The following is a 57,671-nucleotide window of genomic DNA, read 5'->3' as shown; positions in this document are numbered from 1 at the left end:
AAACCTTGTCAAGTACAGAATGGCAGATAGGAACTTGCGACAAAATATTCATGGCGAATTGGTTTGTGGATATAGAGGCTACTTTTGCTAAAAAAATGGAAGCTTTGAAGTGTTATGATTCTGAGATGAGAGAATATCCGCATTCGCGATCATATGAGTCTGTCGAAATTCTAGCTAAATATCGTGGAACGGTAATAGGATGTCAGTTTGCGGAAGCATTTTCTTTGGGAAGATTGATTAGTTAAAGGAGAAATAAAGGAATGAATACAGCATTTCATATAGATAAAAATCGGCCGCCTTTTATTATTGCAGAGATGTCGGGCAATCATAATCAATCCCTCGACAGAGCCTTGGAGATCGTTGAACTGGCGGCAAAGGCTGGGGTGGATGCAATTAAGCTGCAAACCTATACGGCAGATACAATGACACTGAATATTGATGACAGAGAATTTTTCATTGCCGATAAAAACAGCCTATGGCAAGGAACTTCTTTATATAAGCTGTATCAAAAAGCCTATACACCGTGGGAATGGCATGAACCGATCTTCAAACGCTGTAAAGAGTTAGGTATTATGGGATTTAGTACGCCGTTTGATGCAACCGCTGTGGAGTTCCTAGAAAGCTTAGATGTTCCGTGCTATAAGATTGCTTCTTTTGAAAATATAGATTTGCCATTGATAAAGAGGGTTGCGCGGACAGGTAAGCCGATGATTGTTTCTACAGGAATGACTACTGTTGCAGAATTAGATGATCTTGTTAAAACGGCAAGAGAGAATGGCTGTAAGGATTTAGTGTTATTAAAATGTACAAGCAGTTACCCGTCTACACCGGAAGGAACCAATCTGATCACAATTCCGCATATGAAGCAGTTATTTAATTGTGAAGTTGGATTATCTGACCATACGTTAGGGATAGGAGTGGCTGTCGCCAGTGTAGCGCTTGGTGCAAGTGTAATTGAAAAACATTTTACAACTTCGCGTGCCGATGGTGGCGTAGACTCCGCCTTTTCCATGGAGCCGGCAGAAATGGCACAGTTGGTACAGGAAACGAGAAATGCGTGGCAGGCATTAGGACATATTAGCTATGAGGTTGGCGAACAAGAAAAAAAATCTTTCCAATTTAGAAGAAGCTTGTATATCGTGGAGGATATGAAAGCTGGCGATGTAATAACAGAGAAAAATATGAGGTCGATTAGGCCAGGCCTGGGGCTGAGCCCAAAGTATTATAATGAGTTGTTGGATAAAACGGTGAAGAAAGATGTTAAAAGAGGTACTGCGGTAAGTTGGGAGTTAGTATAAAACATTTGTGTTAGGGTCAGGTTTGACTTAATTCTAGATTTGACTTAGATATGGCTCCATGGTTATTCCGAGATAAGTCAATTTTTTAAAAGTCAAACTTGACCTTTAGCTACATTCAGAAATAATTAATATTGCATACGAAGTATAAATATAGTGCTAAAGTCCTATAAAATGAGGAAAACGCTGCAAATGAGGATTAATTTGCCAAAATCCAGTTAATTATTGTCAAGTGAAAAAACGATAATAAGGTAGGTATCGTTTTTTCACGGAGGTTTTATCTATGATAATTCGTACGAATATCTCTGGCCTCAACGCTTTCAGGGAATTAAGTAAGAATGAACGAAAAAGAAGTAATTTATTGGAAAAATTATCTTCTGGTTTAAGAATTCGTAAGGCGGCTGACGATGCGGCCGGACTTAGTATTAGTGAAAAGATGCGAGCGCAAATTCGGGGGACTTTCACAGGCGGCCAGAAATATTCAGGATGCCATTAACTATATGGATACGGTGAATGGTTCTCTTGGCAGTATTCACACTCCGCCGCTTGAGCGGTTGCGGCAGCTTGCGATACAGGCAGCTAATGATACACTCACTAAGGGCGACCGTGAGGCCATCCAGGCTGAAGTTATACAAATGCAAGACCATTTGCACAAGTTGTTTCGTTCTGCCGAATTTAATACCATCAAAATTTTTGCGCAGGATATCAGGGAGATAAAAACACCAATTCCCGGTATTTTGCCGGGGGATACGATAATACGCGAATATGGTTTACGGGTATCGGCCAGTCAAAATGACACATTGACGTTCCGGCTGGATGGTGTTGAACATTCCATTTATCTGCCGCCAAAGGCGGTTGCTTACACGGCGGACGAATTGGTGGAAACGTTAAATAAGCTGTTTGCCGATGCCGGCACAGATATAACAGTTGACTTTGAGGGAGACAGCCTGGTCTATTATTCGCCAACTAAAGTATTGGACAGCCTGGGCGGCAACATGATCGAGATTAATGCGCCGCAGGCCTGGACGTCCATTATTTATGATAATAGCAAGCCAGGTTCTATTTTCGGTGCGGATATTCAAGGGTATGAGGTGTTAACCGACGGGGTTGTTATTGACAGCTTGCATACCAAACTTACGTTCCGCGTGGGTGGTGACGCGGGTTATCAGGATGTTTTGGTTGACTTTGCGAAGGTACTTATACAGCACAGGCAATTGTAGATACGTTGAATGACTCTTTTGTGGCAGACCATGTTGACGTTACCGCTAAGCTTGATGCTGGCGGCCGCCTGCTGATTTCGCATAATAAGCGTGGTGCGAAATACACGCTTACTGATTTAGGCGGAACGGCGCGGACGGTTATATTGGATCAACTAAACTCTACTACTTATACGGAATCAAGATATGTTGGTTCGAACGGCTATGCTGCTGCCTTCAATGGCAATAAGTCACTATCAGGGGGAGTCACCATTGAGGCAGGGCGCAATGATGTTTTGCGCTTTAATGTAGGCGGTACTGGTTATGAGGTAACCTTGGCTGCCGGTACATATACACAAGATGGAATTATCGACCAATTAAATGAAGTGTTTACGACTAAGGGTATTACCGCTCAGGCTAACCTTTCCGGCAGTGTTTTGCAATTGGCGTATACTGGTGCCGGGGCAGGTTCGATCGGTACTGTGTCGGGCGGCGCGGCTTACGCTCTCATGGGTGGGGCAGGGTCGGTAAGTGTTTCGCAGGGTTCCTACAAGCTGGAGGAGGGAAATTCCACCCCGATAGCTTCCGGGCGTGCAACGGTAAGCGGAACAACCCGGCTGACCAATGGCGTACAGATTGTTACCGGCTATAATGATACCCTGACCTTTAGGCTGGATGGCGAGGATAAAGTCATTACGTTAGGTGGTGGCTGGTATACCGGTGCCGGTTTGTTAGCGGCCATTAAAAGCGGGTTAAGCGGTATGGACATAACAGCAAGGTATGATTCATACGACCGGCTGATATTTGAACATAAAAATGCAGGCGGCGGTATTCCGTTGTTTCCTTACTCGCTGGATAATTTTGGTGGCAATGCCTTGTCTGCTATCATGACTACGAATATGCCTATGGGCTACAGCACGGGCGGCGCTCCTTCTGCCAGTTATATCATTGGCGCCGCCAATGTCAGCAATGTTACTATCAGCACCGGGGTTAATGATTCATTGACAGTAAGAGTTAATAACGCAGATCATGTTATTACGCTGACGGCCGGCACATACACTCAGGCTGCTTTAGTGGCTGAGTTGAATAAGCAGCTTGCCGACGAGGGTATTGGCAGTGATATTGTTGCCAGCGCCTCTTCTACGTCCTTGCAAATTCGATCCAGGACGATGGGCACTGCTACGCAGCTGAATTCTGTTGCGGGAAACTCGGTTAACACATTATTTCGCAGGAGTGTTCCCTATTATAATTATGCCAATGTTAGTACGCCAAGTGCATCAGACACCTATATCGACGGCCGTACTGATTTGCTGCCCGGAGTGTCCATTGCAGCCGGGGTAAATGACAAGCTTAGCTTTGACATTCATAATGGCAGTGTAGTGGAACGTAAAACCATAACCCTGGATGCGGGGGATTATACGGCAGATGGCCTGGTAAATATGGTCAATGCAAAACTGCAGGCGCAAAACCTGTTGGTTGTTGCTTCCAGTAAGAAGGTTCAGACACCCCAAAATATGAAAACCGTATTGACCTTGACCTATTCCCCCGGTGTTGACGGAAATTTTGCCATTGACGGCATTGGCGGCAGTGCTTCCTATAGTGTGTTTTACCCAGGCCCATATGATCTTCAGCGTAGGGACAGAGGGACGTTCCTTATTTGGCGACTGTTTCTACAACACCACGCGAATACTGGTTCACCCACTCCTATCTGCGAATCAATAATCCTGCTTTTTTAAATGCTTGTTCCCATCCCTGGCGAGGAACGCGGACAGGTGCCAGAGTGATTATACTACCGTCGACCTTAATTATGACCTTGTCTATTCCACATTGTTTTAACAAACTGGCAGGGATGCGAATCCCTTTAGAATTACCAATTCTGATTATATCTACTTCCATAGTACCTTCCTAATGTAGCTATATTGTAATTACATTATATAGCTATGATAGAATAATTTTCAAGTATTTAGAAGTAAAGAGACGAAAAAGGAGCCACTGAAAAAGTCAATTACCTTTTTCTTGTAAGTTTTCTCAAATCTATTTTAGCGTAGACGATCCGATGAATCTCAACGAATTGTTCTTTAACTACATAGAAGACAGCATAATTCTTAACTGGTAAGAGCCGGTATTCACTGTTTAACGCTTTGACTGGCTGATACACTTTGCAGGAGTAAGGGAATAGTCGCAGCCTGGATATGGCTTCATCCAATGAATCCAGCAAATTCATTGCTGCCTGTGGTGCATTCAACTGGTCTGCAATATAGGTTGTAATAGCTGTTAAGTCCTTTCGTGCTAAAGGCAAATATCTGATATCATACATTGCCGGTGTTTACTTTGTTTGCAAGTTTTGCTTTTAATTCATTAAGTATTTCTTTGTGAGAATATCTAGTGTTTGTCAGTTGAGCTTCTTGTTCAGCTTCTTTTAGCTTAAAATAAACCTCGCTTTCAAATTGAAAGCGTTCAAAGGCTTCCATACTCATAACAACCATATCCCCATAACCATTTTTGGTCAAAAATACTGGTTCGGCAGTTTCATGAACAATCCTTGAAATGTCAGTAAAGTTATTCCTTAAGTCTGATACCGGTCTAATGTGTGGCATGGTTTTCACTCCTTAGTTGCTTTTAATACAATTTTATCATAATTATGCTAAATTTCCAATGGCTAAGTGCTGGCAAATAGAAACAAAGGACTAAATAGAAAAAAATAATGGACTGCCGCCAATGAAATGCCGACCGATCCGGCACTATACCGGGAGGAAAATGCTGATGCAGTCGGAAGTGGGTGTTTTGTTTTTTGCCTATTTCCTTGATATAATGGTATCAGGGAAATAGCATGGAGGTGGCTGGCTATGGTACTGATCGGGAAACAGAGTGATGTTATATACAGTTATGCCGATTATCTGAAATGGGATGACAGTGAACGGTGGGAGCTAATTAATGGTGTGGCTTATAATATGTCGCCTGCGCCAAGCCGAAAGCATCAGAAGATATCACAGGTTTTATCACGTGAGCTTGGTAACTGTAGAAAGCAATCTGGTAATATGTCAAGCCCATAAAAAATAAATATTGTAAGCAATGCAGGAAAAAAGGGTAACTTAAACAAGCTTTATCTTCAAATGAAGAAAAAAGTAAAAATGTGGGAGTTATTAAATTTGGCTTACTCTACATGTAGAGTAAAGCTGATGGTTGGCCAGCAATCCAAAAATCAGCTGGATAAACTTACGAGCAGTAAGTGCGAGTGCGCGTTTGTGCTGATGAGTTTTGACTTCGTCGTATTTCTTCTGGTAAAAAGCTGCGTATTCTGGTACATGGTTCTTTACATGACTTGCAGCTTCAATTAAATAGTACCGCAAGTATGAATTACCAGCTTTAGAGAGCATGGTGTCGTCAGCGTTGAAATTGCCGGATTGGTTTTCACGCCAAACAAGGCCGGCATATTTAGCAAGAGCACTGTGAGAGTTAAAAGCATCAATGGAGCCGATCTCAGCGATGATACCGGCAGCGTAAACTGGGCCGATGCCAGGAATGGACAAAAGAGATTGATAAGCGTTGGGGTCAAGTCCCTTGAGAGTTTTCTCAATAGCCTTATTAATCGCCTTCATTTCGGACTCATAAGCAGAAATAAGGTTGAAAGATGAGGCTATAGAGATGGTTAAAGGCTCATACAAACATTTATCCAATCGATAAGAATTACGAGCTGCTTGCTGAAGCAAAGAGGCTGTGTGATTAGGGTCTACAAACCGGTTTTTGCCTTTTTTACAAATATGATCAATAAGTGCTTCCATCGGCATAGTAGCAATGTCCTCTGTAGAGAGAAAATCGGTTAAAACCGAAGAAGCCGTAGCGCCGTAATTGTTTGAAAAAGGCTGCTTATCCTCGTCGAGCATAGAAAACTCACTGAATTTGAGAAATATATTCGAGAGCATATAGGTTTTCTCGCGAGTAAGCGAACCGGCGATGTGTAAACGATGGCGGGTCAGGCGTTGCAGAGCGAGAAACTGGCTGCCACGCCAAGGGGCAGTAGTAATTCGGCCCACTCTGGCAAAATCAGCGATTACAAAAGCGTCAATGCCATCGTTTTTCCCTAAGTCAATATACGACTTTTTGTAATTGGCAATCATCTTGGGATTCAAACAATAAACATGAGTATGAAATGGCATTAACAGTTTACATGAAGACAAATAATTGGCGATATGAATTCCATAGAAAGATGTGGATTCTAAAGCAACCATCAGCTTGTTGATATCACAGTTTCCAGAAAGGAAGGTATGAAGTTTTTCAGACATCTCAACAGCGCCAGGGTGATTGTTTTGAACAGAAAACCGCAAAAGTTTTTGGGCTTCATAATCAATAGCACAGACGACATTTTCTCGAGAACTTACGTCAATACCCACAAACAAAGTAGAAAGAAGATCCGCCTTCTTCATAAAAATCTCACCACCTTTCTGGCTGGAATAAGAAAGATAGAAAGGAATACCCTGATCTTACTCACTGACCGCACCCTCGCATAATCAGCATTCATCTGTGAAAGTAATCTTGCTGGAAATCTTTCGCCCAGAGATGCAACATCTGTGTTAGCGGCATTTGATGAGTAAGGCAGGCGTCAAGCTTTCTAAGCAATAACCAAATGGTTTTGCAAGGGGAAATAGACGTTACCTTTGCTAAATTCTCTTACGAATATTTTAGCATCAGGGATTGCTATCCGGGTTAAAAATAAAATAAGCTTTGTAAAACAATAGCGGTTGATTGCTTACAAAACTTATTATACGAGCATTCCTGTAAACGGTTAAAAACGGCGATTGAACAAAAAGAAGATACTCCCTACAATTAGCTCAAAGGGGTCAAGCCCCAAGCAGGGTCAAACAGCAACAGAGTTGCCGAATGCCCTAATTAAAAAACGAGCATAGCATTGAAGGGAGTATCCAAAATGAGTGTAACACAGAACGAAAAAATTCGTCAATTGACAGAAAGCACAATGGTGGTCGGTGTGGATATCGCCAGCGAGAGCCATTGGGCACGAGCGTTCGACTGGCGCGGGATTGAACTGACCAAAGCATTCCATTTTGAAAACGATGCGGAGGGCTTTGTGCTCCTGACCTCATGGATATGGGATGTAGCGGCGAAAAACAGCAAGGATCAGGTTGTCATCGGGGCAGAGCCAACGGGCCACTACTGGTTCACGCTGGCGGAATATCTAAAAGACAGCGACATCAAGTTGGTTTTGGTAAATCCGCACCATGTAAAGAAAAGCAAGGAATTGGATGACAACCACCCGAGCAAGAGCGACCTGAAAGACCCGAAGGTCATTGCCAAATTGGTACTGGAGGGGCGCTACTGCGAGCCATATATCCCAGAGGGCGTATACGCCGACCTACGGATAGCGATGAATGTCCGTGAGCGTATTATCAGGGAGATGGTGATAGCGAAGAATCAAATCCAGCGGTGGCTGAAAATTTATTTTCCCGAATATCGAAGTGTCTTTGTAAATTTCAGCCAAACTGGTAGTATGGCGATCCTGCATGAAGCCCCCTTTCCCGCCGACCTGGCTGCTTTAGGGCCGGACGGTATCAACACCATCTGGCGACGCATGAAACTGCGGGCGGTGGGAAAGAAGCGTGCCCAGAACCTGTATGCGGCGGCTAAAAAGAGCATCGGATGCAGGGACGGCATGGGAGCAGCCCGAACAGAATTGAAGCTACTACTGGAAGATTACGACGCCAAGGCCCAGCAGCTTGCGGAAATCATGTCCATGATAGAGGCATTGTGCGAACAAATACCTGCGGTAGCCGAGTTGATGAAAATCCCCGGTATTGGCCTCGTGACCGTGGCCGGGTTCTTCGCAGAGGTCGGCGCCGTCCGACGGTTCGATTCGCCAAGGCAGATTCAAAAGCTGGCCGGTCTTGCCATCACGCAGAACAGTTCCGGCAAATTCAAGGGACAAACAGGCATCAGCAGACGGGGACGCTCCCGGTTGCGAACGGTTTTGTTCCGGGCCGCCATTATGCTGGTTGGATGGCATGGCAGCCCAGAGTTCCGGCAACTGCATCAATACTATACAACCAGGGAAAAGAACCCGTTGAAGAAAAAACAATCCATTATTGCTATGAGTTGTAAGCTCATCCGAGTGTTTTACGCGGTCTCGACAAAAGGCTGCGCTTACGACCCCGTGAGACTGCTTGCGGATATTCATAGGAACCAGCCGCAGCAAGCGGCGTAACCGTTACAGGAAGCTGCTCCCTGAAGCGTCGCGGGGATGCACCGGGCTTCCGTCCATCAGTATTTTGCAAAACAAAAACAGAGCCGGTAGTTGGTCATCAAAATTCTCCATCAGAGCAACGACTCGGCATACGAGCACGACTGACACCACCTTGCAGGCAAGCAGAACGAAGGAATTGAGGGCAACGACCCTGTTAGACATGGGAGGTTTGCTGCTGCGGGAAATGTGGTTTACCGTTTGGCCTGTCATCAAAAAACACTTGATGCTGGCTTTGCTGTGCCTCTTTCCCGCTGGATTAGGCGTTCGACGCTCTCCGTGCCTGCATACGCTCTGTTTAACCTTGCGTAATCCTGTGAAAACGGGAGTATTGGAAAGAAAACTCAAGATTATTTAGGGAGGGGAAACCCTGTGAAATTTATTGTGCCCCCTTCGATGTTCGTCTGCCTTTGGGTGCGGAGGATGATAGCAGTATAATTAATGTAGTACAGCCTGATATTGTCGTGGTATGTAATAAGTCAAAGCTGGATGAGCATGGTTGCAACGGCGCACCGGACTTAGTTATTGAGATACTGTCACCAGGCACAGCGAAAATGGATTTGGTCTATAAACTTAATTTATATGAAAAAGCCGGTGTCATGGAATATTGGGTGGTGCACCCAACAGATCACACCATCATGGTTTTTAAATTAGCTGAGGACGGCAGGTATGGCAGGTATGAGCTGTATGAACAGTCAGAACGGCTGACGGTGGGGATATTACCTGAACTAATACTGGATTTAAATGAAATTTTTGCTGAATCGTAAGAAGTAAAGAGCCGCCATCCTTGTTTGTGCGCCAAGAAAGGGCGTGTTGTACAGCGGGTGTGATGAAACCCGCTGAGTAAAGATGCACCAAGCTTGATATCCCAAACAGCTCCTGGAAGGGTGCGCGGTTGAATGTGCTGGTTGAGGTGGGAATGCCGGACGATTCGGTGCTGTATCGAAATATTAGAAATAATTAATATATGCAATATGGAGTACAAATATAGTGCTAAAGTCCTAATTTTCAAGGAAAATATTGAAAATGGGAGATAATTCAGCAAAATCATAATTAATTGCTGTCATGTGAGAAAACGATATATAATAAATAAGGTTGGTATCGTTTTTCCACGGAGGTTTTATCTATGATCATTCATACGAATATATCAGGCCTCAACGCTTTTAGGGAATTATATAAGAATGAACGGAAAAGCAGTAAGTCATTGGAAAAATTGTCTTCAGGTTTAAGAATCAATAAGGCGGCTGACGATGCGGCCGGACTTAGTATCAGCGAAAAGATGCGGGCGCAAATTCGAGGGCTTTCGCAGGCGGCCAGAAATATTCAGGATGCCATTAACTATATGGATACGGTCGATGGTTCTCTTGGCAATATTCATACTCCGCCGCTTGAACGGTTGCGGGAGCTTGCGGTGCAGGCAGCTAATGATACATTGACTAAGAGCGATCGTGAGGCTATCCAGGCTGAAGTTGTGCAGATACAAGAGCATTTGCGCAAGTTGTTTCGTTCTGCTGAGTTTAATACCAGCAAGATTTTCGCGCAGAATATCAGGGAGATAAAAACGGCAATCCCCGGCATTTTGCCGGGGGATACGGTAATACGTGAATATGGTTTAAGAGTAGCAGCCGGTCAAAATGACACCTTGACGTTCCGGCTGGATGGTGTTGAACATTCCATTTCTCTGCCGCCAAAGGCAACTGCTTATACGGCGGACGAATTGGTGGAAACGTTAAATATGCTGTTTGCCGGTGCCGGCACAGATATAACGGTTGATTTTGAGGGCGACAGCCTGGTCTATTATTCGCCAACCAAAGTATTGGACAGTCTGGGCGGCAACATGATTGAAATTAATGCGCCGGACGCCTGGACGTCCATTATTTATGACAATAGTAAGCCAGGCTCTATTTTTGGCGCGGATATTCAGGGGTATGAAGTGTTGACTGACGGGGCTGTTATTGACAGCTTGCATACCAAACTTACGTTCCGCGTGGGTGGTGACGCGGGTTATCAGGATGTTTTGGTTAACTTTGCCGAGGGTAGTTATACGGCACAGGAAATTGTAGATACATTGAATGCCGCTTTTGCGGCAGACTATGCTGATGTTACCGCGAAACTTGATTCTGGCGGTCGCCTGCTGATTTCGCATAATAAGCGTGGTGCGAAATACACGCTTACCAATTTAGGCGGAACGGCGCGGACGGTTATATTGGATCAATTAAGCTCCACTACTCATTCGGAATCAAGGTATGCCGGTTCGAACGGCTATGCTGCCGCCTTCAAGGGCAATAAGTCACTGGCAGGGGGAGTCACCATTGAGGCCGGTCGCAATGATGTTTTGCGCTTTAATGTAGGCGGCACTGGTTATGAGGTAACCTTGGCTGCCGGTACATATACACAAGATGGAATTATCGACCAATTAAATGAAGTGTTTACGGCTAAGGGTATTACCGCCCAGGCTAACCTTTCCGGCAGTGTTTTGCAATTGGCGTATACTGGTGCCGGGTCAGGTTCGATCGGCACTGTGTCAGGCGGCGCGGCCTATGCTCTCATGGGCGGGGCAGGGTCGGTAAGTGTTTCGCAGGGTTCCTACAAGCTGGAGGAAGGAAATTCCACGCCGATAGCTACCGGGCGGGCAACGGCAAGCGGAACGACCCGGCTGACCAATGGCGCACAGATTGTTACCGGCTATAATGATACCCTGACCTTCAGGCTGGATGGCGAGGATAAAGTCATTACGTTAGGTGGCGGCTGGTATACCGGTGCCGGTTTGTTAGCGGCCATTAAAAGCGGGTTAAGCGGTATGGACATAACGGCAAGATATGATTCATACGACCGGCTGATATTTGAACATAAAAATGCAGGCGGCGGTATTCCGCTGTTTCCTTATTCGCTGGATAATTTTGGCGGCAATGCTTTGTCTACGCTTATGAGTACCGACATGCCTATAGGCCAGGCTTACGGCGGCTCTCCCGCTGCCAGCCAGATAATTGGCGCCGCCAATGTCAGCAATGTTACTATTAGTACCGGTGTTAATGATTCGCTGACAGTACGGGTTAATGATGCAGATCATGTTATTACGCTGGCAGCCGGCACGTATAATCAAACTACCTTAGTGGCGGAACTGAATAATAAGTTTGCCAGCGAGGGCATCGGCAGTGCTATTGTTGTCAGCGCTTCTTCCTCAGCTTTGCGAATTAGCTCCAGGACGGCGGGCACTGCTACGCAGTTGAATGCTGTTGCGGGAAATTCGGTTAATACGCTATTTCGCCGGGAAGTTTCCCATTATAACTATGCCTATGTTCGTATGCCAAGTGCTTCAGATACCTATATCGACGGCCGCGTTGATTTGCAGCAGGGGATAGCCATTGCCACCGGGGTAAATGACAAGCTTAGCTTTGACATTCATAATGGCAGTGTAGTGGAACGTAAAACCGTAACCCTGGATGCGGGGGATTATACGGCAGATGGCCTGATTGCTATGGTCAATGCAAAACTGCAAGCGCAAAACCCGCAGGTTGCTGCTTCCGGTAAGAAGGTTGAAACACCTCAGAATACGAAAACCGTGTTGACGCTGACCTATTCTCCCGGTGTTGACGGAATTTTCGCGATTGATGGTGTCGGCGGCAGTGCTGCATATACTGTGTTTTATCCAGGTCCTTATGATCTCCGGTATGACGGCGGCGAGAATATTAGATTTCAAGTGGGGGCCAATTCAGGCAATATGTTAGCAGCAGGCACTCAGCTTGTGATGAATCTGAAAATTCTTGGCTTGGAGCAACTGGATATGACAAAAAGAGGTGGTGCAAGCCAGGCTATTGAAGCTGTTGATGAGGCGGTCGCTATGGTAAGTGCTGCCCGTGGACTGATTGGTGCCAAACGCAACGCGCTGGATTCGCTCTACCGTAATGTAACCCAGTCGGGGGAGAACTTACAGGCGGCGGAGTCGAAAATTCGTGATGTCAATATGGCTAAAGAATTGGCGGAGTATGCAAAACTGGCTGTATTGGCTCAAGCTTCTACCGCCATGCTATCCCAGGCGAACAAGCAGCCGCAGATGATCTTGGAGCTCCTAAAATAAGATGCTACTGCAGAAACTACTAAAGATTTTATAAATATTTCCGATATAATAGGTAAGAGTATGCAGCTTTAAAACCTTGAGCAAGCAGCAGCATGAATATAATGAGGAGGAAAATAAATGGCAATTCGTACCTATGGTTTAAGCGGTTCCGGCATGGATGTTGACCAAATGGTCAAGGATTTGATGAAAGCGCGCCGGACGTCCTATGATAAAGTATGGCAGCAGAAGACCCAGGTTGAATGGAAAAAGAAGGATTTTAACACCTTATATACACTGACACAGGATTTCCGCAATAAGGTTGTTTTTGATTTCCGCAAGCAGAGCAGTCTCCAGCCTAAGGCGGTTAGCTCTACGAATGATCTGGTGGTTTCGGCCACGGCTAACGGTGATGCTGCCAATGTGACTCATTCGCTGGTAGTAAAGCGATTGGCGGAAGGGGTCACCTGGACAAGCTCCGGGAGTATTACAGACACCGGCAACGGTAAGTCGAAAGAGTCGTTGGTGAAACAGTTTGACGGCATTACTGCCGGAAGTACGCTGGACTTTAAAATTAATGGCAAGCAGATTGAAGTGAAGGTAACGGAGGAAACTTCGTTAAATGATGTTGTCAGCCAGATTAATAATGCCGGTGCCGGTGTTAAAGCCAATTATGATGCTACGCTGGACAGGTTCTTTTTATACTCCGATACGACGGGTGCTGCTGCCGGCATTGATTTCACTGGCAGCAGTGCGGCCGGACTGAATTTCTTAGGCGAGAATCTGAAATTGGGTTCGGAGATAGTAACTGATCCGGATAAACAGAGCAGAAGCGGTAAAGACGCTCTAATAGTTCTGGATGGTGTGGAGCTTACACAGAGCGCTAATGAATTTCAAATCTCAGGTGTTTCCTATAATTTGAAGAGCGTTAGTGCCACGTCAGGCACAGATGCCGACGGCAATCCTATTTATGTTTCCACTCAAATTAATGTTAAAGCAGATATTGAGAAAACAATTGCCAACGTGAAAGCGTTTATTGAGGATTATAATACGTTCCTTTCGGTATATAACGGCGAACTGAAGGAAGATAAATACCGCGATTTTATGCCACTAACCGACGCGCAACGGGCGGATCTGAAGGATAGCGAGATTGCGGCCTGGGAAGCCAAAGCCAAAAGCGGCATGCTGCGGCAGGACCCTATTTTGAACCAGACGGTCAACTCACTTCGATTGAGTTTCGTTGAGCCGGTGAAAGGCTTGACCGGCGCATATCGGAGCGCGGTGGATATTGGGATTGGCACCGGTGCATATATTGATAGTGATGGTAAGTTTAACGCTGCTGATTCTAAAAATCCCGGCAAGTTATATGTTAATGAGAAGACATTAAGAGAAGCTCTGGAAGAGGATCCTGACGCGGTATTTAAAATTTTTGGCACCAGCGCCGATACGGCTGAGGATAGCGGTGTGGCCAACCGGTTATACAGCCAACTGAATACCGCCATGAGCCAGCTAAAAGATGAAGCCGGTTTGCCTGATGCTGTTGATGTTCAAAGCAATCTTGCCAAACGTCTGACATCGTATAATGACCGCCTGACAAGCATGATGAATAGCCTGGCTGCTACTGAGGAACGGTATTATAATCAATTCAATGCTATGGAGGCTGCCTTGTCACGCCTAAGCTCGCAGAGCTCCTGGCTAATGCAGCAGTTTAGTCAGTAATGAGTGAAGGGCGTATTGTGAACAGCTTACAGCGGACAGCAGCCGAGTTATGGCAGGATTATTTGTTTTTGTCGCGCGAGATGCTGAAGTTTCTTGAGCGGAAGGAACATGAGCTTTTCTTTGAACTGATGAGCCAGCGGGAAGCTGTGCAGCAGATGCTGGATGAGCTGGCGAAGGACAACTTTAAGCATACGGAGCAGGGCCAGGCTTTGTTCTTAGAGCTTCGTGGCCTGAATCTTAGTATTACGCAGAAGGTTCAGCTGTTTCTTAACCATGCCAAACAGAAGCATAGTGCTTCAAAAGCTTATGACGGTTACGGGGAGGCCGGGGGTGACGCCGGCAGCCGGCTTGACCGGCTTATAAAATAGCGGAGGGTAAGTATGATGGGAATGCGGACAATCACTGGGATTGCAGCGGAGGGCTTAGCCAGTACTTATGGCGCCAATTCCACAGCCGCTAAGGCGGCAGGAAAACAGGCTGCCGCCGCACAGACCGGAGATGCCTTTTTTCAGATACAGCAAGCTGCGGTCGGGAAGCAGAAGCTTGAGTTTGGCGAGGCTGTGCAGGTTTTAAACCGCAGGCTGCGGGTATTTTCGCCCAAGGGAATGTTTGAGAATTATTACAGCAAGTCGGGAAGCGGTGACGGCTTTAGCAATTTGGCACGCAATTCTCTGCTCAGCCTTGTTGATGCGTATAATAATGTAAACGGCATGATTAAATCTTCCGGCTATGTAACGGAGGAAGGCAAGCGGCTGCTGAACGGTGTGCAAGCGTTGTTGCAAGGCAAAGATGGTCAGGATTATCTGAACATGGGGCTTACGCTGGACAAAAACACCGGCATGATTAAACTGGATGAGCAAAAGCTGGTTAGCTTTTTAGGCGAGAATGCTGAACAGGCCAAGAAGTTATTGGTGGATAAAGGATTCCTGGCACCTATGCTGCAAAATATTGTTGAGGATGTTTTGGGGAAGAAGGAAGATTATTATTTTTGCCGACCATTTTCCGTCTCTGTATGAATAAAAACGAGCACCCGAAATCTTGCTTTGCAAGATTTTTGGGTGCTTATTTTTATTGTGTTTGAAAGCATTTGCTTTTTTCTATAATGCCCGGCGTATCTGGTGAATGTCGTCCCCATGCTCAGCAGTTTTACGGAGCAGGAAATTGATATTGTCCGATGTACGGTCTATATGTTCGGCCAGACAGTTGGCAAGTTTGTCCACTTTACTGTCTAACTGATTAACAGTGCCTGTCAGTTCAGCTAAGCTATGGCCCAGGGAATGCAACTGGGCGTTAATCTCCTCGTTATTGTGCCGCAGCGCCTTGGTAACAGCAATGTTTTCATCAAGCTTACCCTCTACGATATCCATCCTGGTCTCAAGACTATTCACCTTGGCCTCCAGACTATTCACCTTGGTCTCTAGACGGTCCATCCTGGTCTCCAGACGATCTAGCCTGGAAATAATCTGTTCCTGTCCCTGGAATAACTGTTTCTGTCCCTCAAATAGCTGTTTTTGTCCGTCAAGAATCTGTTGAAGGATTTTTTCCATTAGAACACACCCCTTTCGCTGTATTCCCTTAAGTCTCTTTATTATATCATAAAAACAAAAAAAAACGGTTCCTTGGCAATAAACTATACTATTATAAAAGCATATCCTGAATCAGTGTGGTTACAAGTGCTTCCTGATAACCTGCCTGTTTGGCGGAGCGCAGTACCTGAACCATGTCTGCCAGCACCGGACTGGTAATGGCGGCAAGCTTTTTGCATCTGCTTTCGCTAATTGCGGTGATTTCCCCGGTGTTTTTCAGACAGTTGGCATAGTCAGCGGCGGAATAGCGCCAAAGCTTTACTTGCCTGGGGTGGCGCGATAGCAGCCGGTCAGCCATTAAAAGTCCCTCAGGGTCAAAATCTCCGGAGTAGTGGAGGAGGCAATCACCTGCTATCAGTCTGTCGATCGCGGCCCAGGAGGCCAGTTTGAAATTGCCGTGGGTGCAGAGCAGCGGCGGCAACGGCAGAGACTTTCCGGTAAAATAATCGATGATGGTTGAGCAGACACCGGAGTTTTCAACAATATACACGTTCTTCCGGCCGGGCGGGAGCCGGGCAGGGAGCAGCTGCGAGAGGGTAACCAGTTCACGCAGGGGCACGTTAAGGATTGCGCCGGTATGCCAGGCTTCCCGCCAGTAAGGCAGCTCCCGGTTATTTCCGGCAGTTTCTTTAAAGGCGGTAAGACCGGAGCAGGTAACAAAGTTCAGTAAATCGTCGCGCAGCAGGTGAAAGGAATATAACAGCTCCGCTTCTTCTTCGGCAGGGGAAGGTAAGGATACTTGCTTGGTTTCCGGCCGGCAGGACTGTTGGCTGAGCAGTTTGAGCGCTTCGAGAAAAAGGCGTCCGGCAGGAGCCGTTGTATCTAAAGCATGCGGATTACCGGCAATACGCCCGGCAAAAAGCGGCAGCCGCTCATAGCTCTCAGGCAGGCTGCTGAGTGCCTGCAGTGTTATGGTAAAGAGGTTTTGGTTCTCAGGCGCTCCCCGCTCGTACGCGGCCTGAGCGCGGCGTGTGCCAGACGCTTTGTGGTAAACTGCATTTAGCCAGGTATGGCAGTGCCGGTTATTATACTGGGATATAAATGTATTGATAAAATGGCATCTGGCCGTCTCCGCCTGGGTGCTCATTTCCTGGTTGGTCATGAGCTGTGCCCGGGAGTAGTATTTGAATATGTCCAATATATCGGCACCGGCAAAACGGGTTTGTTCCAGTGCCGCTGCAAATTGGGCAAAGGAAATGGTAATCGATGATTTGTTATCACAGTTAAGCCGGAAAAAGGCCGCCAGTGCCTGTACTTCTTCCGGGGAAGGCTTGGTCAGGGTTATTCTTCCCGCCAGCCGGCCTAAGGACTGATATTTTTTTATAAACAGCGTAAGCAGGCGGTCAAAGCCGCGCCGGCTGCGAAAATAAGCGGCCGCGGCGGCAGCCGCAGTGCCGGGTGTGTTCATTACATCACCTCATCATGGAGCAGATGGCGGGTATGTCCGTCCCAATGATAGCGGACAAGGGTGACATAGGGTGCATTTTTCGGTCTGACCAGCTCATAGATGGCGAGTTTTTTTACTGTATCGTAGTCACCCCAAAGTGCCTGTGAGTTCATGATGTAGTTAAACCCCAGCTGTTCGACTAAAGCAAACATTTCTCTGATGTTATTTTCATCAACCCCGGCAAAGGCTTCATCCAGCGAGATTACACGCGGAGCATCGGCTCTGGCTTCACGGTAGCGTGAGCAGGCGGCCGAAAATAGCGGAGTATACATCGCCATGGCTTTTTCACCGCCGCTGAACTTGCCAAATACATTATTTGTCAGTTCCTTCTTGGGCATACCCTCCCGGCGGTAGAACAGGGTAAAGGTAAACCATTTGCGAAAATCCAGGAGTTCTCTGACAATATGCTGGAAGGAATCGGCGCGGGAAGCGGATTGGATTTTGGCTTGCTCGATGCGTGACTGGAAATGGCGGACAACGCGTTTCATGTCCTCTTCTTTTAACAGGCGGTGGTCAGCCCGGAGCAGGTTTACCAGGTCTTCGGTATCCAGCTGACTGTCGTCATCGGCTGTGAGCGGTTTCCAGCGCAGCGAAAATGCCAGGCCGCTTGAGGTATCAAGACTCTCCATTAAATTGTTCATTTGGGCTACCCAGTTTTCAGCACTGTTTATTCGTTTGCTGATAATCCGGCCAATGCTGTTCATGATAACTTCTTCATATAGCTCTCTATCCTGCTGCGATAACAGCACCTTTTGGTCGGAGATTTGCTTATCAATCAGCTGGAATGCAGACTGGGGCGTCATTCTCCGCCCGTCATACTCCAGTGTAACCCGTTTGCGCCGGGTTATTTGTTTGAGTTCATTGTTATGACGGACAAAAAAGTCCTGGTCTTCTACCGGCGGAATATCAGGTAGGTCAAGGGTGTCGGTCAGTATTTCATCAAGCTGCAGGCGGTATTCGGTCAGTAAGGCGTTTTCTTTGTAGTAGCTTTCTGTCAGCCTTGTGCCTACTTTGTCGCGGTCCAGCTCGGCGGTTTCCAGCAGGGCAGCATAGGTGTCGGCGATTGTCCCGGCATCAGGCAGTTCCTGGCTTGCTTCCTCTTGTTGCCCCACCAGGCGCAGGGCGGCTTCTTCGGCAAACACCTGCTGCCAGCAGCTGCACAGGCGGCGAATAAAGGTCCGTTCGTGTTCGAGCAGGGTAATCTGGTTTTCCAGGCTGTCGATTTCCGCTTTGAGGCGGGCAATGGCAGTTACCGCTGCTTCAATGAGTTCAGGTAATTCAGCCAGGCGGGCAACCACTTCCTGGCTGCGCCGGCGGATATCTTCGGCGCCAAGCGCTGCCAGGCGGGCCGTGACAGCCTTTAATTCCAGCTCCAGTCTGGCCAGTTCTTCGGACAGCACCAGGCATTCGCCTTTTAGTTCGTCAACATCGGTTTGCAGTTCGGTCAGACGCTTTTGTGTCAGTTCGACATTGCTTTGGCTATTGAGAAAGTTGCAGCAGGCCAGCTCAAGGGTGTTCAATTGGGTGCGGTATTTTTCGGCCTGTTCCCTGGCGGCGGCGTAAGCCGTTTCGGTGAGCGGCAGCTTGAGGCCGGCAGATACATCTCTTAGCTGATTGGTCAGGGCTTGGACTTTGTTTAGGTTCTCACGCAGTGCCGCATTTTTCCGTGCGGCATCGGCCTCCAGAATGGCGGCTTCCCGCCGGGAATTTTGCCATTCCTGATAGGCTGCGTCCAGGCTTTGCCCGGACGGGAAGAGGGCAAGGCAGGTTTCCAGTTCAGTGATTTTGCTCATAACCGTATTGTATTCGGCAGTTAATGCCGCCAATGCCTGTGAGCATTCTGTAATCGCGGCTTCCAGTCTGGCCATTTCCTGCAGACGGTATTGCCGTCGCGCTTCCTGTCCGATGTATAAAGCGGTATCGCGGCCGGGCGCTTGTCCGGCAATAAGTCCGCTCCGGTACGCGCCATAGCTGACCGATACGACAGGGGCGGCACCGTCGGCCGGCAACGGGGCCGGGCCGGCTTCGTTGACAATAATGCTGCGCAGCACTTCATCAATGTCGGTGGCCGATACTTCCTGCCCGGCAGAGGGTGTCGGATGCAGATAATCGGCAAGGGTAGCGCACATAATGGCCGGTTCGGGATGAATGACCCGGTCAAACAGTTCGGACGGTAGCAGGCTGATGGCTTGGCGCGGAACAATCAAGGCGTCAAGCAGCCCGATCTCGGCCAGGATTGATTCAATCCGTTCACGCTCCCGGGCTGAGACATTAGGATTAAATTCAACGGCGGCATAAAAGGGCAGATGGGGAATTGCCGCAGCAGTCAGAGCCGCACGGGCCTTGAGGGTATCAGGATGACGCACCGGTTCAGGGTCTTTTTTTGTTTTCCAGGACTGAAGCTCGGTTTCCAGATTGCGGCATTCGCTCTTTTTTTGCTCACTTTGAAGTGTAAGTTCCAGTGCCTGTCTGCGCCACATGTTCTCCCGGCGTTTAAAGGCTCCTTCTGCCGGTCTTAGTACATCCTGCCAGGCGGTATCTTCATAAAGACGCTGTATGGCTTGCGCCAGCAGGCTGATTTCTTCCGGCTCAACAGGCAGAATGTCCCGGCTGCGGGTAATCCATTCATAGGCCTGGGCCAATAGTTCTTCCCGGCGGTTGAAAAAGGCTTGTTCGGTATTGCGGGCTTTTTCCCGGGTGGTATCAAAGGCTTGCTGGGCCTGTTCGGCCGCTGCAGCGGCTGCCTGCTGTTCACGTTTGGCGGCTGCCTGTAAGCGGAGCTGGTCGATAATGGTGCTTAGCCGCCGCTGATGGGCGGCAGTTTCACTTTTCCAGATGTCGAAAGAATAATTGTTATTATAGTTTTTTTCAAAGTTGGCAGCCGCTGCCGTATGGGGAGTGAACTCGGCTGCTTCCGCCAAGGCTGTTAATTCTTCCAGCACCTCCAGCATTTCAGTTTCGGCTTGATCCAGTGTGTGCTGCTGTTGCCTGAGGGTGAGGTTTTCCCGCTGCTCGGTCTGTTTTTTTCTGGTCAGTGCCTCTGTTTTATCACGGTATTTTTGTTTTTGCCGGTTTATTGTTGTTTCGGTTTCGTATTTTTGCTTTTCGGCCTTAAATACGTCATGGGTATCTAACGCTTCTTTTTCTTTTTGGCAGGCGGCAAGCTCCCGGTCATATTCGAGTTTGCTTTCCTGCTCTTGTGCCAGTTGCTGGGTTTTTGCTGCTTTGTCTTTATTGCGCTCCAGATAAATGCGCTCCAGCTTGGCCAGGGCCTTATCCGCCCTGAGTTTTTTCTGGGCCTTTTCGGCAAGGACGAAGGTGTTATATTGATCATATTGGCGAATCAGGCGTCCCAGGGCTGCCTGGTCGCGTTCCAGCAGGGCAATCTGCTCCTTTGTCTGCTCCATATTCTCAATGGTATCAGAGAGCGGACGCAGTTCCTCGTCAGACAGGGCAGGCAGCGAGTTTGTCAGAATTTCGTGAATGACGCTGGGACGAAAATCCTTGGACAGCTTGGGACTGCGTAGTTGGATTAAAAGTTCCATGAGGTCTTTGTAGTTTTCTATGGAGGCAAAGCCGAAAACGTATTTATTGACCAGAGCGGCATATTCGTTTTGGCTGCGGGCAACAAAGCCGCCTTGCGGGCCGATCGCCCGCTCCAGTTCGCCGCGGGTGAGCGGGATGTGCTCCGGTTTGCCGTCGGCATTGTATTCTGTTTTGGCCAGGGCTAAATCATGGTGGATGCGGCGGTTATCGGTAATGACAAAGCCCCAGAAATCAAGACTGCTGCCGCGCCTGGCTTTCAGTCCGATACCGGTGGTCAGGTATTGCTCGCTATGCTCGCGCTTATACTCCAGGTATAGGTAGCCGGTGCGTTCGTCGCGTTCGACAACATCCTTTTCGCCTAACAGATAGTCTTCCATGCGCCGGTCTTTGGAACCGAAAGGGTCTAACCGGTTGGCGGCGATTTTACCGTCTAAGAGTACGGTAATCAGACTTTGCATGGTAACCGATTTACCGGAGCCATTGAGTCCCCGAAGCAGCAGTTTTCCGTCAGAGAAGAAGTAGTCTTCCTGGTCATAGTACCAAAAATTGAGAAATCCGGCGCGATGCATTTGCCATTTATTTGTGTTGTTCATCACTATTCTCCGTAGTTTCTCCTGATTTTCTTTCAGGATTATAGTCGCCGGGGTAAACGCCGATTGTGCGGCCAAGCAGCGGACTTAGGACTATCAGGCCAAGTTCAGGATTCAATCTGGCCATCTTCCAGTCGACAAGTGCTGCCAGCAGTTCTTTGGTCAGGCGAGGCAAGGTCATGTCCCGGTATTCTTTAGTCCAGCCCGAACCGGTGGATTTGCGGCATTTTGCCACTAAACGGTCAAATTCTACCGGAGTAAAGGTGAGTTCCTGCCCGGTAACTGCCATATCGGCTGGCCGGTAATTACGGACAACGGCGGCAAAGTGCAGCATAACTCCGGATATGCCGCTCCTGTCCGGGAAGGCGGTGAGTTGAAAGCGTCTGTCGCCCGGAACGGTGAGCATAGCAACATCTTTATATAATTCGAACTTAAACAGGCTATGATCTTCCAGGTCTTCCCGCAGGCGGTTACGCATGTTTCTAAGGTACAAAAAGTCATCCTCTTTGGCTTCACAGCGTTCATAGCCCGGTGTCAGGTAAAGTTCCCGGTAGACGCGGTGTTTGCGCACCCGTCCTGTAAGTTCGTTGTCGTCAGCGTATTCTGAGGCCAGCAATTCTTCAAGGGTGCTGTATTGGCATAAATCCTTGGGATAGGAGCGCAAAAGATAGCGGGACATTAACGGTACCTCAAATAAGGTCTCACTGTCGGCGTTATTCATAAAGCCAGCGATATCTCCGTCCACCCTGGTTACGAACCGGTATTCGCATGCCATGGTAAGCACACGTACCAGGGATTTGCGGCATTCGTAGCTTTCCCAGCTGATTTTGGGTTCGCCGGTTTGCTCATCCTGGGGATAGATGGCCAGCAAGCTTTCACACAGGTCGCTTAGCAGAAATTGTTCGTCAATGTTCTTTTCCTCAAGAAAAGCCAGCAGACAGCAGAGCAGTGCATAATCACGCGGCTGCTGCAAAGCGGTGAATCCCATCCAGCCGGCCGGTTTTGCGGGGATTTTTTCCAGCTTGATAAATTGCCTGTTTACAATTAACTGAAACCCGCATTTGTCGGCAAAATAGCTGCGGAGCGCTTGTTCCCGCCGGCGGATAAGCTGGTATACTTCAGGGGTCTTATCGCGGATTATCCAATAATTTTCCAGTAGCTGCAGTGCGGCTTCCCGGTCTTCATCATCAAATTTTTCAATTACGCTGGCCATAAGGATACTCCTTTGTCTTAATCAAACTTAGGCCAAGAATTCAATGGCCAGGTCGGGCAAGGTTAATTTGCCGTCAGGACAGGTGAGGGTGATTTGGCGGTCGCTCAGCCGGATAAGCCGTATCTGCCGGCCTGTTTCGGTTTTGGTGGTACGGGTGGAACTGGCCATGCATTTGCCAATCCAGTTTAACAGTGTTTTGCGAATAAACGGCGCTTGTTCACCCAAGGCGGCAATGACAATGCGGTTGCCGTCAATGAGCCGGTCAATTAAGGCCTGTTCCTGTGCTTTTTCTTTAATATATTCGGCCCGGGCGGCGGCTTTTTCCGCTGTACGGCTGACGACAGCACCCGGTTTGAGCTTCTCACGGTAGGTACTGACGCTCGGTTTTACGGTTACGGTTGTCGGCGGATTATCCCAAATGAGGCTGTACATATCTTCGCTTTCGGCAGGTTCGGCATAGATGTGGCGGATGCCGGCCGTGCCGAATAATACGGCTGACAGCTCATGGGCAGTGCGGATATCCTCTAAACGGTCAAACCAGGCAGCCAGATAAAGGTAATCCCGGTAGCGGCTGCGAACAGCGTGCTGCCGTTCACCCAGACGCTGGGCGAAACGGGTGATCCGGCGGATAGTTTCGGTGGTCTCCCGTTCGAGGGAGAGCAGCTCGCTGTCATGACCTGAAGTTCCGAAAAACCATTCGTTAAGGCTTGTCCATTGGTCCTGGCAGCGTTCAATAAGCTGCGGGCGGTCGGCTTTTTCCTCCAGACGGGGAATACTAAGCTGGTAGTCGGCAATTTTTTCGGCTGCCAGGGTGAATTGCCCGGGCGTAATTTGTTTTAACAGGGTTTCAATATTATAGGAAGCATGCTGCAATCCCAGGATAAAGCGCCTGATGTATTCGGCGAACGCATCTTTATAGGCAAGAAAGGCTTCATTCATCATGCGTTCTTCCACTTTTTCACTTTTCAGGTAGGCGATATAATCGGAGGCGTTTTCGACAATCCTGCGGAAATAGCTGTAGACGTCTTCCCAGGCTTGGTTGATTTGAGCGCCATCCGGATTGCCGGCCTCTTCGGCAAAGCGCCGTAAAGCCGCCAGCAGTCTGTCAAACAACGTAGCTTCCAGCGAGCCGCCAAAGGATTGTCCCAGTTCAAGCAGTCTTTCTACCATCCGTTCCATTTCAATGGTATAAGGGGTGCATTGATAACGGAACTTTTTCTTTTTAAAGTCTTCAATTGTTGCCACCCGTCCGGTTTCCTGGCGGGGAATGATGTTTTTCCAGTCGCTGAGCTGCTTTAAATCAGACTGTAACTGGTCTTCGGTATATTCGCTGAAATACGGATCCTGCTTTAAGTAAGCATAGATATCTTCCGGATACAGGTAATGCTTTAGTTTTTCGTGCTGGACATAAAAAAAGCGTAATATACTCCGGTAACGCCAGGCATTTTCTGCGGTTAGATAGGCCGCTTCCGTGATAGGCTTGAGCCGTTGTTCGTACATAGTAAAACCTGCTCCTATTTGCTAATATTGCTCTATTTTTAGGTTAATTTCTGCGTATTGTGGCATAAATCCTTTTATTCATTATTGCCAGGAACAGGACAAAATTAGCATGGGCATGCCGGTCAGAAAGCCTATAAAAAGAACAAGGCTCTTTTGTCATTTATCCGTAATACTTACGAATCAACAACGAAAGAGCTTTGTAGGCTTTTTACTCTAATGCAATTGTAGCTTCAGGCTGGGTGCGTCGGCTGATGTGATAGGGCAATGTAATGAAAAACCAAATCGGCGAGGTAAAAATCAGCAAAAGCAAGAACGCAAAAAACAGCGGGCTGACAATTGCCAATGTCAGGTAAAACACCAGATTCTTGAACACAAGCTCACCCCCTCCCTTCGAATAATAAGTCAAACGCAGAAAGGTAACTGGACCTGATAGCCTTATTATACACTAACATTTTTGTGAAAGAAAGTACAAATTTTGCAATAAACTAAAACTATTTCAATTTTATTGGCTATTTTGCACGGATTTGTCTTAAAATAGAATAATTTGCATGATAAAATCTATGCTTAAACAAATTATATAAGGTAGAATAGGTATAGAGCTAAAATAATGCAAGGAGGAAGCTATGCATGGAGTTATGGTTTACAGAATATCAAACTGAAAACCTGGGACTTACCGTCAGGATAAAAGAGACTCTTTATACAGGCCGGTCGCAGTTTCAGGAGATTGCGGTAATCGATTCATACGAATTCGGCCGGATGCTGGTATTAGACGGTGTTTTCCAAACATCCATTGTGGATGAGTATATCTACCATGAAATGATTGCCCATGTGCCGCTATGTGTACATCCTAACCCTAAGACTGTCCTGGTTATCGGTGGTGGTGACGGCGGTACGATTCGTGAAGTGGTTAAGCATCAGTCGGTCGAAGTGGCGGAGATGGTAGAGATTGATGGTACGGTAGTTGAGGTTTGTAAAAAGTATTTACCGGAAATCAGTGTGGCGCTCAATGTAAACCATCCGAAGCTGCGTCTTACAATTGGTGACGGCATTAAGCACATGCAGGAAGTGGAAAACAAATACGATGTCATCATTGTTGATTGTTCTGATCCTATTGGTCCCGGTGAAGGCCTGTTCACCCATGCCTTCTACGAGAATGTACATAAGGCCTTGAAAGCCGATGGCCTGTTTGTACAGCAGACCGAGTCGCCGTTTTATCATCAGGAATTGATAAAACGGCTGCAAACAGATATCTCCTCACTGTTCCCGATCACGCGCCTGTACCTGGCCAATATTCCGATCTACCCGAGCGGCCTGCACTGCTTTACCATCGGTTCCAAGCAGTATGACCCGGCGACAGTCGACATCTCCCGGATACCGGAGATTGCCGATACACGCTACTATAACCGGGATATTCAAAAAAGCTGTTTTTCCCTGCCGAACTTTGTGCGGGAATTATTGAAGTAGCTTACGTGTACGGAAAAAGCGAGATTGCCACACCATTGCTGCTAATGACGGCGGGAAAGGAAGGCTGCCGGTCATGCAGGCTTTTGTGAGGCAATCTCGCTTTTAGTAATTTACGGACACAATAAACTACATCAGGTTTTCTGGATTTAGCCCCTCCAGTGCAGACAATACGAACCGCCCGTCTTTGCGGATGAGCTTGTCGTCAAAGTAGATTTCACCGCCGCCGTATTCGGGATTTTGAATGCAGACAAGATCCCAGTGAATGGCTGATTTGTTGCCGTTAAAGGCGACGTCATAGGCATTACCAGGAGTAAAGTGGAAGCTGCCTTTGATTTTTTCATCAAAGAGGGTATCTTTCATCGGGGTTTCAATATAGGGATTAACGCCCAGGGCAAATTCGCCAATATAGCGGGAGCCTTCATCGGTGTCAAAAATTTTATTGATTTTTTCGCTGTTATTGGCAGTAGCCTTGACGATTTTGCCGTTTTGGAATTCCAGGCTGATATTTTCGTAGGTGAAGCCTTGATATACTGCCGGCGTATTATAGGTCAGTACGCCGTTTACCGAATCTTTGACAGGCGCGGTATAGACTTCGCCGTCCGGTATATTTCTGAGTCCGGAGCATTTTACAGCCGGAATGCCTTTTATGGAAAAGGTGAGATCGGTGCCGGGGCCGGTAATTTTGACTTTATCGGTTTTTTCCATAAGCTCAATTAAGGGGTCCATAGCTTTGGCCATTTTGGCATAGTCAAGGTTGCAGACATTGAAATAGAACTCTTCAAAGGCTTCGGTGCTGCTGTTAGCCAGTTGTGCCATAGAGGCATTAGGCCAGCGTAAAATGCACCATTTGGTGTCGGGAACGCGGATGTCAAGGTGTACAGGCTTAACCCAGTTTTGCTGGTAGCTTTGCAGTTGAGCAGAGGGGACGTCAGCCATTTCGGTAATATTAAAACTGGCTCTGATGGCAATATAAGCATCCATCTCTTTCATCCGGGCCTGTTCCCAGGAGCCGGCTAATTTCAGTTGTTCCACAGAGGCGCTCATCAGCAGCGCGCGCTGTAACTGACTGTTTTTTATTTCGAGAAAAGGGATGCCGCCGGCGGCGTAAGCTTCATCAACAAGGGCTTTTGCCAGAGGGAGAGCATCGTCATACATTTCAATTAATATTTTTTCGCCTGGCTTGAGGCTGGTTGAATAGCCAATCAGGTTTTTGCCGAGAGTTTTGACTCTTGGATCCAAAATACGACCTCCTTACAGTTTGTTAACTATCTATATCAGTATTTGATGTTTTAGCAAAAATATCCTTTGCATTTATTGGCCTATTACATAAAAAAAATGCCGTAAGTGCTTGCAATTTTATTTTTCCTAGTATATAATTCATTATGTCATAATAATTCCTCGATAGCTCAGTCGGTAGAGCAATCGGCTGTTAACCGATTTGTCGTAGGTTCGAGTCCTACTCGAGGAGCCATATGGCCCGTTGGTCAAGCGGTTAAGACACCGCCCTTTCACGGCGGTATCAGGGGTTCGAATCCCCTACGGGTCACCATAATGGGCGATTAGCTCAGCCGGGAGAGCGCCTGCCTTACAAGCAGGATGTCGGCAGTTCGATCCTGTCATCGCCCACCATAGAAAAGCTTCAGATATCATAATATATCTGAAGCTTTTCTGTTTTTTGCTTGTGAAAAAGCACACCAACGCCGTAACTTGCAGGAAAAGTATGAATTTTGGCGAATCATGTCAAAAAGGTGGTGAAATTTGGTGCAGCTTTCCAAATCTAAACATACCGTAGCGATGCTGTTTGTTGGTATAGGACTTTTGGTAATAATGAGTGGACTTATTGTAAATTATTATAATTATCAATACCAAAATGTAGTGGCAACTGAACGGGAACAGCTGGCTACAGTTGCCGAGTATTTGAACTTGTATTTTGATACTAAATTAATAGGTCTGAAAGTGTTAGCCGGTTCTCCTAATGTACGCAGCCTTGAAGTGGAACGGGTTCGCAGTGATTTGCTGTCAGCCGCCGCAGTATTGGGAGTAGATAATGTTGCTGTATTTGATCCGAAGGGTAACTTAATTGCTGATTATTACTCCAACTCCGGTTCTGTACCGTCTGCGGCCGGCGATCCGAAGCTGGTGGAGACGTTTACCGCGCCACTGGCAGGGCGGACAGAGATATCTGGCAGGATCGTGCATCAGAGCCTGGAAAACGCTTATATAAACTTGCGGGTTCCTGTTATGAATGAGAATAAGGTTATTGCAATATTGGTAGCTTATGTGCCGATTAGTGATATGTCGATGGCGCTTTTCCAGGGAAATATAGCCGAGTGTCAGTATATCTTCATTCTGGATGCCAGCGGCCAGTTTATTTATCATTCGCGTCTGGCTGAATTGTATCCGGAAAACTCTTTATTAAAAGATCAGCTAAGTGGCTTGTTGTTTAACGGAGAAGGTGTAGTGCAATTTAATTCGATGGTGGATGGGGTAGACAAGCTGCTGATACATACTGCTTTGAATAATGCCACATGGCAGGTGGCAACGGCGGTGCCTCTGCATGTTGTATATGCCAGAGTGCTGCGAGAATCCATGGATGATGTAGAGAATCTCCTGCTGCTCTTGGTTTGCATTGGCCTCTTGTATGGTGTGTGGCGGCAGGCAAAACGCCATGAGCGGGAGCGTGAGCAGCTCAGACTGGAGCGCATGAAGTGTGTTAACCAGTTGGCGGCTGGAATTGCTCACGAAATCAGGAACCCGCTTACCTCCATAAAGGGCTTTATTCAGCTTATGACCCGCCGTACCGACAAACCGCCAACGCCGGAGCACCTGGAAATTGTGCTTGCCGAAATTGGACGGATTGATAATCTGATCAGCGAATTTCAAATGCTGGCGCGTCCGCTCAAGGAACCGGTGTTTGAAGAAGTAAATATCTGTAAACTATTAGAAAATGTAGTTTTACTTATGGAAAGCCAATTGCATACTAAAAATATTACCTTGCAATTGCAGCTGCCTCAGGAGCACTGTTTGACTTTTGGTGATATATCGCAATTGAAACAGGTATTTATTAATTTATTAAAAAATGCCATAGAAGCTGTGCCGTTTGCCGGCATTATCAGTCTTGCCGTCAGCAGACAGCAGGATATGCTGGCAGTGACGGTGGAGGATAATGGTGAAGGCATTGCGGCAGCAGTTGTCGAAAAACTGGGAACTCCCTTTTTTACTACTAAAGAAACTGGTTCTGGTCTAGGGCTTTCGGTATGTTATCGCATAATCCAAAATCATGGCGGGACTATCAAGGTTTTTAGTGAGCAGGGGAAAACGACATTTACCGTGTTTTTGCCGGCGGCTGTTGAAGATGAAGCTGTTGAGGCGATATGCTGTTAGTAGTCTGCCAAGTTTAGATTTTTGGTGTATAATATAGTTATATATGCTAGCGCAGCCGGAGGGGAGTTGCGGTTTTACCAGAGTTGGTTTGGAGCGGGGGTGTTGGTATGGAAGCAAAAGAACGGCGTGAAAAAATTGCCGGTTTGCTAAAAGCAAGCGGGCAGCCGATAACCGGTACGATACTGGCCAGACAGTTAGGAGTAAGCCGGCAGGTTATTGTGGGGGATATCGCCATTTTGCGGGCAGCAGGGCTTGATATCTACGCTACTCCTCAGGGTTATGTTATGTTACCGGCGACTGCCGCCCCGGCGGTTATTACCGCCAAATTTGCCTGCCGTCATGGCGTTGAGCAGATGGGGGAAGAACTGGCAATAATTATTGATAATGGCGGCAAGGTACTTGATGTCAGTGTGGAGCATCCGGTATATGGGGAGATTAAAGCCAACTTAATGCTGGCTTCCCGGCGTGACTTAGCCGAGTTTTTACACAAATCAGCAGAAGGCGGGGCTGCACCGCTTTCTCTTGTTACCGGTGGTGTGCATTTGCATACAGTGGAAGCCGCATCAACGGAAATTATGCAAAAAATTGCAGCAGAGCTTAAGAAAACCGGAATATTGCTGTACTAACTCTGGTTATAATGAAACGCTGTCAGTTTACGGAAGCTGACAGCGTTGTTTTTTTAGCCTTGCTGCTAACACTAAGTAGGCCGCAGATTATTTATTGGTTTTTTTAAAAAAGTAGTTGTCTTTCACGCAGAAGAGAGCTATAATAGCTGACAAGACAGTTGTAAAGACATTGGGGGTTCTGGTATGGATATAATACATCGGTTAGAGCGGATTCCGGTTAGTCGCTTTCATTATAAGCTGCTGGTTTTGACCGGATTAGGCTGGTTATTTGACGCTATGGATACAGGCATTATTGCTTTTGTGCTGCCTGTATTGGCAAAGGAGTGGGGATTATCTGCCACGCAAATGGGTTTTATCGGCAGCATGGGACTGCTGGGAATGGCAGTCGGTGCGGTACTTGCCGGTTCGGCGGCCGATCGGTTTGGGCGTAAAACGGTATTTTCGGTTACTTTGGTTATTTATAGTGTAGCTACCGGCTTGTGCGGACTGGCCTGGAATTATGAATCTTTACTTTTTTTTAGATTTCTGGTAGGTTTTGGTCTGGGGGGAGAACTGCCGGTAGCGGCAACACTCATGGCCGAATATTCGCCGCCTGCCAGCCGGGGGCGGTTCATTGTCTTATTGGAAAGCTTCTGGGCGGCCGGCTGGTTGGCAGCAGCACTCATCTCTTACTTTATTATTCCCCGGTACGGCTGGCAGATGGCCTTTTTCATTGGTGCGCTGCCGGCGCTGTATGTGTTTTTTATCAGATTGGCCATGCCTGAATCCATTCGCTTCCTCATGGATAAGGGACGCCAGCAGGAGGCTCTGGCGATTGTCGGCAAAATAGAACAGTCGGCAGGGGTTGAGTCAGTTGTACAGCCTGCGGCTATGTCTAACACCACTGTAGAACCTGCCGGCACTAAGGTGGTGTTTAAGGAACTATGGACTCCCCGGTTTGCCAAACGTACAATTATGCTCTGGATTATCTGGTTTGGCATTGTTTACTCCTATTATGGTATTTTTACCTGGCTGCCGTCGCTGATGGTTCAGCAGGGGCATACGGTAATTAAGACCTTTGAATATGTATTAATTATGACGGTGGCGCAATTGCCCGGTTATTTTAGTGCGGCTTACCTGGTTGACCGTATCGGCCGGAAAGCAACTCTGGCGATCTATTTGGCGATGAGTGCGGTCAGCGCTTATTTCTTCGGTCAAGGCGGCAGTGCCGAAGTCGTGCTTCTCTGGGGCAGCCTGATGTCGTTCTTCAATCTCGGCGCCTGGGGTGTCGTCTATACGTATACCCCGGAACTGTATCCCACCCGGATACGGGCCTTTGGCTCAGGCTGGGCGGCGGCAGTCGGCCGGTTCGGCGGGATATTGGCACCGACTATTGTCGGTTACATGATTGCCGGCCAGCAGGGAATGGAACAAGTATTTACCATGTTCACCGGCGTCATGCTGGCTGTGGCGATTGCCGTATGGCTGTTTGGTGAGGAGACCAAAGGCCGGACGCTGGATGAAATCAGCAGTTAAATCCTATAGAAGGACAAAACGACAGTAAAACCATGCTCCGCTTTATTGGCAAGAAATCAGAGGAAAGAACCGCGAACCATCCACCACCAAATAGCAGGAATACCCGGCCTTATAGGCCGGGTATTTTTATCTTAACAGAAAGTATAAGTTTCATCACCGGCTATAATTGACCTATAGCGTTGGAAGAGAATCCGATAGCTGGCTTTCACGGATTTTTTTCAGCTTGCGGGTGAGGGTTGATCTCCCTATTCCCAGATGATTGGCTGCTTCTTGTAAGGTTTTGTGTTCGGCGACGGCTTTCAGAATTAACTCGTGCTCAAGATCTTGTATTTGAGGGCGGATTTGGGATTTGTCATCTTCAGCAGAAGTAGCTATTGCTCTCAATATATTTGGTGCCACCAAGCGGAGAAAGTCTTTAATATCCTCTTCTGCTACGAAGGATTCCACAAAAAAAGATAACCGCTGGATGGTATTGTGTAATTCACGGATATTACCAGGCCATGTATATTTTTCAAAGTACGGTAGTATTTTCTCAATTATCGGTCGCAATTGCTGCTTGTTTTCTTCGGGGAGAAAGTGCTCGCATAAATGCTTGATATCTTCACGGCGTTCAGCCAGTGTCGGCAGTTCAAGCCAAAGTACATTCAGCCGGTAAAAAAGATCTTCTCTGATAATATTCTTTTGCAGTAAGTCTTCAGCGCTTTTATTGGAGGCTGCTATTACGCGGATATTTATGGGAATGATCGATTCTCCGCCAATTCGTAATACCTCACGTTCTTGCAGCACCCGCAGCAGCCGTGCTTGCACTTCGATCGGAAGAGCATCAATTTCGTCGAGAAATATGGTTCCGCCATGTGCCAGCTCAAACAAGCCGTGTTTGCCCTTGCGGCGGGCTCCGGTAAAGGCACCTTCTTCATACCCGAATAACTCACTTTCCAGGAGGGTAGGGGGTAAGGCGCCGCAATTAATAGCTACAAAAGGATTTTGGGCACGTTCGCTGGCGTTATGAATACTCTGGGCAAAAAGTTCTTTGCCTGTTCCTGAAGCTCCATAAAGCATTATGGATAAGGGTGATTGGGCAAAGTTTCTCGCTATTTTCTTTTTTACCTCCAATATTTTCGATATGCCGATAATATCTGAGAAAGTTGCTTTGGCTTTGAATTGGCTCTGGGAGGTTAACTCTTTACGGATTTTGTGCTCAGCTTGTACCACTTTCGAAGACTCCATAAAAGTGGCAACAGCACCAACAATTTTTGCACCGTATTTTACCGGGACGCGGTTAGTAAGTATGCGGGTATTGTTGGTATCCTGCAGCTCGCCTGCTTCCGCTTGCCCTGTTTGAAGGACATGGTCAAGTCTGGAATTCGGAACAATGTCTGCTATGTTTTTACCAATTGCTGCTGCGGCGCGAATATTCAGGGTCTTTTCTGCTGACTTGTTAAATATTTCAATTGCGCCACAGGCGTCAACGGCAATAATTCCGTCATAGGTTGCGTTCAGGATAGCTTCCAGGCGGCGTGATTTTCTCATCTCTTCCCTTCGCAGTGAAGTTAGTTTCTCAGCTTCGAGAAAGGCTGAGTGCAATGTTGCGCGATTGGTTTTTAGAAAAACATTGGGCAAGCCAAATTTTTGGGCATAGGCAACCGAGGGCCCTCCCCCAACAACGCAGTAATTTCCCGAAGCAAGGGAAGCAATTTGCTGTTCCAGCGTTTTTAAATCAGTAATTATAACTTCTGTAATAGAAATATCTAATACCTTTTCCATGAGTGGCAACCCTATATACCGCTCTCCATACGATGTTATCGCAATATTTTTGCGAAATTGCCTGGCTTCATTTAGTGCATCTAAAATTTCATAAGGTCCTGTATTGACAGGGATGACGGGGATGGGAAATTTTTCAGCCAGGAATTTGGCCGTTCCGCCACGGCTCATAAGTATATCAATTGGCGGGCCGCTTAAGTTTTCAATGATTTTACTGGCTTGGTCCAGCCACCCTTCATAGAATTCTACTGTTAGTCCCAGCTCTTTCGCCACTGACTGTGCCATAGCAGATAATTCTTTATAAGAAGATATGAAAATAATACGGTTCACACAGACACCCTCTTTCCGGCGATGAGTTATAACAACTTTTCATCTAAAATACTGTTTATGTGCATTAGTATCATTATATCATTACAAATAATTAAAGCATTTTTCATGCCAACAATGGCAGATAAAGTCTTGGTTAAGAAGACTTTATGATTTTACTTATAAATCGCTGGGGTTTGGATGCCAGAAAATTAATACTATACAAAATTATGATTAAAAGATAAGTCAGGCTCAAGCTCATGCGTGGGCCTTGACTATAGAAGAGAGGCTCATAAATGAGCTTCTCTTCTTGTTGTTTTTGGCGCAAAAAAGCCTAAAACAGGCTGTTTGTAAGTTGGCATGATTCTTGCTTGATTATGATATAGCTGCAGCTTATCCGATGACTAACTCGCTCTAAGACTCCCACCTCTCCAGGTGGGAGTATACCCCTACGGGCACAGGCGAGCGACTAAGTCCCTGGATAAGGGCGACTAACCTTCAGATAGGGTTAAAACCCCACCTGAAGCTAAGTCTACTTTATGGAGCATGGGTAGAGAGGAGTGACAAATGTAAAGTAGGACATACTGCAAGGTACTGCAACATATTTGTACTGCTAGATTAAAAAATGGAGGTTTCGAAATGAAGGAGAAAAAAAGTGGGTACCGCTGGGTTGTCATGGCATTGCTTTTTATACTCTATACGGTAGCAAATGCTGACAGGGCAAATATTGGTTTTGCTTTGCCTTATCTCCGGAAAGAGTTTGCCATGAGTAATACTGAGGCGGGAGCTATCATCAGCTTGTTTTTTGCAGGGTATGCGCTTATGCAGATTCCTTCAGGTTTCTTGGTTAAAAAGTTTGGTATGCGGACAATGTTTTCGGTAGGCATGTTATTCACCTCCCTGTTTACAGGGATGATCGGTATGGCAAATTCTGCTTTTGCGCTTAAAGCTTTACGCGTAGGGGTGGGGGTAGCCGAAGCACCGGTGGCGATTGCCTGTACAACTGCGATTAATAATTGGTTTCCCGCTAAGGAAAAAGGTACAGCATCAGGTATTTTTCTTGCCGGATCCAAAGTTGGTCCTCTAATTGTGCCGCCGCTTTGTGCCTGGATTATTTCAGTTTGGGGTTGGCGGGAAATTTTTTATGCATTTATGGTGCCTGGAATGCTATTAGCGATTGTATGGTACTTATTGGTAACTAATAAGCCGGCTGATAGCAAATTTGTTTCGGCAGCTGAGGCCGAATATATAGCCGATACTTCGGTAGTGCAAAAAGAAGAAAAAAAGCGTGAATACAAGCTCTGGTGGGTAGATAAGCTTGTTCGTGCCAAGAAGGTCAATCCTCTTACAAATTCGTCGCAGGTATTTAAATGCTGGGACATCTATGGGGCTGCTATTGGTTATTTCTTTATGGTGGGAATTGTAAGTGTGCTGATGTCCTGGCTGCCAACTTATCTGGTTACAGTAAAGCAGTTTGCGATTATGAAAACGGCTTTCGTTTCATCTGCGCCTTTTGCCGGGACTGTGGCAGGCAATTTTGTCGGCGGCTGGGTTTCGGATAACATTCTAAACAAGCGTCGTAAACCGATGATGATGGTCACCGCTCTGTCGACAACGATCATGATGTATTCACTGATCAATGCGCCTGCTGATGCCACCCTGCTGGCAATATTGCTGTTCGCAACAGGATTCTTGCTTGCTTTGGGCTATTCGGCCTTTATGGCCTATCCGATGGGACGTGTAAATAAAGAAAGCTATCCGGTTGCTTTTAGTATTGTCAATACTGGCGGACAATTGGGCGGAGCAGGAGCACCGTTATTTGTCGGCATGATTTTAGATAAATTTAATTGGGATGCAGTATTTTTGGCTTTAGCAATTGGTTCATTCATCTGTTTGGCTGTTGTTGCAACCATTGTTGAGCCTGTTGAAGATCCGGTAGCACGGACCTAGAACATAAAATTTATACACATCAGGGGGAAAACGTATGTTAGCAAATGCAATGACACCCGGTGCCCTGGAAGGGGTAACGGTACTGGATTTGACAAGAGTTTTGGCAGGACCCTACAGTACGATGCTGTTGGCTGATATGGGAGCAAATGTAATCAAGATTGAAGAGCCTGTCAAGGGTGATGACACCCGCCATTTTGGCCCGTTTAAAAATGAAGAAAGCATTTACTACATTACCAATAATCGTAACAAAAGAGGTATTACCTTAAACCTAAAAGATCCAAAAGCAAAAGAAATGTTTAAAGAAATGGTAAAAAAGGCTGATATTGTTACAGAAAACTATCGGCCAGGCACTATGGAAAAGCTGGGGCTTGGTTATGATGTGCTGAAGGAAATCAATCCTGGGATTATCTATGCTTGTATCTCCGGTTTTGGTCATTATGGCCGCTATAAGGAGCGCCCGGGTTATGACATTATCGCTCAAGCCATGAGTGGATTAATGAGCACTACCGGTTGGCCAGGCGGACCTCCCACACGCACCGGCACAGCAACCGGCGATGTATTAGGCGGGTTGTTTATGGCGATTGGGGTACTGGGAGCTTTGAACTATCGTCAAAGAACAGGTATCGGCCAAAAGGTTGATGTGGCGCTGGTAGATGCGGGGGTATCTGCTATGGGCAATGTCAATATGCTGTATTTGGCTGACGGTTATCTTCCCCAAAGGATTGGTAATCGCTATGAATCAACCTATCCGTATGACTCCTTTGAGTGTCTTGACGGCAGTTGTGTTATTGGCGCGGCAAACGACAAGTTCTGGCAAATACTGTGCGGAGTTATTGAAAAACCGGAAATTGCAGAATTACCCCAGTTCCTGCGTATCCGGGACCGTTTGAAAAACCATGTTGCAGTTAAAGAGCAGATTGAAAATTGGACAAGGACCAAGCCGACTAACGAGGTTGTGGAGGCTTGCCTGGCAGCCGGAATACCGGCCGCACCGGTATATGACATTAGTCAAGTGGCAGTAGATCCGCATATTGCGATCGACCGGGAAATGTTTGTTGAGCAAGAGCATCCTAAAGCAGGAACAGTTAAAGTTACAGGAACCCCGTTTAAACTGTCGGCTACTCCTGCGACCGTCAGAACTATTGCACCAGATCTTGGTCAAGACAATATCGAAGTTTACAAGGAACTTTTGAATTTAGATGAACAGCAGCTGGCTGAATTAAAAACAAACGGTGTAATTTAGCGTTTTGTGAAGTGGTTATTGATAAGAGACAGATGAAAGAGGCGATCATTTTGAAGCTCCCGCAAGAGGTTGAAATCATTGAGGTCTGTCCGCGAGACGGATTCCAAAATATAAAAACACCCATTCCGGCTGAGACCAAAATAGAGATTATTGATAAATTAGTAGGTTGCGGTTTTAAATGGATTGAGGCAACATCTTTTGTTCATCCCAAAGCGATACCACAAATGGCAGATGCCGCTCAAGTGTTACAGACTGTCAAAGAAAAACATGCAGGCAAGGTTAGTTTTATTGCCCTTGCCCCCAATTTATTCGGCGCACAACGGGCAATAGAAGCCGGTGCTGACGCAATTACCTTCGTTATTTCGGCCAGTGAGAAACACAACCTGGAAAACACCAAGCAAACTATCGAGCAATCGGTTGCCGCATTAACTGAAGTTTGTAAAATCAAAGGCGATTGCAAGGTGCGTCTGGCAGTGGCGACCGCATTTGACTGCCCTTTTGCCGGCAAGGTAGAACCAGGGCAGGTTATCAGTCTGATTGAAGCAGGATTGGCTGCCGGAGCGGACGATATTGTGCTGGCAGATACGATCGGTACGGCGGCTCCTTTGCAAATGGAAGCCTTGCTGAAGCCGTTAACGCAAAAGTACTCACAGCTTTCGTTTATTTTGCATATACACGATACGCAAGGTATGGGACTTGCAAATGTTGTCACTGCACTCAGTCTTGGCGTGACACGGTTTGAAACAGCGGCATTTGGCCTGGGGGGATGCCCGTTTGCGCCGGGAGCAGCTGGCAACATTGCTACCGAGGACTTGGTTAATATGCTGCATAAGATGGATATTGCCACCGGGCTAAATTATGAAAAAATCTTGCAGGTTGCTCACTGCATTCAAGAAAAATTAAGGATTCCACCGATGGGACATCTGGCTAGAATTGCCGCTTGTCAAGGGTAAGGTCCTGTCGTTATTGATAATACAGACTTTAGCTTCAGGCGGGGCTTCAACCTCGTCTGAAGCCAAGTCGCCGGATAAATAGCTGTTTTTATTAAGAGAGACTAACTATTAAAAGTCAAGCCCGAATTTGAGGATGGAGGACAAAAAACAGATGGTTCAAAAAAGGGTATAGCAAAACAGACGTCCACAGGACGCCATGCGGGCTATCGAGAGAGAATCAGGCTGCCAGACGATAAGGCTCGCCGGATTTCTCCAGAGCATAAATGAGCCGGACCAGCTTCTTGGCAGCATGAGAGATGGCCACATTGTAATGCTTTCCCTCGGCGCGTTTCCTGGCGAGGTAAGCGGCAAAGACAGGGTCCCAAAGGCAAACAAATTTTGTGGCATTGAAGATGGCATAGCGTAGGTATCTGGAGCCGCGCTTCTCCATATGGGCATAGCAATTTTTAAGCTGCCCGGATTGGTAGGTAGAGGGCGACAGGCCGGCATAGGCCAAAATCTTGTCAGGGGAATCAAAGCGTGAAAAGTCACCCACCTCAGACAGAATCATAGCCCCCATCCTGTAGCCAATGCCGGGAATCGTGGTAATAGGCGAAAGCATCTTGTCCATGATGCGTTGGATGACCTGTTCAATTTCCGCAATCTCGGCATCGAGTTCACGGATGAGCCGGATGGTATGCCGCAGTTCCAGTGATTTCGCGGTCGTCACAGAGCCAATCGATTGCCTGGCGGCTTCACGTATCTCTATGGCTTTGTCCCGTCCGTAACGGCCTTTGGAGGATTCGGCAAGCAAATGGGTGAGCCGCGTCAGATGTGCCGCTGCAATCTGCTTAGCCCCCGGGAACTCATCGAGCAAGGCGTAAACAGAGGCCATATGGAGTGACGATACCAGCTTTTCCAGCTCCGGGAACAGGATGCATACCAGCCTGGCAATTGAGGACTTCAGCTTAGCGCGTACCTTCACCTTGTCGAACCGGTATCTGGTGAGTGACTTTAGCTCCTCATTGTGGTAAGCTGTGTCTGTGTAGGGCTTGAGGCCCACATCAGACATGAGCATAGCCGCAATTGTTCGCGCATCGACACGGTCAGTCTTCGTCTTTCGCAGGGTGAGGCTTTTCCGGTAAAGATTGGTGTGCAAGGGGTTAATGACATAGGTGTCCAGACCATTGTCAAGGAGAAACCCGAGAATGTTGTAGCTGTAGTGTCCGGTAGCCTCAAGCCCTACCTTTATTTTGTCCAGGGGCAAAGAACAGGCACGGATTTTTTCCAACAGGTAGCCAAATCCTTCCATGCTGTTTTGGATGGTGAACACATTTGCAAGGACTTTACCCTCCGAACTGATGATGAAGCAGTCGTGTTTATCCTTAGCGACATCAATCCCGACACAAATCATAGCAAGACCTCCAACGGTATTATTTGATGCTGTACCCACAGAACACTTTGCTCTTGTAACCTTGTTCTACATCAACCGTCTGGCGGTATCTAACTGATTAACAAACCTGCAAAGGGCTGCGGTTGGAGCCTCTCTTGAACCATCTGGTGGTAGGAGATAAAACCAATCCACAGCATCCTTTACAGTGTAGCATATAGCCCTTGGAGAGGGGCTCTAATAACTACTACTCTATAATACAAGGAGATAATTATGCCTAGACCTGTGTTTAACACCGAAAAATGCAAAGCCTGTGAAATGTGTATTCAGGCTTGCCCCAAGAAGCTCTTAGAGCTTAGCGATAGTTACAACAAGAAGGGATATTGTACTGTACGCTGTAATGACGACGATGCCTGTATCGGTTGTATGTTATGCGCCAGAATGTGTCCTGACGCTGTAATCGAAATTTATCCGATGGCTAACTCGCTCTAAGACTCCCGCTTCCATAAGCGGGGGTTAAGAGCGAGTAAGCCCCTGGATAATTCCGACTAGGATTCAGATGGGGTTAAAACCCTATCTGAATCAAGTCTCCATTTATAAATAAAACATATAGGAGTTGACATAAATGAGTGAAAAAATCCTTTTGAAGGGTAATGAGGCTATCTGCGAAGCTGCAATTCTTGCAGGCTGCCGGTATTACTTCGGGTATCCGATAACACCGCAAAGTGAGATTCCTGAAGTTATGGCCAAAAAACTGCCGACAGTTGGCGGCGTATATTTGCAGGCCGAAAGTGAAATTTCAGCAATCAACATGCTCTACGGAGCGGCAGCGGTCGGGGTACGGGCTATGACCTCCTCCTCAAGTCCGGGCTTCAGTTTAAAACAGGAAGGCATTTCATATATTGCCGCAGCCAGTTTGCCTTGCCTATTGGTGAATGTTCAGCGCGGCGGCCCCGGGCTTGGCACAATTCAACCGGGTCAAGCCGATTACTTCCAGGCAACCAAAGGCGGCGGCCATGGCGACTATCGTTTGCTCGTTTTAGCTCCTAATAGCGTCCAGGAAATCTTTGACCTGACGGTTGAAGGGTTTGATTTGGCCGATAAATACCGGATTCCGGTACTTATTCTGGCAGATGGTGCACTGGGACAAATGATGGAGGCCGTTTCTACAGAAGTAAAACCCGCGCTGCAAGTGGAAAAGCCCTGGGCCATTACTGGCCGTAATGGTAGAAAAGACACTAATGTTATCAACACCTTGTCATTTGATAACGATGCATCAGAGCAAACCAACCGGGATTTGCAGGCAAAATATGCTGCCGTCAAACAGCAGGAAACTCGCTGTGAAGAGTTTTATACAGATGATGCTGAACTGGTGCTTGTAGCCTATGGTATTACGTCACGGATTGCCAAGTCGGCTGTAGACAAGGCCCGTGCGCAGGGATATAAAGTTGGACTGGTAAGACCCATTACGCTTTGGCCGTTCCCTTCGGCTGAGCTCTTGCGGGTAGCTCAAACAGCAAAAGCCTTTTTGGTGACTGAGCTTAGTACCGGGCAGATGATTGAAGACGTTGAACTGGCTATACGGTGCCAGAAACCCGTGCATTTCTATGGTCGTACAGGCGGCAATATGCCAACCACCGATGAACTGTATCAAGAAATATTGAAGATTGTCGCTGAAGGAGGAAAGTAGGATGCAGGAAAAACTGTTTGCCATTACTAAGGGACTAAAAGAAACACCAACTCATTATTGTCCTGGCTGTCATCACGGCATTGTTCACAGGCTGATTGCGGAAGTAATTGAGGAACTGGATGTTCTTGAAAAGACAATACTGGTTGATCCGGTAGGGTGCTCTGTTCTTGCTCATAACTATTTTAATTTTGACGCCATTCAAGCTGCACATGGGCGGGCGCCGGCGGTGGCTACTGCGGTTAAGCGGGTGAAGCCTGAGGCGGTGGTATTTACCTATCAGGGAGATGGTGACCTGGCGGCCATTGGCTGTGCGGAGATCGTTCATGCTGCCATGCGTGGTGAAAATTTTACCGCAATATTTATCAATAATGCTATTTATGGTATGACCGGCGGGCAGATGGCTCCCACGACGCTTGTGGGTCAGGTTACGGCAACTTCACCTTATGGGCGCAAGCAGGAGTTAACCGGTAAACCGATGAGGGTATCGGAAATGCTGGCCACACTGGAAGCACCACAGTATATCGCGCGGGTTGCGGTAAACACACCGGCAAATGTTAACAAAGCCAAAGCGGCAATTAAAGAAGCTTTTACCAGACAAATTCGTGGTGAAGGATTTTCCTTTGTAGAAGTGTTGTCTACTTGTCCGACGAACTGGGGGATGAGTCCGCTCAAATCAAATAAATTTGTTGAAGAAAGCATGATGCCCTACTACCCCCTGGGAGTTTTTAAGAATTCGGAGGGAAAACAATAATGACACATGAAATAATTTGTGCTGGCTTTGGCGGGCAGGGAGTATTACTCATTGGACGTCTGGTAACTTATGCCGGTATGCTGGCTGACAAGCAAGTATCCTGGATGCCTGCCTATGGTCCGGAAATGCGCGGCGGCACTGCATCCTGTTCGGTGATTATTTCAGATGCTGAAGTTGCCTCACCGGTTGTATCGCAGCCAACGGTTTTGGTTGCAATGAATCAGCCTTCGCTGGAAAAATTTGAGCCAACCGTTCAAGCCGGCGGAGTGGTAATAATCAATAAATCCCTGATTGAGGTTTCCGCTTCACGGGATGATGTAACCGCTTATTGCGTGCCGCTAAACGAACTTGCCCTGGAAGTCGGCAATGCCCGCTATGCCAATATGGTTGCCTTAGGGGCATTGATTGGTGCGACAGACATGGTTCCCCTTGAAGAAGTCAGAAAGACGCTTGCTAAAAATTTTGCCAAAAAACCGGAAGTGGTTGAACCTAACATGCAGGCAGTTATGCGCGGCGTACAGTTTGTACATGACAGCAAAAATTCCAAGTAGTTTAAAATATAGCAATTAATAAGTTGCTGTGCAATAGTTATAGGCAGGAAAACATGACTCAGACTGTTTCCCTGCCTATATTAATAAGATAAGGTGGTGAACCCGGATGGAAGATAGAAGTGACAAGAGTATATTTTATAACAGTGGTCCTAAAGTAAAGATATTTCTTGGCGAGTATGGCAGCGGGAAAACGGAGCTGGCAATAAATTATGCGGTAAAAATAAAGAAGCTGGGCTACAAGACAGCACTTGTTGATATGGATATTGCAAAGCCCTACTTCCATAGCCGTGAGCATAGGGCCTTACTGGAACAGCGGGGAGTAGAGGTTATAGCAGCAGATCAAAGGCTAACCAACGCGGAGCTGCCTGTACTTCCTCAGGATTTAAATAAAGTATTCTGTCAGAAGGATTACCGAGTGGTAATGGATGTTGGCGGAGGAGATTCTGCCATCGTACTGGGACAATTTTTTGAGAAGATTGCAGATAGCCCATATCAGGCTATGCTGGTGATAAACGCATTACGTCCTTATACCAGTACGGTTGAAGGCGTAGTGGAAGTATATCACCGGATTGAAAATGCATGCGGACTTAAAATATCCAGTCTAATCAGCAACACCAATCTGGGTAATGACACAGCCCATCATCATATTCAACAAGGTATTGAGTTAACAGAGGCTGTGTCGAAACGCTTAAGGCTGCCCATTCATTCGGTAGTGGTACCCGAATGTCTGTGGCGGTGGCAAGGTAACAAGATACGTACAGAACATAACATTTTCCTGTTACATCCGTATACACAATATCCCTGGCAAACAGGACCCACAGTGTAACAATAGCGGCTTGCGCTTTGCTGTAAACCTGGTGCAAGCCGTGTTTTCTTTACCCCCTGGCTGGGACATGCTATAATTGTACATATGCCGGTTAAGGGGGAACTGTTTTATGATGACATTAAGTTTGTTAATTGGTGCAATTGCTGCCTATTGGGTATATAATGACGCCAGAGGCCGCGGCCATGATTTGACTACCGCTCTGTTATGGTCTGTCGGCACCTTAGCGGCGCTGTATATATTTTTACCGCTATACCTGCTGCTTGGCAGAAAACAGCCGGTACCGCCCAAACGGATTGAAGAAGTGATCGATGTTGAGGCAGTGCCGGTGGAAGAAACCATCAAATGCCCCATGTGCGCCCGCCGGGTAAAAGACGATTTTAAAATGTGTCCGTATTGCGGTTTTTCATTAAAGCCTGCTTGCACTTCGTGCGGCCAGGAGCTTAACCGTGAATGGCGGGTATGCCCTTATTGCCAGACTCCTGCTGATACTAAGTGATCAGTAGGTGATCAGTAGTGGCTGTAAAAAAATGCAAGAAAAAAATATAATAAATAGATTGGACAGAGCGCCGTTGGTGTGTTATAATCTTATTCGTGGCTGAAGTCACGATAACGCGCCCGTAGCTCAGGGGATAGAGCACCGGCCTCCGGAGCCGGGAGCGCAGGTTCGATTCCTGCCGGGCGCACCATAAGGAAAATCAGGCATTTGCAGATATAGTGCAAATGCCTGATTTTTGTTTATGGGGTAATCCGTGGGGTAATATCATATTTTGTTAAGTAGAAATATACTTCAGGAGTCAGAAATAATTATCCCGCCTACAAGGCAAAAAAATAACCGGCGCATGGCCGGAAAGACTACTTTACTGCTTTTAATTTGTCTACTTCGACTTCCTGCCTAAACAGCCGGTCATTCAATACTCGGAACTGGGCAGACAGATCGGCAACGTCCTCTTTGGTAGCCGCTTTGCCGGTCAAGACATTCAGTCCATGACCGATGCTGTGAGTTTGGGCATTTAATTCTTCAGTTCGGTGCAGCAGGGCTTTGATATAGTCAGTGTTTTCGCGCTGCTGACCTTCGATGTTGCTGAAAGAGGTTTTTAGGTCGGTCAAATCGGACTCTATACGATCAAGGCGTGTATTAGTTTGTTGTTGACCTTCTTCCATGCGGTCAAGTCGAGCGATAATCTGTTTTAGCAATTCCTCCGTGTTGATCACCGTCCTTTCGTGTATTCTCATTGTAGCATTATTGAGGGTGGGTAGCAACGTACATATAGAAGTTTGTAGTATCTCTTTATTAACGTTTTCTTTTCGAAAAGAAGACAAGATAGATAATTTCCAGCACGCCAATAGTATTAATAATGAATAGTGCAATAAACCAGCCTAATTGACTATTACGGGCGGCATGCCAGGTAGCTATAGCCTTCCAGGTTATACTCCATACAGTAATTAAAGCAAGCAGCCAGGGGTTATATTGGAGTGTGGACAATATGCTATCCATAAAAAATCTCCTTTATGTTTAATTTAATATATTATACTAAAATGAGGATGTTTTTAGCCAAAAAGGAAACTATAAACTCGTATAAACGAATTGGAGGGAATATGATGAGTTTAGATACTTTAGTCCAAAATGATTTAGTGAATTTTAGGCGCGAGGTGATTAAGAGTTTCAGGGAAAACCATCCGACCATGTTTACAATGATGGAACGAGTATTTGCCGGACGGAGAAACATGGTGGGGATGCAGGTTACTGAAAATGGTGCAGTCGCCGGGACGTATACTTTTATCACAAATGGCATAGACATTGCTGAGGTAAAGAGCGGTGTTTTAGAATCCGAAATTCACCATCCCCTATTAGGAGTTGTTAAACCGTATATGACCGTTGAGCGTAGCGCTCTCGAAGCCATGCTTAAGGATGAGAGATTCAAATCAGAGGTGTTTTCTACATTAGTGCATTATTTGCCGGATTTAACTATTCGGTTCCTCCGTTAAATTATTGAGATGAAAGGCGCTTTTTACACGCAAACTAATCATTATGATTAACAGATAGCCATAATGATTAGTTTTTGTAGTAATCCTGTCATAAATAGGTTATAATAGTCATAGAAACATAATAACCACCCTTGCTCGCAACAAGAGTGGTCGGTGAATACCGGAGGTTAGCCGCTTAGTTGCTTCATAATCCAGAAGATTATTAGCGCGAATTCACTTGAGATTGTGATCTCGAAATCGGAAATCTTCAAGTGCATGGTTTCACCTCCCGTATTCAGTTTAGGACGGGCCGCAAACCCGTCCTTTACATATTATACCATAGGCCGCCTCATGGGGCGGTTTTTGTTTTGCCTTTTTCCTCATAATTTCCAAATCGTCATTACGAAAATTGCAAGAGTTTAATGAAGTGGCGGGCACTTTTAGACAGATACCGGTTCTGCAGCCAGACAACCCCGACTTCATATTGAAAGCCGGTGTCGTCAATGTCCATCATTTCGATTTCCAACAGTGGAAAAGAGCTCATTACCGATTTTGGCAGGATGGTTGCGCCGATGCCGGCGACAACCAGCGAAATGAGGATGGCAACACTGGGACATTCGCAGACAATTGTGGGTTCAAAGCCAAACTGCCTGCATTCGTAAACTATTTTTTCATGTAATTTCGTTACTTTGTCGCTTTTTAAAGATAAGAGCGGCATATCAGCCAGGTCTTTGATGCTGATTGACTGTCTGGATTTACTCAAGTCCCATTGTTTCGGCAGCACCAGCACAAACGGGTCTGATTTTATGGGGAGAGTCGAATATGTATCGGCCTCGTAATTTGATTCCAGGGGCAATCGGGTAATCCCCAGTTCGATAACACGGCTTTGAATCCATTCGCCAAGGATATATTGATCTCCCTCCAGGATGGTAAAGGTAACTTCCGGGTATTCGTCACGGAATTTCTTGATGGGAATAGGCAGCAGCGATATGCAAGAAAAGGTAGAGCCGATGGATAGGGTGCCGCGAATTCCCTGTTCGATCTCTTTTATCTCAAGTACAGTTTCCTCCAGCTGCTGAACCAGAGCTTTGGCCCTTTTTTCAAAAACCGTCCCGGCCTTAGTTAAAAATAACTCTCTGCCTACACGGTCGAACAATTTTACACCAAGCTCCTCCTCCATCAGTTTTAGCTGCCGGCTTAGCGGGGGCTGCTCCATATTAAGTGTTCTCGCGGCACGCGTAACTTGTTCTTCCTTAGCTATCGCCAGAAAATAGCGCAGTTGACGTATATCCATGATAACCTCCCCTTTACCCAGAAAAGAATAAAACAGTGCACGGCAGTAGTATAGAATGTATTGCCGCTGCAATTTAGCTGCTGTTGCAGGGTATAGTATTAGCTTACCGTATAACCCCTGTTACATTCAAGCTGCTAAACGTATGAACCATAAAAAAGCCAGGATTTCAGATAGGAATCCTGGCTTTTTTATGTAAAATAAACAAACTTAAAAGGTATGGTATCCAGACAAAACAGATATTTTTTATTCGTTTTAAATGGTGCTACAATCAAAACAGAAAGTTAAGAAAAATCCAACAACAAATCCTAAAGGAAAGCGAGGCGATAGATTATGCCAAGGCCGGTGTTCAACTCTCAAAAATGCAAGGCCTGCGAATTGTGTGTATCTGTTTGTCCCAAGAAAATTTTAGAATTAAGTGCGGTTTTTAATAGCAAGGGCTATCTTGCCGCACATTGCCTGAATGATGATGACTGTATCGGGTGTGCTATTTGTGCCAGGATGTGCCCTGACACGGTAATTGAAATCTTTAAGGACTAGGAGGTAGTGTAATGAGTGAAAGAGTCTTAATGAAGGGCAATGAGGCCATCGGCGAGGCGGCAATCCGTGCAGGCTGTCTGTACTATTTCGGCTATCCTATTACGCCGCAAAGCGAGATTCCTGAATATATGGCCAAACAATTGCCGCAGCGCGGCGGGGTATACCTTCAGGCGGAAAGCGAAGTGGCCGCTGTCAACATGGTTTATGGAGCCGCGGCGTGCGGTGTCAGGTCAATGACCTCGTCTTCCAGTCCGGGATTTAGTTTGAAGCAGGAAGGCATATCCTACATTGCGGCAGCCGAACTACCCTGCCTTTTGGTAAATGTGCAGCGGGGCGGCCCCGGACTGGGGACCATCCAGCCCGGTCAGGCAGATTACTTTCAAGCGACAAAAGGCGGCGGCCATGGCGACTATCGCCTGCTGGTCCTGGCGCCCAATAGTGTCCAGGAAATGTTTGATCTGACCATACTTGGCTTTGAGCTGGCCGATAAGTACCGTATCCCGGCCTTATTGCTGGCAGATGGCGCTCTGGGTCAAATGATGGAAGCGGTCAGCCTGGAAGTCAGCCTGCAGGCCAAGCCGGAGAAGCAATGGGCCGTTACCGGCCGCAGGGGAAGAGTGGAACCCAATGTAGTAAAAACCTTATGCTTTGATCAGGACACCCTGGAGGAGCATAACCGCTCGCTGCAGCGCAAATATAAGTTGCTGGAGCAACAGGAAGTTCGTTATGAAGAGTTATATACAGAAGATGCCGAGCTTATTCTTGTGGCCTATGGGATTAGTGCCCGGCTTGCCAGATCGGCGGTAATGCAAGCGCGGGCAAAGGGGTTGCGGGTTGGGCTGTTTCGTCCGATTACCCTCTTCCCGTTTCCTGAAGAGGCGTTATTTCAGCTAACGGCGAAAAATACCCAGGCCTTTCTGGTTGTTGAATTAAGCTCCGGGCAAATGATCGAAGATGTGGAACGGGTTACCCGCCGCCAAAAACCGGTTCACTTCCATGGGAGAACAGGGGGCAACATCCCCACTGTGGATGAAATATACGACCAAATCGTGCAGATTATGAACAAAGGAGGAAACTAGGATGGAGGAAAAAATATTTGCCATAACCGAAGGCCTCCTGGATACTCCGACCCATTACTGTCCCGGCTGTCATCACGGAATTGTGCACAGACTTGTGGCAGAAGTAATCACCGAACTGGGTGTGCTGGATAAAGCGATTCTGGTAGAGCCGGTAGGCTGTTCGGTAAATGCGCATCAGTATTTTAATATGGATGCGGTTCAGGCAGCGCACGGACGGGCGCCGGCTATCGCTTCCGCCGTGAAGCGGGTCCATCCCGATGCGGTGGTATTTACTTATCAGGGGGACGGAGACCTGGCTGCTATCGGCTGTGCTGAAATTGTGCATGCCGCTTTGCGCGGAGAAAAGTTTACCACAATATTCGTAAATAATATCATTTATGGAATGACTGGCGGTCAAATGGCACCGACTACCTTAGAGGGGCAAACTACAGCCACCTCGCCGTTCGGCAGGAAAGTTGAGGAAGCAGGGTCGCCGATGCGGGTTTCGGAAATGCTGGCCACCCTGGATGGGGCCAAGTATCTAGCCCGGGTAGCCGTTAATACCCCGGCTCATCTTACTAAGGCGAAAGCCGCCATCAAAGAGGCTTTTACACGGCAGCTGCGGGGCGATGGCTTTACTATGGTGGAAGTTCTGGCCACCTGTCCGACGAACTGGGGGATGACGCCGGTAAAAGCAAATGCATTTGTTGATGAGACCATGACGCAGGTATTCCCGCTGGGGATCATTAAAGATAAGGAGAATTGCTGACATGATGCATGAAGTAACATTTGCTGGTTTTGGAGGCCAGGGCGTATTGCTGGCCGGACGTTTGCTGGCTTATGCAGGAATGCTTGCCGGCAAAGAAGTATCCTGGTTTCCGGCATATGGTCCGGAAATGCGCGGCGGAACTGCGTCGTGTTCGACGATTATCGCTGACGGGGAAATAGGTTCCCCTATTGTGACCAAACCAACGGCGCTGGTTGTGATGAATGCACCGTCCCTGGATAAATTCGAGGCAGCTGTCCGGCCGGGAGGGGTCCTGATCATTAACAGTTCCCTGATAGAGCGGCAGTCCACCCGTACGGATATTCAGGTATATTATGTGCCGATGAATGAGATTGCGACTGAGTGCGGTAATATTCGTTTTCTCAATATGATTGCGCTCGGAGCTTTGGCTGGCGCAACTGAGATTGTTGATAAAAGTTTTCTGCAAAAGGTTTTAGAAAAACAGTTTGGCAGTAAACCAGGAGTAGCAGAAGCCAATATGGATGCCGCCACCCGTGGCGCGCAATGTGTGGCCAAGCAAGCTGCCAACTAGTCAGTGACCATGGAAGAAGCGGAGGACTTGAGTTTGGATGTACAGATCCAACCGGCTCTCCGCTTTTTATTACCTTTGTCAGCCTTGCCGGTCAGGAGAATCCTATGTCCTGGCTGTAACAGCGGCTAAGCCAATCATACAAGGAGTGAAGTAATTATGGGATTAATGGAGCAATACCGGGCAAAGCTGGTTTCTGCCGGGCAGGCTGTAAGTGTCGTGAAAGCCGGCGACTGGGTTGACTACAATTTCGGTTTGGCGCAGCCGGTCACGCTGGATAAAGCGCTGGCCGCCCGCAAAGACGGATTGAAAGACGTTAAGGTGCGGGGAGGACTTGCCCTGCAACCGTTACATATTGTTGAGGTAGATCCTGAGCGGGAACATTTTTGTTATAATAGCTGGCATCTGAGCGGCTATGAAAGAAAGCTGAGTGATCAGGGGTTATGTCATTATATCCCGATGATTTACCGGAACATGCCGCTGTTCTACCGAAAAAGTCTGGAAGTGGATGTGGCTATGTTTACCGTCGCGCCAATGGATGCACAGGGAAATTTTAGTTTTTCTTTAACCAACTCTGCTTCCAAAGCCATTGCCGAAAAAGCGAAAATTGTTATTTTGGAAATAAACGAGCGGCTTCCTGTTGTTGCCGGCGGCAGGGAGAACTGCATACACATCAGTGCGGTTGATTTTATTGTTGAAGGCGACAACCCGGAACTGCCTGTAATTGCCCCGGCAGCTGTTTCCGCCGTAGATAAAAAAATTGCAGCGATTATTCTGGATAACATTCAGGATGGCGCAACTATTCAGTTAGGTGTTGGCGCACTTCCCAATGCGGTGGGGACAATGATCGCCGAGTCGGATTTGAAAAACCTGGGCATGCATACCGAGATGCTGGTGGATGCATTTATGACCATGGCTAAGGCTGGCAAAATAACAAATTTGGCCAAAAATATTGACACCGGCAAGGGCATATTTTCTTTTTGCGCCGGCAGCCGGGAACTGTATGACTGGGTTAATGCCAACCCCACCTTGGCGTCTATGCCTATCGATTATGCGAATGATCCTCATACGATGGCCCAAAATGATAATCTTGTAACCATTAACAACTGTATCGAAGTGGACCTGTTTGGCCAAGTCACGTCAGAAACCTCGGGAAGCCGTCAAATTAGCGGTACCGGCGGCCAACTTGATTTTTTAACCGGCGGGTATCTGTCAAAGGGAGGAAAAAGCTTTATCTGTTTTACTTCTACCTTCACCGATAAGCGAACCGGGCAAATGCACTCCCGGATACAGCCCCATCTGCCCGAGTGTGCGGTGGTTACAAACCCCCGTACCCAGGCGCATTATCTGGTAACCGAATGGGGAATTGCCGATCTGGCAGGGCGTTCTACCTGGGAGCGGGCAGAACGCATTATCAGCATCGCCCATCCGGCATTCTGTGAGGAATTGATTAAGGGCGCCGAAAAGCTGGGCATCTGGCGGCAATCAAACAAAAGAGGTTAGCCGGCCGGTATGTATTTGATGAATTGTCAGGCTTAGTATTGAATGTCAGAGGAATGTTGTGTAAAGTATAGTAACAATAATAGTTAATGAATACTGCCTGCATTGCGGGTTAGGAGCAAGAATATGACACAATTTGATTCCGGAGGAAAAATTCAATATTTTGACTGGGGGACAACGTTGTGGTATGTGGATCCCAGTAACCTGGAGAGAGGGCGGCTATGTGCCGGTATTGTAACCTTCAATCCTTATACTGTTGAGGAACTGCATGTCCATTCTAATAATGAGCAGGTCATTTATGTAATTTCCGGCAGCGGCAAGCAAAGGATTGGGACCAGGGAACATGATATATATCCGCGTGATATACATCATGTTCCCCCACATTCCCAACATCAGATTATCAATACAGGTTCTGAAGAGCTCAAATTATTTATTGTCTATACACCGGCGGGGTTTCAGGTTCCCATGAAAGCACCGGCAGCGGTCCCGCTGAACGGCGACGGGGCAGATATTAAAGCCTTTATTGACTATCAGGCGCTTGGTGATATTCTGAGCAAGTTTTCCGATGTCATTGGCATGGGGCTGTCAATTCTTGATAACAACGGCGAGCTTATCATGCGGACCAGGAATTATCCTGAATTTTGCCAGCTGCTAAGCGACAACAGCTCACCCAACTACTGCACCAGCAAAATTCAAGAGGCTTGCCGGCAAATCGATTGCTTTGATAAGCCTTATTTGTTCAAATGCTGTAATGATATTATGAGTATTATTATCCCCATATACAGCGGCAATCAGGTTTTTGGCTACATTATCTGCGGACAGGTATTTTTGAGAAAAGTCGATGAAGGCATTACCAGGAAAAATATGAAATATCTCTCCGGCAGGTTCCATATACCGGAGGAACAACTGTTGCGGCTATATTCTCAAATACGGCTGGAACTGAAAAACAGATTATATTTGTCGGCAGAAGCTATGCGTACTGTAGCCAGCTGCATAACCGACATGGTAGCTTCGGCAAAGCGTCAAAAAGAATTAGACAGCAGTAAAATGTCCATCATTGAAGAGCAAATAGCCAAAGCAAAGCTGGAAAAAGCCCTGCGGGAGGCGGACTTAAAGCTATTGCAATCTCAGATACAGCCGCACTTTTTATTCAACACGCTTAATACCATTGCGCAAATGGCGTATGTCGACGGGGCGGAACGAGTCGCCAATCTTGTATGGAACTTATCTGATTTGCTGCGTTATACGCTGAAAAAGAATGAACAACTGGTTCCACTATCGGAGGAGTTAAAAATCCTGAACAGCTATCTGCAGATTCAACTATCCCGTTTTGGTGATCGCTTGACAATTGATCTGGATGTACAGGAAGCTCTTGAAAACTTCCTAATCCCCAGCATGCTGTTGCAACCTCTGGCTGAGAACGCAATTATTCACGGCTTTGAGGGCGAAGTCAGGCAGGGCAATATTAAAATAACAATCGGTGCGGTAGAAAACTATATCCATTGTACGATCCAGGATGACGGCATCGGCTTTGATCCCGAAAACAAAAAAGATTCACCTCATGGGTGCAATAACATAGGCTTAAGCTCGGTTAAAAACCGTCTGCAGTATTATTTTAATAATAATTATACCTTTGAAATCAAGAGCAAACCTCAGGCAGGTACAACCGTAAGCCTGTCATTTCCTAAAACAGGAGATACTCATCATGCGGGAAATTAAACTGTTAGTAGCCGATGACGAACAAATGGTGCGGACCTTTGTTAAAAGTGTTATTGATAAAGAAAAGCTGCCGGTAGCGCAGGTGTTTGAAACCGATAACGGCGTGGATGCCATTCACCTTGCGCAGCAATATCATCCCGAACTGGTTCTTTTGGACATTCGCATGCCCGGCTGTGACGGCCTGCGGGTGGCTGAGCAAATTATTGAGGAGAATAAAAACACCCGGATTATCATTATTTCCGCGTATAACGATTTTGAATATGCCAGAACGGCTTTTCGGGCCGGTGTAACCGACTACTTGTTAAAGCCGGTTCGTCCGAATGAAATTGCCAATCTCATTACACGCGCCGCCGAGCAGGCTTTCGCCGCGACGAAAGCCGACGATACCAAAAAGGCATCTTTGGTAGAGGCTGTTGAACATTTTGTAGAAAAAAACATAGAGTCACCCATACAGTTAAAGGATATTGCGGCAGCCGTATTTGTCAGTCCGTCGCATTTAAGCAAAATGTTTAAGCAGTATACGGGAAAGTCGCTGGTTGACTATATTCAGGAGGTTCGACTGCTGGCAGCGGAAAAACTGCTGCGCGATACTGATTTGACAATAACTGAAATTGCCGGCAGGGTTGGATTTAATGATGCGGCTTATTTTGCCACCTGCTTTAAACATCACATGGATATAACCCCTCTGCAATTCCGTAAAACCTATTTAAAAAAGCAGAAATAAACAGGTGGTGAAATGCCATTACCTGTTTATTTTTTTGCGAAAAACAGAAATACCGTAAAATTTTAAAAGAATCTCATACATTATCAATGATTTACAGGTAAGCAGCCATATTTGAACAAGATTTTAAAAAACAAAAGAAACATTCTCAAAGAATAGTATGAAAAATTTGATTATAATAAAAATACAAATTAATACAAGGAGTGATCAAAGAGTGAGAAGTGATATTGCGAAAAAGGGTTCAACTCGGGCCGCACACCGTTCTTTGTTTTATGCCATGGGATATACGCCTGAGGAACTAAACAAGCCGATGATTGGTATCGTAAATGCTTTTAATGAAATAATCCCCGGACATATTCATCTTAGAAAAGTTGCCGAAGCCGTTAAACTTGGGGTTGCAGCCGGAGGCGGCATGGCTGTTGAATTTCCGGCCATTGGAATTTGTGACGGCATTGCCATGGGGCATGATGGTATGAAATATCCGCTGCCAAGCCGTGAATTAATTGCCGATTCTATTGAAGCTATGGCTATCGGACACGGCTTCGACGGCTTAGTGCTTGTGCCTAACTGTGACAAGATCGTACCAGGCATGCTGATGGCTGCTGCCAGGCTGAATATCCCGGCGATCGTGATGAGCGGCGGGCCGATGATGGCCGGACGGTATGAGGGCCGTGATATTAGTGTCAGCACCATGTTTGAAGCGGCAGGCAAGTTTGAAGCCGGTAAAATAAGCGCCCAGGAGCTTGATGAAATGGAGAAATCGGCCTGTCCGGGCTGTGGCTCCTGTTCCGGGATGTTTACCGCCAACACCATGAACTGTATGACTGAGGTCCTGGGGATGGCTTTACCTGGCAACGGTACAATACCTGCAGTGCAATATGGCGTCAGGACCATGATGGCAAAACGGGCCGGTTCATTAATTGTTGACCTGGTGAACCAAGATCTCAAACCCCGTGACATTCTGACCCGTCAAGCCTTTGAAAACGCGATAGCCGTTGATATGGGCATTGGCGGTTCCTCCAATACGGTACTGCATCTTACCGCTATCGCTCATGAAGCAGGGGTAGAACTGCCCCTGACTTTGTTTGAAGAAATGAGTGCCAAGACGCCTTACATCACTAAACTTAGCCCTGGCGGCACTTATCACATTCAGGACCTGAATGAGGCCGGCGGTATGGCGGCAGTTATGAAAGAACTCGCAAAACGCGGGATTATCCATTGTGACGCTAAGACGGTAGAGGGTACTGTTGCCGACCGGCTGGAAACAGCGGCGATTAAGCGGGCGGAAGTTATCCGGACAGTGGATAATCCATACCGCAACAAGGGGGGAATTGCCATATTATACGGCAATCTGGCACCGGATGGCGCAGTTGTTAAGGAAAGTGCCGTTGCTGAGGACATGCTTGTATTCGAAGGTACTGCCCGTGTCTTCAATTCTGAGGATGAGGCCATCGAAGCTATTGTCGGCAGGCAGATTAAAGATGGCAATGTAGTTGTTATTCGCTATGAAGGGCCTAAGGGTGGTCCCGGCATGAAGGAAATGCTCAATCCGACGGCGGTTATCACCGGCATGGGCCTGAGGGTGGCTCTGCTCACCGATGGCCGTTTCAGCGGGGCAACACAAGGGGCTTGCATCGGACATATTTCGCCGGAAGCTGCGGAAGGCGGACCTATCGGCTTATTGCAGGACGGCGACCTTATCAGCATTGATATTCCGGCAAGGAAACTGAATGTCAATATCTCTGATGAGGAAATGAGCCGGCGTAAAGCGGCCTGGGTTGCGCCGCAGCCTAAAGTTACCACCGGTTACCTGGCTCGTTATGCCAAGCTGGTTACCTCCGGCAGCAAGGGCGCTGTTCTGAAATAAGAAGGAGGAAGTTACTTGAATACATTTGAAAAAATTGTTAAATTTATTACCAAGCTGTTCCCTCTCTGGGTTGTGATTTTTGCCGGCATCGCTTTTTTCTCGCCTGAGCCGTTTAAGCCCTTCGGCAAATTTATACCATATCTGCTGGGCTTGATCATGCTGGGTATGGGGCTTACCATGAGTCTGGATGACTTCAGATTAGTATTTACGCGTCCTAAAGATGTACTTTATGGTGTTTTTCTGCGTTGCCTTATTATGCCTGGTGTGGCATTTGGCGTCGCCAAGCTCCTGGATTTGCCGCCGGCTCTTGCCGCAGGCCTGATTCTGGTAGGCGCGTGTCCGAGTGGAACGGCCTCCAACGTAATGACCTTTATTGCCAAAGGTGATACGGCGCTGTCGGTAACCGTTTCCAGTATCAATACCATTCTGGCTCCGATTCTGACACCCTATATCTTCTTATTCCTGGCAGGGTCGCTTATTCCCATTGATGCCAAGGCATTGCTTCTCGATATCCTGATCATCGTCCTTTTTCCCGTAACCTTAGGCATTTTAATCCGCGGCTTTGCTTCCGATTTTGTTGACCGTATTGCCAAGGTCATCCCCTTGGTTTCCGTCCTGTCCATTATTGCGATTATTTCCATCGTGGTTGCACTAAGCGCAGCCAAGCTTGCCGTAGTTGCCGGCATTGCCTTTGTGGCGGTTGCCTTGCATAATGCGCTGGGCTTGGGTCTGGGGTATGGTGCGTCACGTGCTGTGGGAATTAATCATAAGAAATCAAAAGCAATTTGTTTTGAGATCGGTATGGAAAACTCCGGCCTGGCTGTGGCGTTGGCCGTTGCCCACCTGGACCCGATAGCTGCCATTCCCGGAGCCATCTTTAGTGTCTGGCATAACTTTACCGGGTCATTGCTGGCCGGCTACTGGGGAGCAAAAGATGAAGACGAACCGGAAGTTCCAACCGGTGTAAAAGCCTAAATAAGCAGCCCCGCTTCTGCGGGGCTGCTCGGACTTTCAACAACATTGGCGCCTGCTTTCGGTACAGGTGCCAATGTTGTTATTATTTCATTCAGACTGCATGATGATCTGACCGATTCTTAAGGGAGGATACCGGCTAATTTGAGCTGCTGCCGGCAGTATCTTTAAAGAATATGTAAGCTTTAAAAGCAATACCCATCGTCAGACCAAAACCGGCAGATCCAACTATATGGAGATAATAGTCGCCAATGGGCCTGAGCGGGATATGGGTCCCTTCAATGACTGATGAAAAAATCATTTCCGCTATTGTTGTGGCAAGCATTCCCACAAAGGCACCTTTTACTATTAGGTTAGCCTGCCCAATACATTTAATAAGATAATAAAATATGAGTCCTACCAGTCCGCCGATCACGAAATTAATATAAAGGCCCAGGAAAAAATTCGGCCTGTTCATAGTTAAGATCAGGCTGTCCAGCAGATAAATACTATACTGGCCAATACCGAGAGCAAGCATAATACGGGAAATAATTTCGGCTGAGATAGTCGATAGTCCCCCAATTATCGCGGCCAGCAGCGGTTTATCCTTATTCATGAGCCGTTCCTCCTTAAACACCATGATAGAGTCATAGATATTATGGCAAATAGCCATGACTCTATACGAAGGCCGGTAAAACCCTTTCACATCAGCCGGATAGGCGCTGCCTTACATCAGGCGGCTATGCAGCAGCAGGCTGCAAAGTAAATTATGCATAGCGCGGAAACAAAAAGGGAACGATAGAAAGCAAACAATCATTATTGCACGAAAGGAGTAAACAATCATGCAATTGATTTGGTTTTTGGCCATTGGCTTGATTTCCGGCTGGCTGGCCGGGATGATTTCACGCGGCGGGGGATTTGGGCTCTGGGGCGACCTGGCAACAGGCGTCGTCGGTTCTTTTATTGGCGGATATCTATTCGGCTTCTTGGGAATAACCACATATGGCACCATCGGAGCCATCATTGCAAGTACTGCCGGAGCCATTATACTTCTCTGGGTTATAAGGATGTTTTCCCATGTCGCACCTGCGGCCAATAAGAAAAAACCATAATATTTCCGCTGCTTGCCTGTCCTGGTGACTTGATGTTGCCGGGTATTTTTTTGTACAGGCTTGTAATGCAGCATAAATTATGGTAAAATACAATCAATATTAATTAGTAATTATATTTAATTGAGACAAGGATGTGAGATTGATGTTACTAGCTCAAAACTCAACAAAACAGCAGGCCGGCAAACCGGAAGCACGGGTATGGCCGCTAAGAGGGAGCCTGATGGTTTTTGCCGGTATCGTTTATCTGGCAGTGTTGCTGGCATAAGCTGTCAATGGCTAAGACACTGAAATATTTTGGATAATCATTATTGACAAATAACAGTAATTGATATAAACTTAAACCAAGAAAGGCAGCAATGCCATTCCCTCTTCTTCTTTCTTTGACATACATTTCTTTTATGGCCTCCTGCAATTGCAGGAGGTTCTTTCTGTCCAACAGGATGTATACATGTTTTGCGCGCTTCAGCATTTTCTTAGTCCTACCTAAAGCGGCAAATAGTTAAGCCTGGATAAATCATACTATTTATCCAGGCTTAACTATTTGGCTCGCTCATTGCATGAAGGGCTGGAGTTTTTCCTGAAGATGACTCCATGAGCGCTTGGAAAATACTACAGGCAGTGTTGCTTCCTTGGCTTTGCGTTTTACCAGTTCGGCAATATTATGAGATAAGTAATCGGTAAAGACTAATACTAAATCAGTGTCTGCCGGTATCTGAATATCTTCAGACACCCGTTTGCGTCCTTTGAAGTGCTTCATTGATTTAACGCCTGCTTTCAGGAGATTGGCGGGAATATTGCCTAAGTCGTCAGCACCTACGATAAATACGGACATGATTGCCACCCCTT

Annotated in this window: 54 protein-coding genes, 4 tRNA genes and 1 pseudogene (1 of these 59 cut by a window edge); 41 read left to right on the top strand and 18 right to left on the bottom strand. The window is 47.0% G+C overall.

Going from position 1 to position 57,671, the window contains the following annotated elements; genetic code table 11:
• The 5 genes from SPSPH_RS16115 to SPSPH_RS16100 all read left to right on the top strand — a co-directional run.
• Positions 1-245: the final stretch of a PIG-L deacetylase family protein gene (locus tag SPSPH_RS16115; protein WP_075757223.1), read on the top strand. It extends 451 nt beyond the left edge of the window; the window shows 245 of its 696 coding nt (coding positions 452-696); the start codon falls outside the window, past its left edge; its stop codon occupies positions 243-245.
• 15 nt (positions 246-260) lie between these two features.
• Complete coding sequence (gene pseI, locus SPSPH_RS16110) at positions 261-1,298, top strand: pseudaminic acid synthase (RefSeq protein WP_075757224.1); 1,038 nt, start codon at positions 261-263, stop codon at positions 1,296-1,298.
• A gap of 280 nt (positions 1,299-1,578) precedes the next feature.
• Positions 1,579-1,791: a flagellin gene (locus tag SPSPH_RS23585; protein ID WP_075757225.1), complete on the top strand. Its 213-nt coding sequence runs from the start codon at positions 1,579-1,581 to the stop codon at positions 1,789-1,791.
• Positions 1,703-2,515 carry a flagellin gene (locus SPSPH_RS16105; RefSeq protein WP_198930990.1) on the top strand — a complete coding sequence of 271 codons (813 nt, stop codon included), beginning with the start codon at positions 1,703-1,705 and terminating at the stop codon, positions 2,513-2,515. Before SPSPH_RS23585 ends, SPSPH_RS16105 begins: the two co-directional genes overlap by 89 nt.
• A 20-nt stretch (positions 2,516-2,535) precedes the next feature.
• Positions 2,536-4,227 (top strand): hypothetical protein, encoded by a 1,692-nt coding sequence (locus SPSPH_RS16100; RefSeq protein WP_198930992.1) that lies wholly within the window; start codon positions 2,536-2,538, stop codon positions 4,225-4,227.
• Here SPSPH_RS16100 and SPSPH_RS23580 read toward each other — a convergent pair.
• The 3 genes from SPSPH_RS23580 to SPSPH_RS16095 form a co-directional block, all read right to left on the bottom strand.
• Positions 4,196-4,387, bottom strand: coding sequence for an AbrB/MazE/SpoVT family DNA-binding domain-containing protein (locus tag SPSPH_RS23580; protein WP_422396911.1), 192 nt, complete (start codon positions 4,385-4,387; stop codon positions 4,196-4,198). The genes SPSPH_RS16100 and SPSPH_RS23580 overlap by 32 nt on opposite strands.
• 109 nt (positions 4,388-4,496) lie before the next feature.
• A complete protein-coding gene (locus SPSPH_RS23575; RefSeq protein WP_075757228.1) occupies positions 4,497-4,808 on the bottom strand; it encodes a type II toxin-antitoxin system RelE/ParE family toxin in 312 nt (103 codons plus the stop codon).
• Entirely contained in the window at positions 4,801-5,088 is a 288-nt protein-coding gene (locus tag SPSPH_RS16095; RefSeq protein WP_075757229.1) for a type II toxin-antitoxin system Phd/YefM family antitoxin, read from the bottom strand. Before SPSPH_RS16095 ends, SPSPH_RS23575 begins: the two co-directional genes overlap by 8 nt.
• A 249-nt stretch (positions 5,089-5,337) precedes the next feature.
• Here SPSPH_RS16095 and SPSPH_RS16090 point away from each other — a divergent pair, with 249 nt between their 5' ends.
• Positions 5,338-5,544, top strand: a complete 207-nt coding sequence (locus tag SPSPH_RS16090) for a Uma2 family endonuclease (RefSeq protein WP_083945667.1) — start codon at positions 5,338-5,340, stop codon at positions 5,542-5,544.
• A 90-nt stretch (positions 5,545-5,634) separates the two neighbouring features.
• Here SPSPH_RS16090 and SPSPH_RS16085 read toward each other — a convergent pair whose 3' ends face one another.
• Positions 5,635-6,915, bottom strand: coding sequence for an IS110 family transposase (locus SPSPH_RS16085; protein ID WP_075757230.1), 1,281 nt, complete (start codon positions 6,913-6,915; stop codon positions 5,635-5,637).
• 500 nt (positions 6,916-7,415) lie between these two features.
• Between SPSPH_RS16085 and SPSPH_RS16080 the strand changes: the two genes are divergently transcribed.
• The 6 genes and pseudogenes from SPSPH_RS16080 to SPSPH_RS16055 all read left to right on the top strand — a co-directional run bounded on the left by SPSPH_RS16080 (position 7,416) and on the right by SPSPH_RS16055 (position 15,530).
• Positions 7,416-8,705, top strand: coding sequence for an IS110 family transposase (locus SPSPH_RS16080; RefSeq protein ID WP_075756315.1), 1,290 nt, complete (start codon positions 7,416-7,418; stop codon positions 8,703-8,705).
• Positions 8,706-9,106: 401 nt separating this feature from the next.
• Positions 9,107-9,508, top strand: a pseudogene (locus SPSPH_RS16075) (Uma2 family endonuclease); the annotation flags it as partial.
• Between the two features lie 359 nt (positions 9,509-9,867).
• The gene (locus tag SPSPH_RS16070) at positions 9,868-12,819 is read left to right on the top strand and encodes a flagellin (protein ID WP_075758226.1); all 2,952 of its coding nucleotides are present in this window, start codon (positions 9,868-9,870) and stop codon (positions 12,817-12,819) included.
• A 117-nt stretch (positions 12,820-12,936) separates the two neighbouring features.
• Entirely contained in the window at positions 12,937-14,514 is a 1,578-nt protein-coding gene (fliD, locus tag SPSPH_RS16065) for a flagellar filament capping protein FliD (protein WP_075758227.1), read from the top strand.
• Positions 14,514-14,882: a hypothetical protein gene (locus SPSPH_RS16060; RefSeq protein WP_075758228.1), complete on the top strand. Its 369-nt coding sequence runs from the start codon at positions 14,514-14,516 to the stop codon at positions 14,880-14,882. The genes fliD and SPSPH_RS16060 overlap by 1 nt, the downstream gene beginning before the upstream one ends.
• Before the next feature lie 12 nt (positions 14,883-14,894).
• A complete protein-coding gene (locus tag SPSPH_RS16055) occupies positions 14,895-15,530 on the top strand; it encodes a hypothetical protein (protein WP_075758229.1) in 636 nt (211 codons plus the stop codon).
• 81 nt (positions 15,531-15,611) lie between these two features.
• On the opposite strand, the gene SPSPH_RS16050 is transcribed toward SPSPH_RS16055, so the two are convergent.
• The 6 genes from SPSPH_RS16050 to SPSPH_RS16025 form a co-directional block, all read right to left on the bottom strand.
• Entirely contained in the window at positions 15,612-16,061 is a 450-nt protein-coding gene (locus SPSPH_RS16050) for a hypothetical protein (protein ID WP_075758230.1), read from the bottom strand.
• A 91-nt stretch (positions 16,062-16,152) separates the two neighbouring features.
• Entirely contained in the window at positions 16,153-17,508 is a 1,356-nt protein-coding gene (locus SPSPH_RS16045; protein ID WP_075758231.1) for a TIGR02679 family protein, read from the bottom strand.
• Positions 17,508-21,686 (bottom strand): TIGR02680 family protein, encoded by a 4,179-nt coding sequence (locus tag SPSPH_RS16040; RefSeq protein ID WP_075758232.1) that lies wholly within the window; start codon positions 21,684-21,686, stop codon positions 17,508-17,510. Before SPSPH_RS16040 ends, SPSPH_RS16045 begins: the two co-directional genes overlap by 1 nt.
• The gene (locus tag SPSPH_RS16035; RefSeq protein WP_075758233.1) at positions 21,670-22,896 is read right to left on the bottom strand and encodes a TIGR02678 family protein; all 1,227 of its coding nucleotides are present in this window, start codon (positions 22,894-22,896) and stop codon (positions 21,670-21,672) included. The genes SPSPH_RS16040 and SPSPH_RS16035 overlap by 17 nt, the downstream gene beginning before the upstream one ends.
• A 27-nt stretch (positions 22,897-22,923) precedes the next feature.
• Entirely contained in the window at positions 22,924-24,396 is a 1,473-nt protein-coding gene (locus SPSPH_RS16030; RefSeq protein ID WP_075758234.1) for a TIGR02677 family protein, read from the bottom strand.
• Positions 24,397-24,604: 208 nt separating this feature from the next.
• Positions 24,605-24,769, bottom strand: coding sequence for a hypothetical protein (locus tag SPSPH_RS16025; RefSeq protein ID WP_158027128.1), 165 nt, complete (start codon positions 24,767-24,769; stop codon positions 24,605-24,607).
• 254 nt (positions 24,770-25,023) lie between these two features.
• Between SPSPH_RS16025 and speE the strand changes: the two genes are divergently transcribed.
• On the top strand, positions 25,024-25,860 hold the full coding sequence (gene speE, locus SPSPH_RS16020) for a polyamine aminopropyltransferase (RefSeq protein WP_075758235.1): 837 nt from the start codon (positions 25,024-25,026) through the stop codon (positions 25,858-25,860).
• A gap of 126 nt (positions 25,861-25,986) precedes the next feature.
• On the opposite strand, the gene SPSPH_RS16015 is transcribed toward speE, so the two are convergent.
• Positions 25,987-27,099, bottom strand: a complete 1,113-nt coding sequence (locus tag SPSPH_RS16015; protein WP_083945770.1) for an aminopeptidase — start codon at positions 27,097-27,099, stop codon at positions 25,987-25,989.
• A 156-nt stretch (positions 27,100-27,255) separates the two neighbouring features.
• On the opposite strand from SPSPH_RS16015, the gene SPSPH_RS16010 reads away from it, so the two are divergent.
• The 6 genes from SPSPH_RS16010 (at position 27,256) to SPSPH_RS15985 (ending at position 31,385) form a co-directional block, all read left to right on the top strand.
• Positions 27,256-27,331, top strand: a tRNA-Asn gene (locus SPSPH_RS16010).
• A 3-nt stretch (positions 27,332-27,334) separates the two neighbouring features.
• Positions 27,335-27,409 (top strand) — tRNA-Glu (locus SPSPH_RS16005).
• Between the two features lie 4 nt (positions 27,410-27,413).
• Positions 27,414-27,489, top strand: a tRNA-Val gene (locus SPSPH_RS16000).
• 132 nt (positions 27,490-27,621) lie between these two features.
• On the top strand, positions 27,622-29,244 hold the full coding sequence (locus tag SPSPH_RS15995; RefSeq protein WP_143559055.1) for a sensor histidine kinase: 1,623 nt from the start codon (positions 27,622-27,624) through the stop codon (positions 29,242-29,244).
• A gap of 107 nt (positions 29,245-29,351) precedes the next feature.
• Positions 29,352-29,870: a transcription repressor NadR gene (locus tag SPSPH_RS15990; RefSeq protein ID WP_075758238.1), complete on the top strand. Its 519-nt coding sequence runs from the start codon at positions 29,352-29,354 to the stop codon at positions 29,868-29,870.
• 183 nt (positions 29,871-30,053) lie between these two features.
• On the top strand, positions 30,054-31,385 hold the full coding sequence (locus SPSPH_RS15985; protein WP_075758239.1) for an MFS transporter: 1,332 nt from the start codon (positions 30,054-30,056) through the stop codon (positions 31,383-31,385).
• A gap of 171 nt (positions 31,386-31,556) precedes the next feature.
• Here the strand turns inward: SPSPH_RS15985 and SPSPH_RS15980 are convergent, their stop codons facing one another.
• Positions 31,557-33,476 (bottom strand): sigma 54-interacting transcriptional regulator, encoded by a 1,920-nt coding sequence (locus SPSPH_RS15980; protein ID WP_083945771.1) that lies wholly within the window; start codon positions 33,474-33,476, stop codon positions 31,557-31,559.
• Between the two features lie 615 nt (positions 33,477-34,091).
• Here SPSPH_RS15980 and SPSPH_RS15975 point away from each other — a divergent pair.
• From SPSPH_RS15975 to SPSPH_RS15965, 3 genes are read left to right on the top strand one after another with little or no spacing between them, the layout of a single operon-like run.
• Positions 34,092-35,402, top strand: coding sequence for an MFS transporter (locus tag SPSPH_RS15975; RefSeq protein WP_075758240.1), 1,311 nt, complete (start codon positions 34,092-34,094; stop codon positions 35,400-35,402).
• 34 nt (positions 35,403-35,436) lie between these two features.
• The gene (locus tag SPSPH_RS15970; protein ID WP_233139219.1) at positions 35,437-36,645 is read left to right on the top strand and encodes a CaiB/BaiF CoA transferase family protein; all 1,209 of its coding nucleotides are present in this window, start codon (positions 35,437-35,439) and stop codon (positions 36,643-36,645) included.
• Positions 36,646-36,695: 50 nt separating this feature from the next.
• Entirely contained in the window at positions 36,696-37,598 is a 903-nt protein-coding gene (locus tag SPSPH_RS15965; protein WP_233139221.1) for a hydroxymethylglutaryl-CoA lyase, read from the top strand.
• 217 nt (positions 37,599-37,815) lie between these two features.
• On the opposite strand, the gene SPSPH_RS15960 is transcribed toward SPSPH_RS15965, so the two are convergent.
• Complete coding sequence (locus tag SPSPH_RS15960) at positions 37,816-38,991, bottom strand: IS110 family transposase (protein WP_075754228.1); 1,176 nt, start codon at positions 38,989-38,991, stop codon at positions 37,816-37,818.
• Between the two features lie 249 nt (positions 38,992-39,240).
• On the opposite strand from SPSPH_RS15960, the gene SPSPH_RS15955 reads away from it, so the two are divergent.
• The 7 genes from SPSPH_RS15955 (at position 39,241) to SPSPH_RS15925 (ending at position 43,471) form a co-directional block, all read left to right on the top strand.
• Entirely contained in the window at positions 39,241-39,459 is a 219-nt protein-coding gene (locus SPSPH_RS15955; protein WP_075757259.1) for a 4Fe-4S dicluster domain-containing protein, read from the top strand.
• Between the two features lie 133 nt (positions 39,460-39,592).
• Entirely contained in the window at positions 39,593-40,657 is a 1,065-nt protein-coding gene (locus tag SPSPH_RS15950; RefSeq protein ID WP_075757260.1) for a 3-methyl-2-oxobutanoate dehydrogenase subunit VorB, read from the top strand.
• 1 nt (position 40,658) lies between these two features.
• Positions 40,659-41,408, top strand: coding sequence for a thiamine pyrophosphate-dependent enzyme (locus SPSPH_RS15945; protein ID WP_075757261.1), 750 nt, complete (start codon positions 40,659-40,661; stop codon positions 41,406-41,408).
• Positions 41,408-41,959 (top strand): 2-oxoacid:acceptor oxidoreductase family protein, encoded by a 552-nt coding sequence (locus SPSPH_RS15940; RefSeq protein WP_075757262.1) that lies wholly within the window; start codon positions 41,408-41,410, stop codon positions 41,957-41,959. The genes SPSPH_RS15945 and SPSPH_RS15940 overlap by 1 nt, the downstream gene beginning before the upstream one ends.
• Positions 41,960-42,065: 106 nt before the next feature.
• Positions 42,066-42,785 carry a hypothetical protein gene (locus SPSPH_RS15935; RefSeq protein ID WP_075757263.1) on the top strand — a complete coding sequence of 240 codons (720 nt, stop codon included), beginning with the start codon at positions 42,066-42,068 and terminating at the stop codon, positions 42,783-42,785.
• A 109-nt stretch (positions 42,786-42,894) separates the two neighbouring features.
• Positions 42,895-43,281, top strand: coding sequence for a zinc ribbon domain-containing protein (locus SPSPH_RS15930; protein ID WP_223226291.1), 387 nt, complete (start codon positions 42,895-42,897; stop codon positions 43,279-43,281).
• Between the two features lie 115 nt (positions 43,282-43,396).
• Positions 43,397-43,471, top strand: a tRNA-Arg gene (locus tag SPSPH_RS15925).
• Between the two features lie 166 nt (positions 43,472-43,637).
• Here the strand turns inward: SPSPH_RS15925 and SPSPH_RS15920 are convergent.
• Positions 43,638-43,997 (bottom strand): hypothetical protein, encoded by a 360-nt coding sequence (locus tag SPSPH_RS15920; protein ID WP_109298242.1) that lies wholly within the window; start codon positions 43,995-43,997, stop codon positions 43,638-43,640.
• Between the two features lie 79 nt (positions 43,998-44,076).
• Entirely contained in the window at positions 44,077-44,280 is a 204-nt protein-coding gene (locus tag SPSPH_RS15915) for a DUF5652 family protein (protein WP_075757265.1), read from the bottom strand.
• A gap of 101 nt (positions 44,281-44,381) precedes the next feature.
• Here SPSPH_RS15915 and SPSPH_RS15910 point away from each other — a divergent pair, with 101 nt between their 5' ends.
• Positions 44,382-44,771 (top strand): hypothetical protein, encoded by a 390-nt coding sequence (locus tag SPSPH_RS15910; RefSeq protein WP_075757574.1) that lies wholly within the window; start codon positions 44,382-44,384, stop codon positions 44,769-44,771.
• 379 nt (positions 44,772-45,150) lie between these two features.
• On the opposite strand, the gene SPSPH_RS15905 is transcribed toward SPSPH_RS15910, so the two are convergent.
• Entirely contained in the window at positions 45,151-46,044 is an 894-nt protein-coding gene (locus SPSPH_RS15905) for a LysR family transcriptional regulator (protein ID WP_075757266.1), read from the bottom strand.
• A 330-nt stretch (positions 46,045-46,374) separates the two neighbouring features.
• Here SPSPH_RS15905 and SPSPH_RS15900 point away from each other — a divergent pair, with 330 nt between their 5' ends.
• The 9 genes from SPSPH_RS15900 to SPSPH_RS15860 all read left to right on the top strand — a co-directional run bounded on the left by SPSPH_RS15900 (position 46,375) and on the right by SPSPH_RS15860 (position 55,737).
• Entirely contained in the window at positions 46,375-46,581 is a 207-nt protein-coding gene (locus SPSPH_RS15900) for a 4Fe-4S dicluster domain-containing protein (RefSeq protein WP_075757267.1), read from the top strand.
• Between the two features lie 11 nt (positions 46,582-46,592).
• On the top strand, positions 46,593-47,660 hold the full coding sequence (locus SPSPH_RS15895) for a 3-methyl-2-oxobutanoate dehydrogenase subunit VorB (protein ID WP_075757268.1): 1,068 nt from the start codon (positions 46,593-46,595) through the stop codon (positions 47,658-47,660).
• Between the two features lies 1 nt (position 47,661).
• Positions 47,662-48,408: a thiamine pyrophosphate-dependent enzyme gene (locus tag SPSPH_RS15890; protein ID WP_075757269.1), complete on the top strand. Its 747-nt coding sequence runs from the start codon at positions 47,662-47,664 to the stop codon at positions 48,406-48,408.
• Position 48,409: 1 nt separating this feature from the next.
• Entirely contained in the window at positions 48,410-48,958 is a 549-nt protein-coding gene (locus SPSPH_RS15885) for a 2-oxoacid:acceptor oxidoreductase family protein (protein ID WP_075757270.1), read from the top strand.
• A 156-nt stretch (positions 48,959-49,114) separates the two neighbouring features.
• Positions 49,115-50,458, top strand: a complete 1,344-nt coding sequence (locus SPSPH_RS15880) for an acetyl-CoA hydrolase/transferase family protein (protein WP_075757271.1) — start codon at positions 49,115-49,117, stop codon at positions 50,456-50,458.
• A 123-nt stretch (positions 50,459-50,581) separates the two neighbouring features.
• Positions 50,582-52,174 (top strand): histidine kinase, encoded by a 1,593-nt coding sequence (locus tag SPSPH_RS15875; protein ID WP_075757272.1) that lies wholly within the window; start codon positions 50,582-50,584, stop codon positions 52,172-52,174.
• Positions 52,161-52,898, top strand: a complete 738-nt coding sequence (locus SPSPH_RS15870; RefSeq protein ID WP_075757273.1) for a response regulator transcription factor — start codon at positions 52,161-52,163, stop codon at positions 52,896-52,898. The genes SPSPH_RS15875 and SPSPH_RS15870 overlap by 14 nt, the downstream gene beginning before the upstream one ends.
• A gap of 211 nt (positions 52,899-53,109) precedes the next feature.
• Positions 53,110-54,762 carry a dihydroxy-acid dehydratase gene (ilvD, locus tag SPSPH_RS15865; RefSeq protein WP_075757274.1) on the top strand — a complete coding sequence of 551 codons (1,653 nt, stop codon included), beginning with the start codon at positions 53,110-53,112 and terminating at the stop codon, positions 54,760-54,762.
• A 15-nt stretch (positions 54,763-54,777) separates the two neighbouring features.
• Positions 54,778-55,737 (top strand): bile acid:sodium symporter family protein, encoded by a 960-nt coding sequence (locus SPSPH_RS15860; protein WP_075757275.1) that lies wholly within the window; start codon positions 54,778-54,780, stop codon positions 55,735-55,737.
• A gap of 136 nt (positions 55,738-55,873) precedes the next feature.
• Here SPSPH_RS15860 and SPSPH_RS15855 read toward each other — a convergent pair whose 3' ends face one another.
• Positions 55,874-56,329, bottom strand: a complete 456-nt coding sequence (locus SPSPH_RS15855; RefSeq protein WP_075757276.1) for a hypothetical protein — start codon at positions 56,327-56,329, stop codon at positions 55,874-55,876.
• Positions 56,330-56,561: 232 nt separating this feature from the next.
• Between SPSPH_RS15855 and SPSPH_RS15850 the strand changes: the two genes are divergently transcribed.
• The gene (locus SPSPH_RS15850; RefSeq protein WP_181382950.1) at positions 56,562-56,825 is read left to right on the top strand and encodes a GlsB/YeaQ/YmgE family stress response membrane protein; all 264 of its coding nucleotides are present in this window, start codon (positions 56,562-56,564) and stop codon (positions 56,823-56,825) included.
• Between the two features lie 142 nt (positions 56,826-56,967).
• Positions 56,968-57,090 (top strand): hypothetical protein, encoded by a 123-nt coding sequence (locus SPSPH_RS15845; protein WP_269147952.1) that lies wholly within the window; start codon positions 56,968-56,970, stop codon positions 57,088-57,090.
• Between the two features lie 285 nt (positions 57,091-57,375).
• On the opposite strand, the gene SPSPH_RS15840 is transcribed toward SPSPH_RS15845, so the two are convergent.
• Entirely contained in the window at positions 57,376-57,657 is a 282-nt protein-coding gene (locus SPSPH_RS15840) for a DUF2325 domain-containing protein (protein ID WP_075757279.1), read from the bottom strand.
• Positions 57,658-57,671: the final 14 nt, after the last annotated feature.

The organism is Sporomusa sphaeroides DSM 2875 (genome assembly GCF_001941975.2).
In the GTDB taxonomy this organism is placed as follows: Bacteria; Bacillota; Negativicutes; order Sporomusales; family Sporomusaceae; genus Sporomusa; species Sporomusa sphaeroides.
Note: the sequence above shows the minus strand (reverse complement) of the source record. Positions and strands in the feature narration are given on the sequence as shown.

Excerpts from the sequence above, each read along its gene's own strand:
- pseI (WP_075757224.1), top strand. The coding sequence starts at position 261 with ATGAATACAGCATTTCATATAGATAAAAATCGGCCGCCTTTTATTATT.
- SPSPH_RS23585 (WP_075757225.1), top strand. The coding sequence starts at position 1,579 with ATGATAATTCGTACGAATATCTCTGGCCTCAACGCTTTCAGGGAATTA.
- SPSPH_RS16105 (WP_198930990.1), top strand. The coding sequence starts at position 1,703 with ATGCGGCCGGACTTAGTATTAGTGAAAAGATGCGAGCGCAAATTCGGG.
- SPSPH_RS23580 (WP_422396911.1), bottom strand. The coding sequence starts at position 4,387 with ATGGAAGTAGATATAATCAGAATTGGTAATTCTAAAGGGATTCGCATC.
- SPSPH_RS23575 (WP_075757228.1), bottom strand. The coding sequence starts at position 4,808 with ATGTATGATATCAGATATTTGCCTTTAGCACGAAAGGACTTAACAGCT.
- SPSPH_RS16095 (WP_075757229.1), bottom strand. The coding sequence starts at position 5,088 with ATGCCACACATTAGACCGGTATCAGACTTAAGGAATAACTTTACTGAC.
- SPSPH_RS16090 (WP_083945667.1), top strand. The coding sequence starts at position 5,338 with ATGGTACTGATCGGGAAACAGAGTGATGTTATATACAGTTATGCCGAT.
- SPSPH_RS16085 (WP_075757230.1), bottom strand. The coding sequence starts at position 6,915 with ATGAAGAAGGCGGATCTTCTTTCTACTTTGTTTGTGGGTATTGACGTA.
- SPSPH_RS16080 (WP_075756315.1), top strand. The coding sequence starts at position 7,416 with ATGAGTGTAACACAGAACGAAAAAATTCGTCAATTGACAGAAAGCACA.
- SPSPH_RS16070 (WP_075758226.1), top strand. The coding sequence starts at position 9,868 with ATGATCATTCATACGAATATATCAGGCCTCAACGCTTTTAGGGAATTA.
- fliD (WP_075758227.1), top strand. The coding sequence starts at position 12,937 with ATGGCAATTCGTACCTATGGTTTAAGCGGTTCCGGCATGGATGTTGAC.
- SPSPH_RS16060 (WP_075758228.1), top strand. The coding sequence starts at position 14,514 with ATGAGTGAAGGGCGTATTGTGAACAGCTTACAGCGGACAGCAGCCGAG.
- SPSPH_RS16055 (WP_075758229.1), top strand. The coding sequence starts at position 14,895 with ATGATGGGAATGCGGACAATCACTGGGATTGCAGCGGAGGGCTTAGCC.
- SPSPH_RS16050 (WP_075758230.1), bottom strand. The coding sequence starts at position 16,061 with ATGGAAAAAATCCTTCAACAGATTCTTGACGGACAAAAACAGCTATTT.
- SPSPH_RS16045 (WP_075758231.1), bottom strand. The coding sequence starts at position 17,508 with ATGAACACACCCGGCACTGCGGCTGCCGCCGCGGCCGCTTATTTTCGC.
- SPSPH_RS16040 (WP_075758232.1), bottom strand. The coding sequence starts at position 21,686 with ATGAACAACACAAATAAATGGCAAATGCATCGCGCCGGATTTCTCAAT.
- SPSPH_RS16035 (WP_075758233.1), bottom strand. The coding sequence starts at position 22,896 with ATGGCCAGCGTAATTGAAAAATTTGATGATGAAGACCGGGAAGCCGCA.
- SPSPH_RS16030 (WP_075758234.1), bottom strand. The coding sequence starts at position 24,396 with ATGTACGAACAACGGCTCAAGCCTATCACGGAAGCGGCCTATCTAACC.
- speE (WP_075758235.1), top strand. The coding sequence starts at position 25,024 with ATGGAGTTATGGTTTACAGAATATCAAACTGAAAACCTGGGACTTACC.
- SPSPH_RS15990 (WP_075758238.1), top strand. The coding sequence starts at position 29,352 with ATGGAAGCAAAAGAACGGCGTGAAAAAATTGCCGGTTTGCTAAAAGCA.
- SPSPH_RS15985 (WP_075758239.1), top strand. The coding sequence starts at position 30,054 with ATGGATATAATACATCGGTTAGAGCGGATTCCGGTTAGTCGCTTTCAT.
- SPSPH_RS15975 (WP_075758240.1), top strand. The coding sequence starts at position 34,092 with ATGAAGGAGAAAAAAAGTGGGTACCGCTGGGTTGTCATGGCATTGCTT.
- SPSPH_RS15970 (WP_233139219.1), top strand. The coding sequence starts at position 35,437 with ATGTTAGCAAATGCAATGACACCCGGTGCCCTGGAAGGGGTAACGGTA.
- SPSPH_RS15960 (WP_075754228.1), bottom strand. The coding sequence starts at position 38,991 with ATGATTTGTGTCGGGATTGATGTCGCTAAGGATAAACACGACTGCTTC.
- SPSPH_RS15955 (WP_075757259.1), top strand. The coding sequence starts at position 39,241 with ATGCCTAGACCTGTGTTTAACACCGAAAAATGCAAAGCCTGTGAAATG.
- SPSPH_RS15950 (WP_075757260.1), top strand. The coding sequence starts at position 39,593 with ATGAGTGAAAAAATCCTTTTGAAGGGTAATGAGGCTATCTGCGAAGCT.
- SPSPH_RS15945 (WP_075757261.1), top strand. The coding sequence starts at position 40,659 with ATGCAGGAAAAACTGTTTGCCATTACTAAGGGACTAAAAGAAACACCA.
- SPSPH_RS15940 (WP_075757262.1), top strand. The coding sequence starts at position 41,408 with ATGACACATGAAATAATTTGTGCTGGCTTTGGCGGGCAGGGAGTATTA.
- SPSPH_RS15935 (WP_075757263.1), top strand. The coding sequence starts at position 42,066 with ATGGAAGATAGAAGTGACAAGAGTATATTTTATAACAGTGGTCCTAAA.
- SPSPH_RS15930 (WP_223226291.1), top strand. The coding sequence starts at position 42,895 with ATGATGACATTAAGTTTGTTAATTGGTGCAATTGCTGCCTATTGGGTA.
- SPSPH_RS15915 (WP_075757265.1), bottom strand. The coding sequence starts at position 44,280 with ATGGATAGCATATTGTCCACACTCCAATATAACCCCTGGCTGCTTGCT.
- SPSPH_RS15910 (WP_075757574.1), top strand. The coding sequence starts at position 44,382 with ATGATGAGTTTAGATACTTTAGTCCAAAATGATTTAGTGAATTTTAGG.
- SPSPH_RS15905 (WP_075757266.1), bottom strand. The coding sequence starts at position 46,044 with ATGGATATACGTCAACTGCGCTATTTTCTGGCGATAGCTAAGGAAGAA.
- SPSPH_RS15900 (WP_075757267.1), top strand. The coding sequence starts at position 46,375 with ATGCCAAGGCCGGTGTTCAACTCTCAAAAATGCAAGGCCTGCGAATTG.
- SPSPH_RS15895 (WP_075757268.1), top strand. The coding sequence starts at position 46,593 with ATGAGTGAAAGAGTCTTAATGAAGGGCAATGAGGCCATCGGCGAGGCG.
- SPSPH_RS15890 (WP_075757269.1), top strand. The coding sequence starts at position 47,662 with ATGGAGGAAAAAATATTTGCCATAACCGAAGGCCTCCTGGATACTCCG.
- SPSPH_RS15885 (WP_075757270.1), top strand. The coding sequence starts at position 48,410 with ATGATGCATGAAGTAACATTTGCTGGTTTTGGAGGCCAGGGCGTATTG.
- SPSPH_RS15880 (WP_075757271.1), top strand. The coding sequence starts at position 49,115 with ATGGGATTAATGGAGCAATACCGGGCAAAGCTGGTTTCTGCCGGGCAG.
- SPSPH_RS15875 (WP_075757272.1), top strand. The coding sequence starts at position 50,582 with ATGACACAATTTGATTCCGGAGGAAAAATTCAATATTTTGACTGGGGG.
- SPSPH_RS15870 (WP_075757273.1), top strand. The coding sequence starts at position 52,161 with ATGCGGGAAATTAAACTGTTAGTAGCCGATGACGAACAAATGGTGCGG.
- SPSPH_RS15855 (WP_075757276.1), bottom strand. The coding sequence starts at position 56,329 with ATGAATAAGGATAAACCGCTGCTGGCCGCGATAATTGGGGGACTATCG.
- SPSPH_RS15845 (WP_269147952.1), top strand. The coding sequence starts at position 56,968 with ATGTTACTAGCTCAAAACTCAACAAAACAGCAGGCCGGCAAACCGGAA.
- SPSPH_RS15840 (WP_075757279.1), bottom strand. The coding sequence starts at position 57,657 with ATGTCCGTATTTATCGTAGGTGCTGACGACTTAGGCAATATTCCCGCC.